Source organism: Rahnella sp. R3(2024), from assembly GCF_042920125.1.
In the GTDB taxonomy this organism is placed as follows: Bacteria; Pseudomonadota; Gammaproteobacteria; order Enterobacterales; family Enterobacteriaceae; genus Rahnella; species Rahnella rivi.
Genome location: NZ_JBHGBU010000002.1, coordinates 457,314 through 514,984, shown reverse-complemented (window position 1 = coordinate 514,984; position 57,671 = coordinate 457,314). Strand labels below are relative to the sequence as shown.

The following is a 57,671-nucleotide window of genomic DNA, read 5'->3' as shown; positions in this document are numbered from 1 at the left end:
GCTTTCAGACCTGAAAAGCCCCGCGCATGGCATTTCAGGGTTTACAGGGCATCGTCCATTTCCATCACTTTTATCCCTGCCTGACGGGCAAGCTTTATGCATTCTGCCGTATCCTCTCCGCCGGAAAACGCCAGGATAATATCTGGCCGGCTGTCTTCAATCATGAAAAGGTTACGGCGGATTTCTGCATATTTGCCGTGCAACGCCCAGTTAGCGGGGTAACGCACCACATGCACGTCTGCATCGCGCGCCCAGCGTTCAATCATTGCGCCGAGCGACTGATGCCCGCCGTGGATCAGCACGCGGATGTGCTGGCTGTGGGCATAAAGCTCCAGCACCCGTTCGACAGTATGAATATCAGCGTAAAAACGCCCGGCGCAGATAAGCACTCTCATCGGTGAACTCCTTTATTTTTATTGTTGTTATCAGGCGTGCGGGAGGGTGTCTGCCCTGCCGTTCTCATCACTCAGACGATCAATGACCGGATATGCCACGGCGGCGATATGGTGATGCACGCGGCGGTAATCGCGCAGAACACGCTGGAAAATATCGCCGGATTCCGCCCAGGCACTTTTATCATCACGCAGCTTTTTAAAATGCTCACGGCTGGCGGTGGCCTCAATCTGGCGGATCACGTCTTTACGCCTGACCAGCTGATGTGCCGCCGCCAGGTCTTCGCCCAGAAATGCGGTAACCGCCAGACGCAGGCTGGTGAGCATTTCCGTGTGCAGCAGACCGATGTTGTGCAATTCGAACTCGCTGAACAGCTCACCGCGCAGGGAGCGGCGCGTGGCTAACTGCGCCAGGCTGCTGGAAAGAATGTCGCCCGCGTGCTCCACATTGATCACAAACATCAGGATTTCCTGCGCGCGGTCAGCGTCGGCGTCACTCAGGCCGTCGTGCCCCAGATCGGCGAGATAAGCGCGGATCGCCGCGCTCAGGCCATCGAGCTGGTGATCCAGCTGGCGGATTTCCGCCGCTGAATGTCTGTGAGGTGCGTTAAACAGCGCACGAAGCCGGTCGAGCATGGTATTGAGCATGTCAGCGGCGTGCAGGGATTCCCGCACCGAATTGGACAGCCCGATATAGGCGATATCCAGCCCGGCTTCATCGAGATACATCGGCATGGCGGCGCTGCCGGTGCGCTCAGCCTCGGGCAGTAAACGTTCGAGCAGGCGTGCCATCGGGGCGGTCAGGCCGATAAAGGCCACCGCCAGCACCGCGCTGAAGGCCGTGTGGAACCACACCACCAGCTGCGGCGTGGTCAGTGCCAGACGCCCGGCGAGCTGGCTCAGCAGCGGCATCATCGCCAGCGCCACCACGCAGCCTGCGCCGCGGATCAGCAGATTGCCCACCGGCAGACGGCGTGCGACGGCTGACCCGGCATTGAGCACCGGCGGAAGTGCGCCGCCGATATTCGCGCCAAGCACCAGCACCATGGCGGTGACCGGGGTCATGACGCCGGTGGCGGCAAGCGACGCAATCAGCAAAATTACTGCCACGCTTGAATGGCAAATCAGGGTGAGAATGATCGCCACCAGCAGCGCAATCAGCGTATCGCCCTCCAGCCCCTGCATCACTGCATGGAAAACCGGGGTGGTTTCGATGTGGCCAAGCGTCGCGCCGAGCAGGCTGAGCGCCATCAGCATCAGGCCGAGGCCAATCAGTGCACAACCGGCGCTTTCAAAACCGGTGTGATCGCGCATTTTGAACACCATGAATCCGCTCAGCATCAGCAGTGGAATGGCAATCGCGGTGTTGAAACTCATCACCTGAACGACCAGCGTGGAGCCGACGTTGGCACCGAGCATCACCGCCAGCGCCGGGGCCAGGCTCAGCGTACCGGCGGCGGTAAAAGAGGTCGCCATCAGGCTGACCGCCGTGCTGCTTTGCAGCAAACCGGTGATGCCGATCCCTGCCAGCAGCGCCATCCAGCGGTGCGTCAGGTGACGGCCCATCCAGTTGCGCAGCGGTGTGCCAAACCCGCGTTGCAGCGCGGTTGAAATCATATGGGACCCCCAAAGCAGCAGCGCAATTGCGCCCGCCAGATTGATCAGCAGCGTGGTGCCGGATTGGGTGGTCATGGTGGTAACGGTATGGGTCATGGACATCGCAGTCCCCTTTTTCAGGGTTGTCATTGTTATTCACTGACAGCAAATAAAGTGTTAAAGCAGGTGCCGCGATGGGCTGCGGCACCTTGTTCAGCGGATCAGAACCACTGTTTGAAACGACGGATATAAAGGGTCTTCATGCCCTGCGCCACGCAGCAGTAGGCCAGCAGCGTACCGGCCAGCCACGGGAAGTATTCCCACGGCAGCGCCTGCAATCCGACAATCGGGCCAAGCGGTGAGAACGGCACGTAAATACCAAATGCCATCACCACGCAGGTCATCATCATGACCGGCCAGGCCGCAGTGCTCTGAATGAACGGGATTTTCTGGGTACGCAGCATGTGCACCACCAGCGTCTGTGACAGCAGACCTTCGACGAACCAGCCGGACTGGAACAGAGTCTGCATCGATTCGCTGTTGGCGCTGAACACGTACCACATGACCGCAAACGTCGTCATATCGAAAATCGAGGACGTCGGGCCAATCCACACCATGAAGCGGCCGATGTTTTTGGCATCCCACTTACGCGGTTTTTTCAGGAACTCTTTATCGATTTTGTCCCATGGCAGCGCGAGCTGAGAAATGTCGTACATCAGGTTTTGCAGCAGAAGCTGAATCGCCAGCATCGGCAGGAACGGGATAAACGCACTGGCGACCAGCACCGAGAACACGTTGCCGAAGTTGGAACTGGCGGTCATGTTCAGGTACTTCATGATGTTGCCGAACGTCTCGCGTCCTTTCAGTACACCCTCTTCCAGCACCATCAGGCTCTTTTCCAGCAGGATAATATCGGCCGATTCTTTGGCGATATCCGTGCCGCTGTCGACGGAAATCCCGACGTCCGCATCCCGCAGCGCAGGCGCATCGTTGATGCCGTCGCCAAGGAAGCCCACGGTGTGGCCGTTGGCCTGCAGGGCTTTCAGCACGCGCGATTTCTGTAACGGCGTCAGTTTGGCAAACACCGTCCGTTCTTCGGCCAGCTGTTGCAGCGTGGCGTCGTCGAGGCGTTCAATCTGCGGCCCGAGCAGCGGTTCGCCCGGCTCCAGCCCGACCTGACGGCAGATCCGCTGGGTGACCACCGCGTTATCGCCGGTCAGCACTTTTACGGCCACGCCGATTTCGCGCAGCGCTGCAATGGCCGGGCCTGCGGACTCTTTTGGCGGATCGAGGAAGGTCAGGAACCCGCTGATGATCAGGTCATGCTCATCGTCGGTGCCGTACTGTTTTTTCGTTTCTGCCGCAGGAAGGGTGCGGGTGGCGACCAGCAGCACGCGAAAACCGTCTTTGTTGTAGTCATTCGCCATGGCCAGCAGCGCCTGACGACGGGAATCACTCAGCGCCACAACCTTGCCGTTTTCCTGCATGTGGGTGGAAATGCTGAGCATCTCTTCCACGGCACCTTTACACACCAGCAGATGATTTTGTTGCGGATCCTTCACCACAATCGACAGACGGCGGCGGATAAAGTCGAACGGCATTTCATCGACTTTGCTGTAGCCCTGTGGTTTGACGAAGCCAGGCGTGGTGTCTGAGAAATAGATCACGGCCTGATCCATCAGGTTTTTGATGCCGCTCTGATGGAAACTGTTCAGCCACGCCAGTTGCAGCACGGCGTCATTCTTTTGCCCGTGGGTATCCATGTGGTGCTCAAGAATGATTTTGTCCTGCGTCAGCGTGCCGGTTTTGTCGGTACACAATACGTCCATCGCGCCGAGATTCTGGATAGCGTTCAGACGTTTGACCACCACCTTGCGCTTCGCCATCGCCACGGCACCTTTCGCCAGATTGGCGCTGACGATCATCGGCAGCATTTCCGGTGTCAGACCGACCGCGACCGCCACGGCAAACAGCATGGCATCCCACCATTCGCCTTTCATGATGCCGTTAATGAGGAATACCACCGGCACCATCACCAGCATGAATCGGATCAGCAGCCAGCTGACGCTGTTGACTCCCCGGTCAAACGCTGTCTGGACGCGGGTGCCGACAATGGCTTTTGCCAGCGAACCGAAATAGGTGCGCGGACCGGTTGCCACCACCACGGCCTGAGCCGTGCCGCTGACCACGTTGGTACCCATAAAGCAGATGTTCGGGATATCCAGCAGATTCTCGTTTTCCGCCGCAACGTCGCTGGCAGATTTCTGCGCCACGTTGCCGAGCGTGTCATATTTTTCCACCGGCAGGGCTTCACCGGTCAGTACCGCCTGGCTGATAAACAGATCCCGGGATTCGATCAGCCGCACGTCGGCCGGGATCATGTCCCCGGCGTAGAGTTGCACGATGTCTCCCACCACCAGTTCGCGCATCGGGATTTCACGCAGTTTGCCCTGCTGCCCGGCCGCATTGCGGCGCAACACGCTGGCGGTGGTGCGCACCATGGCTTTCAGCGCTTCGGCGGATTTTGCCGAGCGATGTTCCTGCCAGAAACGCACCAGCCCGCTGATGGCAACCATCGCACTGATGATATAGACCGACACCAGATCCGTTTCCTCACCGGCGCGCAGCGGGAACCAGAAATCAGTGAAAAAACTGATGATGGCAAGCACCGCTAACACATAAATAAACGGGTTGTTGAATGCCCGGATCAGCTGGATCAGCGCGTGAGGCGGTTTGTCGTGGGCCACTTCGTTGTAGCCCTGTTTCTCCAGACGCTGGGCGGCGGCGGATTCCGTCAGCCCTTCGCGGGTGGCATTGACGTTAATCAGCGTCACGTCCACGCCGTTTCTGGCTTCCATCGCAGCACGCATGGAAAGCGCCTGCTTTTTTTTGTCCTGATTTTTCAGGGGAGTTGCTGTTTTGTTTTGTACAGTCATGGTGGTGCTCCTGTCGCCGGTAACGCGTCCGTTTTATGGCTGTCTTATATTTCGGGCAGCCGAAGACATTCGCGTTATTTAAGCGATCGGTGTTTACGTCTTTATTGCACAAGATCTCCCGCCGTTTATTATTTCTCTTACGTTAAGAAAGAAAATAAACAGAGTGAAATCGATAATGAGTCTTTTATTTCGGCATGGCTTCGCCGTTCTCTTTATTCATTCCATAAAGGAAAATAATAAAAAGACGTCGCGGTCAGGCGTCAATAAGGACGAAATTCAGCGCAGCAGATGCCACGGGCTGAATCAGGCGGGGGAAAGCCGACTTTGGGGTTCTTCGTTGTCAGAAAAAACACAACGCTGCTCCAGCTGGCCGGTCACGGGACTGACGCGCCAGGTGGTCACAGAGTGATTCATTCTGTTGATTTTAGAAGAAAAAAGAGATGACGAGTTTTTATTGCGGGCAGCCAGCGTCCTGTCGCGAGACGGGCGGACACGCAAAGTGGATGTCAGCGTTTTGACATCAGCAAAAAAGGGGAATTTGAACTTCATAACACACCTCGGGACCGTGACCTTCAGGTTGAGGTGGGATTACACGAGAGCATCAGGCTCTGGCGAGGCACACCCAAACGATGAAATGATCACAATCGATTTCATGTTTAATATTCCGGCGGGCTATATCAGCGTCGTCCGGTGAGTTTCGCAATACTGTGTCCATTAGTCTCTTATGTATTAGTGGATAAAGGCCGCTACTTCTGGCTCGTGCAATTTACCCATGCCGTATATTATTGTCAACCCGCAAAAGCAGTTTAAAATGTTTCGTTTATATTTCAGTGAGGAAATAGCCGGTCAGCCATCACTGACCGGCAAGACGTCTGTCACACCCTGATCAAGTGATATCAGAAATTATATTGGATCCCCAAACGGAAACGGGTTTGTCTTTCGTCCGTGGTTTTTCTCACCGACACATCACCGATTTGTGCATAAGGCGTCCATTGCTTATTAATATTATAAGCCACTTTTAAATCCTGCTCATAATCCCACTTGTCATTGTCATACAGAATCTGATCGCTGTGTTTATAAATGTAGTTATATTCGAAACGCCAGTCGGCAAGACGATAACCCAGCCAGATTTCGCCACGGTTTGTTTTGCGGTCTTCGGTATTCTCTTTGGTATAACGGGTATATTCGTAACGATAGCGGGCATTGAAATAGATGCCGCTGTCGAAGGTATATCCGGCGGTTAAAAACGGCTTATAGATACTGTTGTCCGAACTGGATTCCAGGGTAAAACCGGGTTGCAGGAAAAATGCCGGTGTCACTTTATACTGATAGCTGATGGTGCTTTCAGTGCCGTTATCCACCAGATTATTAAAGGGTTTATTCGGATTATCGCCACCGGATTTCCACTTGGCTTCCAGTGAAAAACCAAAGCCGTTGGCAAACCTGTGAGACACCATGGCCCGGTCTTTATGTTGTTTACTGTCGTCCAGCCATTCGTGGCGAAGATCAATAGTGACAGCCTGACTACCGGCGCTGGCCAGCAGCAGACCGCAGAGCAGCAGTCTGTTATTTTTCATGTTGTTATTAATCCCAGAGATATTGAGTAGTATTTTTATGTTTGTATTTACGACATCGTACTTATTCTGACTTCTTTTATTTCTTTTCTAAAAAATGCTGATAATTAAAGGCGCCGTCCGCATGACGGGTTAAAGGCGCAGGCAGTTTCAGCGAGAGATAATTATCCGGTGTGATGATTTCCCCTGCCCTGTTTACGCTGTGATGACCGGTGTAGAAATAATTACTGTCGTCGACATTGCCGCTCACCGCATCGTCATACTTGCCGGGCGTGGTGCGCAGTGACAGGTTATCTCTGAAGCTTCCCTGCTTGTCCGCCGTGGTGTAGGGCGAAGGACGGAACAGGAAATTGAAGCGTTTGTTGTCCACCGCGCGGTTGCTTTCAATCACCAGCGCACCCGGATTGAAGTTGTCGGTAAAGCCGTCCATGCCGTTTTCGACTGCCACGTTATGACGGACAACGTGTGCCACCGGTAATCCTTCGCCACCCAGTTTGAAACCATTGCTGCCGTTGTGCACAGACAGGCTGTTTTCGATGGTCACGCTGCCGTTCGGGCCGTCCTCTATTTTGTTGAACAGGTCAAAGCCGTCGTCAATGTTGTCATGGGAATAACAATTCACCAGCCGGTTGCCCTCACCCACGCGCATTTTCACCGCAAATCCGTCCGCATTTTTACGCCCCGGATCCTGATTCCCCCAGGATTCAGAATTGCTGATCAGGTTATGGCTGGCCCAGAGTGCCCGCCCGATGCCGTCCGGCGAAGCCACCCAGATACCGGTGTCATCGGCATGGTGGGCCTTGATCCGGTCGAGATGGTTATAGCTGCCGGAGATGTGGAAGCTTTTACCGGTGACGGTAATCCCCTGCACATTCCAGTAGCTGGCTTCCAGTTTCAGCCCGCTGAACACGACGTTATCGCCCTGCGCACGCAGCGTTTTCATGGCTTTTTCCGTGCCGCTGGCGGTGGCCGGGATGACGCTGGCCGGATATTCGCCGTCTGTCAGCCACAGCGTACCGCCTGGTGCTAACAAATTGACCGCACTGGAGAAATCCAGCGGATGTGCACGTGAACCGTCACTGCCCGCCACGCCCTGCGGCGAGACATAAAGTTCATCAGGATTATTCACCAGCGCCATACTGACCGGGAATTCCTGCGTGAGCGGCTGGCCGTTATCCGGTGTAAAGGTCACGCTGAGGGCGGTTGAGGGCTTATCGGCATGAAAAGGTACGCTGATGATTTCTCCGCCCCGCACCGTTTTCTGGCGCAGCAAAGGTTTTTTCTCCTGCGTAATCTGCACCTGACCGTCGCCGTTGGTGCGCAGCTGGAATACACCGTCACGACGGGCCATCACCGGTGAAGACATCACCTCAATGCGCGCTTTAAGTGACGGTGTCACGTAAGGCGCGGAATGCAAGGTCTGCGCGCCGGAAAGCGTCAGCGTGGCGTGATTCACGGTGATGCTGGCATTGCGCGAGGCGAAGAAGCCGACGTAGTACCCGGTTTTATCAAGCTGGGTGATGCGGTCGGCACCTTCCACCGTGCGGGTGGTCCACTGGTCGCTGCCCTGCGGGGCATAAGCCACCTCAAAACCCGAGTCCGTACGGGTCAGGCGCAGCGAGAAATGCGCAGGCGTATTCAGCGGATGATAGCTTTCACGCACCATGCCAATCCCGGTATTGCCCCAGGGTTGCTGCACGCCCTGCCGGGCGAGAAGTGCCACCACCGGCGGTTTATCGCCCGTCGCCATGACGCTGTTCATCACCATATTGGAGGCGGCCGGTAACTCCTCGATGCCCGGTTTAGTAACCGGTTCACGGGGGTTGCCGAGAATGTCGCGTACCAGTAACCCCGCGCCTTCCTGGCCCGCCGGTTTCGCACCGTTTTCAGGGCCAAACTGATTGAGGGTAATGTCTGCTTCCAGCCGGAAATTCGCCTGTGCCGGTAAGCGGGTGTAGAAATAGGTCAGCCCGTCGTGGCTGTTGCCCACTTTGCCGCCACGGCTTTCCAGGGTAAATGGCGTGGTCAGCAAGATGCCGTCTGACGGGATGGTTTTTCCGTCGGCCAGACGGGTTTCATTCATGCCGATTTTTTCCGGCAATACGTTGGTGGCAAAGTTGATATCGGTAGACTGACCAAACGTGATGCTGTGCCAGACCAGTTTGCTGGCATCAGGCAATGCAGCGGCCATGCCTTGTGCGCTTGCTGCGAGAGTCAGCGCGACAATAAACAGATGTCGTTCCCACATAGTCGTTCTCATCCTAAAAACGTAAGGCGTCGCTGGCCGGATTTACCGGCCAGTCGGTGAGGTGATTGATGTCAATCTGCGTGGTAAAACAGAGGTATTACGGGTGTTGCGTGGTGCTCACCATCGGTTTCGGATCGGTTAACTCAACGGCGGGCGTATCGAAGATTTTGCGGCACACTTCACTGTTGCCCCAGCATTGTTCATACGGATAACCAATCAGGTTTTCCATCACCAGGCGAACGTCCGGCTGAATATCGCTGATTTCGCCGCCCGCTTTGATGCGCGCCACTTCGCCCAACACCACCAGATGCGTTTTGCGGTTAAGTTTCATCTGATTACTGAACACCATCGCCATCAGTGCCAGCGCAATGACCCCGATACAGAACACCAGCGCAATTGCCGTTACGGCACTTTCCGGCTGGGTGTGAGATTTGGACTGGAAGCCGTAGAAGCTGAGGATAGCGCCCATCACGAAGACGATCACCGAACGCATCAGCTTGCCGGAGAACGTCATCGCACCGGCATAAATACCTTCGCGACGTCTGCCGGTGAAAGCTTCGTCAATGTCGGCCAGGAAGGTGTACACCGTCCACGGGATGTAATACACACCGCCGGTCCCGATACCGAAAATCACGGTAATGGTCAACATGGCGACCGTGGCGTACTGCTGCGGCAGGTGCATAAAGTGCAGCAGGCTGTAACAGGCGACCGAGAACACCACAATGCCCAGCGCCAGAATGTAAGGCTTGCTGAAGCCGTGCTTCACACAGATGCCGATGAAAATGGCGGTGGAGAACAGTTGCAGAATAGAGTTCAGGCTGCTCAGTCCGGCCACCATAGTCGGGTCATATTGCAGTACGAAAATGATGAAATACGTGAAGACCGACGCGAACAGCCATTCCGCCCCAAAGCCGCACAGGTACATGCCCAGATGTTTACGGAACACGCGCAGGTGGAAGGTGGATTTCATGTCGCGAAGCAGCGTGAGCATGGTTTTGCCCAGCGTCATTTTCTTCTCATCCACCGGCGTGGTTTCTTCAACCGGACGTTCCCAGGAGGAGAGATACAACATGCCGATCGCCACACATAAGATCACACCGTAAGTCAGGGCCGTGAAAAAGAACGGCTCGGCGGAGTCTTTGCCGTAGATCAGAATGAACTGACCAGGAATGAAGGCGGCGAGGAAGTTAGCCACTTTACCGAAGATCGCTTTGTAGCCGGTCAGCTTGGAGCGTGCGGAGAAGTCAGTGGTCATTTCCGTGGCGAGGGTTTCGTAAGGCACCATCACCGAGGTGTAAATCAGCTCGAACACCACGTAAGTGGAAAGGTAATACCAGAAGCCGAAGCCTTCCACCCACAGCAGCGGGTAGAACATCATCAGCGGGATGCCCAGTAAAATGAAGAAGCGACGGCGGCCAAAACGTTTGCCGAGGCGCGTCTTGCCAAAGTTATCGGAAAGATAACCCATCAGCGGGTTGCTGATCGCATCGATGATGCTGGCGACCGAGAAGATGGCCGAAGCTTGTAACAGCGTCAGGCCACAGAAGGTCGTGTAGAAGTACAGCAGCCAGATACCGGCAATGGCCAGCGCGCCGCTGCCCAACAGGTTGCCGCCACCGTAGGCCAGCTGATGTCTGAATAAAATTGGTTTTTCTGCGTTCATCGTGTTTCCCGCCCAGAGAGATATTTTATATTTATGAACCGGTGTTTTGTTTTTTTAGAGATATCGTTTTATATAGGCGAGCATGATGAATAGATGTGAATTAGTTCACATTTGATATACCAGACGAAGGGAAGAACGTGGATTTTGCGATGCAGTTATCATTCTTCTCCATAAATAACACACATTTGGCGCGATTATTTACGTTGAATTAATTCACAGTTGAATGATTTCAGACAGGCAGCCTGCGGTGAAATACCGTGAGGGTTCATCACCTTACAGGCATGTCATACGGCAGGTTTTTTAAGAGGAAAGGCCAATCCCTGGCCCTGGTGCTTGCTACAGCGAGTGATTCAAAAGAGGCGTAAAGGTTCAGGCCTTCAGCAATGACGCTGTGCTTTCCTGTAATTCATCGAGCAATGTGTAACGTTTACGGTATTCAGAACGCTTTTTGCTGGGTAACTCTTCCATGGTTTTGCGCGGCAGCGTCAGCGGAACGTCATATAAGGAAGAAGAATATGGCGTGGCGCTGATGGAATCCCAGAATTCGTTATAGCTGGCGACGAATACGTTCTTTTTACGGTGACGGTAACGCAGGCTGCGGAAAACATGGCCGGTGTCGCTGACCGCCAGGATCCGCTGTACGCCGGTGTGCGCGGCAATGCGTTGCAGGCTTTCCAGCAGCAGACGTTTCGGGAACAGCCCGTAGCAGGATTTGGTCGCCTGTTTGATCACCTCATGCGGCGTCGAGCGGTGCGCTCCCTGGAATCCCCCCACGATTATCGTCAGGCCTTCAGGGCGTTGCACAACGCTGAACGTCAGCGCGGCCAGCAGCGTTTCTTCCATATACAGGAACATGTTCGCCTCGCCTTCCCGCTCGGATTTACCGATCGATCCCAGCACGACCCTAAACGTTTCACCGTCTTTGCCGGTGAACTGTGTGACGGTGTCACCGCTTGCGCTGAGGAAGGTGTTGCGCAGCGGCGCGCTTTCAATGTTACTGACGAAGGCGTAGTGATCAACCAGCGCAGAAGCGCGTCCGGCGGACGGCAACCCGAGGTGCAGATAGGGTTTGTGGATTTTGCTCGGCAATTTCGTCTGAACGGTGAACGCCTCCTGCCAGACGGGCTCGGCGGCCATCTTGTTAAGGACTTTCAGGGTATCCAGCGGATGCAGCAACGTGCGGACGGCGTATTTGACACGGAACATCCGGTCGCGCCACAGGTTATCCGGTACACAGGCACCGCTCAGCAAATCCATGAACAGACTGAATCCGCTGACTTTTTTGTTGAGAGTTGGGTCAGTGGACTGGGGTCCGCTGAGGGATTCGATGTCGTTAAGTGGTGAGTGTTCCATGACTTATTTCCGCTGCCTGAAATAATCACGGTATCACCCGATTTTTAAACAACTTTACAACGCTTCCTTAAAGAAAACGGCGCCCGACCGGTAGATGAATCCTGTTGAGGCGCCGTTTACATTATCTTTACGTAAGGGGGATAATTAAGGTTTTGCGGCCTGTTTAAGCATCACCCGTTCGCTCAGCGTTATTCTCCACACACTGTTCTTCGACAAATTCAAACGCCCGCCGCAGTTGTGCGGCGTCGGGGTGGCCCGGCAGCAGATGGATGGATTCACCGGGCTGGAGCGTGCGTTCAATCAGACGCGACATCTGCTTTTCATCCGTGATATCTACCTGTAATTGGGCCAGACTGACCGGCAGATCAAGCACCTTGTACAGTGCGGTCAGTTGCACCACCACGTCCGGCTGATTCAGCAACGCGCTTTGCACCAGAATACCGTAGGCCACTTTGGTGCCGTGCAGGAAGGCATCAGTCTGCGGCAGAGCGGTCAGGCCGTTGTGCACGGAATGCGCCGCCGCGATGCGCGTGTACCGGTCGCCCAGCCCGCCCACTAATCCGCCGCCTGCGATGATCGCATCCAGCACATTCAGGAACGGCTGAGTCAGCTGATGATCATCCTGCGCCTGTAAGGCGGCTTCGCTTTCATTGAGCAACACGTCGCGCAGCGTCAGCGCGGTATTGAGGCCGAGCTGAACCGTCAGGGGCAGCGTTTGTGGCTGCGGGCTGAGCACCACGGCTTCGTACCATTTCGCCAGCGTGTCGCCGATCCCTGCCAGCAGATACTCCTTTGGCGCGGCGAGAATAATGCGCGGTTCGACCAGCACCAGATGGTTGGCATCCCTGAAGATTTCGTAACGCAGCGCCTGGCCTTCGTCGTTATACCAGACCGAGAGCGGCGTCCAGGCGGCGCAGGTGGCGGCGATGGTTGGGATCGCCACCACCGGCAGCCCGAGACGGCGCGCCACGACTTTCGCCGTATCCAGCACCGCCCCGCCGCCAATGCCGATCACCACCTGACGATCCGGCCCGCCGATCTCTGCAATCCGCTGCACTTCTGTTTCGCTGCAATGTGCGTTAAACAGCACGTGCCTGGCCTGTGAAGCGGTGAAGGCTTCCGGCAGATAATCCTGCGCAGCCAGCAGCGCCCGCTCGCCGTAAATCCACAGCGCCTTATCCAGTTGCGCCGGGGTATAAAACTCAGCAAGACGCTCAATGGCGCCGGGGAAAGAAAAATAGTTGGCAGGGCCGGCGACCACGCGGATATCAGTATCACTCATCGGGAATTCCTTAATATAGAAGCTGTTAACATCCTACCCCCGGACATCCGGATGGCTAATACTCTTTGGCATTAACTTATACGTTTTAGTTCGTTGCCAACGGCTGCGCCGTCATCAAAACTCGGACAATCAATTCATTAACTCACTATAAAAGCCTGCACAAAAGCTCAGATGAATTGTCCTCCCGTTTTAATGATGATTAACCACACAGGGTAATAAAAATGAAACTGCTCTCCACCTCGTTGCTGGCGTTAAGTTTATTCACCGTCCTGCCGTCGTTTGCTGCACAAACCGCTGCGGTGCCGCAAGCGATTGCCGGGCATCAGGGGCCCATCCGCATCGCGGTGATCCGTAATCTGGGGTCGGACGATAACACCACCCAGTTTGTCGCCGGTGTGATTCAGGAAGGCCGCAAACTCGGTTTTCAGGTCAGCACTTTTCTGAGTAACGGCGACGACGCGAAATTCCAGGATTTCGTCAATCAGGCCATCAGCCAGAAATATGACGGCATTATTTTATCGCAGGGGCGTGACCCCTATTCCACCGGGCTGGTCAAACGTATCACCGCCAGCGGCATCGCGGTGTCGGTCTTTGATACTGCGGTAAATGGCGAGATCCCCGGCGTGACCGTCACGCAGCAGGACGACGCTTCGCTCACCGATCTCTCCTTCGGCCAGTTGGTGAAGGATTTCAACGGCAAAGCCAATATCGTCAAACTGTGGGTGGCCGGCTTCCCGCCGATGGAGCGCCGCCAGACGCAGTACAAAAAACTGTTGCAGGATCAGCCCGGCATTCATGAACTGGAATCGATTGGCGCGGTGTCTTCTGACGTTCAGGGCGATACGGCGAATAAAGTGGGCGCGATCCTGGCGAAATACCCGAAGGGTAAAATCGACGCGATCTGGGGAACCTGGGATGCGTTCAGTCAGGGCGCGTATAAGGCCCTGAAAGAGAATGGCCGCACTGAAATCAAACTCTACAGCATTGATATTTCCAATCAGGATCTGGCGCTGATGCGCGAACCGAACAGCCCGTGGAAAGTCAGCGTGGCGGTGGATCCTAAACTGATCGGCGCCATCAACCTGCGTCTGGTCGCCAACAAAATCGCCGGTGAAAAAACGCCTGCCACTTATGAGTTTAAAGCGGCGGCCATTCCGCAGGCGTTGCTGTCCGGCAATCCTGATGCGGTCAACGTGGCGTCGCTGGCAAAAGTGATCCCCGGCTGGGGAAAATCCGATGACTTCATCGCACCCTGGTTCGCTACCCTCGAAGCGCAGCATAAAAAATAAGGCCGGATTATGACGACGTATTCTCTCCCACAACCGGAGTACAGCCGCAACATGCGGCTGATCGGCCACAGCGATCAGGGCGGTAAACCTGATGGCGTGCAGGTGATGGTTCACCGTGGCTATGCCTATATCGGGCATATGGTGTCGCAGGGATTTTCGATTGTGGACGTGCGCGACCCGAAAAACCCGCGCCCTGCCGGTTTCATCCCTGCGCCGCCGGGCACCTGGAATGTGCATTTACAGGCGCACGACGATTTACTGCTGGTGATCAACGCCCGTGATTTGTTTGCTGACGTGCGTTTCGCCGACGAAAAAGTCTATTACACCCGTTCCGTCAGCGAGACGGTGCAAGGCACGCAGCAACGCGGATGGAGCGCGGGCGTGCGGATTTTTGATATTTCGGTGCCCGATCAGCCAAAAGAGATCGGCTTTCTCGGGCTGGAAGGGATCGGCGTGCACCGCATCTGGTACGTCGGCGGCCGCTGGGCATACGTTTCAGCGCTGATTGACGGTTACAGTGATTATATTTTTCTGACAATCGATCTGGCCGACCCGCGTAATCCGCAGGTTGCCGGACGCTGGTGGTTGCCGGGAATGCACACCGCAGGCGGCGAAACGCCGGACTGGCCGGAAGGCAAACGTTACGCGCTGCACCACGCGATCATCAGCGGGGATACGGCGTATGCCAGCTGGCGCGACGGCGGCCTGACCTTGCTGGATATCAAAGACCGCAGTGCGCCGCAGCTGATTTCGCACCGAAACTGGAGCCCGCCCTTTGGCGGCGGCACGCACACGGCACTGCCGTTGCCCGACCGCGATCTGCTGGTGGTGCTCGACGAAGCCGTTCTCGACAATCAGGAAGACGGCGAGAAACTGATCTGGCTGTTTGACGTGCGCGAACCCTCGAATCCGGTGAGTATTTCCACCTTTCCGCAGCCGGACGAACGGGATTACGTCAGCAAAGGCGCGCATTTCGGACCGCACAATCTGCATGAAAACCGCCCTGGCAGCTTTATCAGTTCCACGCTGATTTTCGCCACCTATCAGAACGCCGGTGTGCGCGCATACGACATCAGCAACCCCTATCAGCCAAAAGAAACCGGCGCGCTGGTGCCCGCTGCGCCTGAAAGGATGATCGATAAACGTCCCGGCAGACCGCAGGTGATCCAGTCCTGCGACGTATTTGTCGATGCCCAGGGGATCATTTACAGCACCGACTACAACGGCGGCCTGTCGATTATCGAGTATCTGGGGTAGTGCATTGCGCCTGAGATTGATGATGTCAGGCGCTTTTTAACACAGAGTCACTGATGACTTCCTGACGTCCCTCCCTTATAAGATTTATAGTAGGCGAGTACAGCCCCGGCTACTTTTACCTCTCAATGTAAGGAAACCCTGCAAGTGACTGCTTTCAAAAATCTGTCAATCCCCTGTATCAGACCCGCAACGCCAGCAGACGTTGGTGCGATTTTTGATATCCGTACCCGTGTGAAGGAGAACCCGCTTTCCCGCGAGCAACTCACAGAAATGGGTATCACGGATGAGGCGATCCTTGAAGCTATGCTGGCAGCGCCCTGTCTGTGGATCGCCGAAGTGGATGGCGCCCCGGTAGGATTTTCGATGGCCGACCTGGAAGAAGCCAGCGTTTTCGCGATGTTCATCCTTCCCGGTTTTGAAGACAGAGGTATTGGCCGGAGCCTGATGGCAAGCGCTGAAGAGGCGCTGTTTGACCTTCATTCTACCATCTGGCTTGAAACCAGTGCTGAGAGCCGTGCTTTCGGGTTTTATCAGAAACTCGGCTGGCAGGAGGTTGAGCGGTTTGAGGATGGGGATGTCAGACTGGAGAAAACGAAGCCAGTCGCCCGTTCACACCGGTAAAATCGCTCTTTTTGCCCCTCGCCTGATCTATAACCCAGCCAAAGGTGTGTGATAGGTTTAATACTTATCATCTATCTTTTGCTGTTTCAGGACAGACCATGAACCAAAGTAAACCGGATGTCGCAGAACATCCGTCGCAGGACAGTGCCGAACGTTCAGGGATCTCCGTGATTGCTTTACTGGTTGCCGCGGCTTTCTTCATGGAGTTTATCGATGGCACGGTGATCGCCACCGCACTCCCGCAAATGGCGATATCTTTCGGGGTGTCTGCGGTGGATCTCAATGCCGGGATGAGCGCGTATATGCTGACGCTGGCGGTGTTGATCCCGGCCAGCGGCTGGGCGGCGGAGCGGTTTGGGGCGCGGAATGTATTCACCTTTGCCCTTGCCGTTTTTACGCTTGCCTCGCTGTTCTGCGCGATGGCGACAGGCGTCGGGGAATTTATCCTTCTGCGCATTATTCAGGGCGTCGGGGGGGCGCTGATGGTGCCGGTCGGGCGGCTGACCGTGCTGAAAACTACGCCAAAACCTCAGCTGATTAAAGCCATCGCCACCCTCACCTGGCCCGCGCTGGTCGCGCCGATCCTCGGGCCGCCGCTGGGTGGGTTTATCACGCATTACGCCTCCTGGCACTGGATTTTCTACATCAACGTGCCGCTCGGGATTATCGCCATGATCCTCGCGTGGCGGCTGTTTCCACAACAACCCGCCGAGCAGCCCAAGCATTTCGACACGCCGGGCTTTGTGCTGACCGGGCTGGCGATGCTGGCGCTGGTGACCGGTCTGGAGCTTATCAGTCAGGATCATATCTTGTGGACCACCGCCGTGCTGCTGCTGGCGGCGGGCGCGGCGATGTCCGTGCTGGCGGTGCGTCATTTGTCCCGATCTGCTGCGCCGATGGTGCACCTCGGATCGCTGGTCATTCCGACCTTTCGTATCAGTATGGGCGGCGGTTCGCTGTTTCGTATCACCATCAGCGCCGTGCCGTTTTTACTGCCGCTGATGTTGCAGGTCGGGTTCGGTATGGATCCCTTCCACGCCGGGCTGCTGGTACTGGCGGTGTTCGCCGGAAATCTGGCGATGAAACCGGCTACCACGCCGCTTATCCGCCGCTTTGGCTTTCGGCCTGTGCTGGTGGTGAACGGCCTGCTGAGCGTTTTCTCGCTGCTGTTTTGCGCTTTCCTGACACCCGGCACGCCGGACTGGCTGATCATGCTGCTGCTGTTTCTCGGGGGCCTGAGCCGTTCGATGCAGTTCACCGGCATCAGTACGCTGGCATTTTCGGATGTGCCCGCCAGACACATGGCGGATGCCAATACGCTGTTCAGCACTGCGCTGCAACTCTCGGTCGGGCTGGGCATCACGGTTGGCGCGCTGGGCACCCGTTTCGGGGAGCAACTGGTGGAGCGGATGCAATGGCAGGCAGTGCCGGGAATGAGTTTTAAAATCGCGTTTGTGGTGATCGCTGTGATAACGCTTTTCGGCTGGCTGGATATGCTGCGCCTGAAACCTGATGCAGGGGCAACAGTTTCCGGCAAACAGTAAACTTTACTCTATGATTAATCGTGGTAATTCACCTGAACCGGAGAAACCGATGTTTGCAGGATTAAGTGCTTTTCCCCTCACGCCGCTCAATCATAATGGTGTCGATGAACGGGCGTTTGTGCGGCTGATTGAAAGAAGTGTCAGTGCAGGCGTGGATTCGATCGGTGCGCTGGGGTCAACCGGCAGCTATGCCTACCTCAGCCGCGATGAGCGCGCGAAAGTGGCCCGTCTGGCCGTAGAACATGCAGACCGGGTGCCGGTGATGGTGAGCATCGGTGCGACCAGCACAGCTGAGGTGTTGCATCTGGCGGAAGATGCCCAGCAGGCGGGCGTCAGTGCGGTGCTGCTGGCACCGGTGTCCTATCAGAAACTGACCGCTGACGAAGTGTTTACGCTGTATGAAACCGTATCGCGCCATCTTTCGGTGCCGATGTGCGTTTATGACAATCCTAACACCACGCACTTTGAATTCAGCGATGACCTGTATGTCCGCGTGGCGCAGTTGCCGCACGTTGCCAGCATCAAAATTCCGAATCTTTCTGCCGATCCGCAGACAACCCGCGCGCGGCTGGAGGCGATCCGCGCCCTGCTGCCTGCCCATATCACCCTGGGCGCCGCGGGCGATCTGGCGGCTGCCACGGTGCTGACTCAGGGCGGTGATGTGTGGTATTCGGTGATTGCCGGTTTATTCCCGCAGATCCCGGTGGCGATCACCCGTGCAGCACAAAACGGCAATGAGGCCGAAGCGCAGGCGCTGTCCGCCGGGCTTGAGCCTTTATGGGTCTTCTTCAGAAAACACGGCAGTGTGCGGGTAGTCGCGGCGGCCGCTGAGTTGCTCGGTCTGGCGAGTGCGCCTTGCCTGCCATTGCCGCTGCATGCGCTGGCTGGTGACGAACGGCAGCAACTGGCTGGCGTACTCGACAGGCTCGGTCTGCACGCCTGATCTTCACGGCGGGGGCCCTTCCCGCCGTATTTCCCTTTCGCCACGGCACAAACAGCCACCCTTTTAGTCGCTTATTCCACCGTTTGATTTCCCTTAAATCATCCATACTGTCAGCATCATGCACCTTTTTCGGGTGCACTTTTTGCAGAGCAAAACCTACAAGGGCTATTCAGGCGTGGCAAAATCATTTTTACGCAGTGGCAGTCTCAACGACATCCTTGCGCTGGGCGAAAACGGGCAACCGGTTTATGCCTCAGCCCTGCAATTACGGGAAACCTTACGTCTGCGTAAACAACCGTCGATTGCCGATTGTCTGGCTATTCCACAGCTTAATGAGTCGGGCGATCGTCTCGACTGGTACTCCCCGCGCGAGGGTAAAGTGATCTCCTGGGCTGCCGCGACCGATGCGGCGCGGGCGTCGGCATTGCGTCACCTCGAAAACTGCCTCGACTCCGTTGCGCACATCAGCGCTGCGGCGAAATCTTCAGAAAAATCAGCCTTGCAGTTTTTCGGCGCGTTGCTGGAAAAAGCTTTCCGTTTTCCGGATCAAAACCACGTTTATCTGGTTGGCGGCCAGCCGGTACTGACTTTCTGGGGGTTTGTGAGCCTGGATAACAGCAGCAATGCCGATGCGTTCGCCTGTCTGCGTGAGACAGTAAAAGCCGATGAACCTTTACCCGCCTTCGCCATGGCCGCCGACGATGCAGAGCCTGACATGCCACCTCCAGAGCCGGTTCGTGTGGTGAAAACCATTGAAGCGCGCGCCGCCGAGCAGGATGTGCCGGAGCCTGTGCCTGTCGTCACGCGCCGTAAAATTTCGCCTCTGATGTGGGCGCTGCCCGCCGTTGCGCTGGTGATTGCCGGTTCTGCTGCCGGCTGGCTTTATTCCCGTACGCCCGCTGCGCCAGTGGCCGTCGCTAAGGCGCAACCAAAACCTGCGCCGCAGACCATTGAGCCGCGCGCCATTGCGCCGACGCCGGTGGTGGCTGAACCCGTGGCTAAAGCAGAGGCCGTTAACGTGCCGCAAGTGAAAGCGCCACAAACTCCGGCTGCGCTGCCCGTCGCACCTGCTGCTGTGGTGGTGGCCTCGCCTGAACCGGTTTCGGACGTCGAGAAAAACCCTGTCGTGGCAGAACCTGCGCCCGTGCCCGTCAGTAAGAACGCGCTGGTGATGCCACCGGACGCGGTGAAAATCGGTTCGACCAAATTCCTCAACGGCAACTGGAATGTGATTGTCGATATTAAGGATCCGGTGACCGGCAAGCCGCCGGTGCTGCGTTATCAAATCAAACAAGGTCAGGGCACGGTGAAAATCAGCTACGGCGCAGGCATTACCTGCCGGGCTGCCATCAATGCCGGGCTGATGCAGTCGGGAAATCTGGTGATCAACAGCCGCTACCGCGCCAAATGCAGCGACGGTTCCCGCTATCAGATGCCGGAAATCAGCTGTACTCAGGCCGCGACCGGTGCCGCTGTGTGTCAGGGGCGCTACAACGGTGACACGGTTTATCCCATGACGATAAAGCGCGAAGGTAAATAACAGCATGCTGGCAACGATTACTGATTTTAAACAAAAAATTACCCTGATTCAGGACAGCGGGATCCAGTTCCTCGACTTCGCGCTAAAACCCGTCTGGGATGAGGCTCTGCCCGCGAAATTCGTGCGTAAAAGCGCGAACGGCCCGCTGCTGCGTCTGGAGTATAACGCGCAAAGTGGCCGTCATTTTCTGCCGGGGCTGGACGGCGGCGCGCCTGAAGTGGTGCGTCCGGAGTTCAGTTTTCCGCTGGAGCAGTCTCTGCAATTGCTGGATCAGATCTGGCTTCCGCTGCCGTTTCTGCGCTTCAATCCGCCGCGCACCTTTATGGCGGGCCCGGATAACTGGGCGCGGGTGCAGATCCGCGCACTTGAGACGCCGGAAGCCGACGGCAGCACGCACCGCGTGGTGATCGCATTTGACACCCGTGTGGCCGAAGGGGATGACGAACAGTCGCTGCTCGCGCCGACGCCGGACGATGTGAAGAATGGTATTCATTTTGCGCTGGCATGGCACAACGAAGAGTTGCTCGATTTTCTCGACCAGACCTGGGTGGACGGCTGGCTGCGTGAAGTGTTCACCGAACAGGTGGCGATCCGTGAACTGCGTGAAGTGCGCAATATCAAAGTGGCGCTGCGCGAGTTTGAATATCAGGCGCATTACCTGAATCTGCTGGGCATGCTCGGCAGCCAGCTGGGTATCCCTGAACTGAAGATCAACGGCGCAACGTTGCAGGAACCCTCGATCAACGTCGATCTTATTCTGGATGTCGGCAACTCGCACACCTGCGGCATTCTGGTGGAAGATCACGTCGGTGAAACCGATGGCCTGAAACAAACCAGCGAACTGCAACTGCGGGACCTGTCGCAGCCGCATTATCTCTATAACGAGCTGTTTGAAAGCCGGGTGGAATTCTCGCAGGCGCGTTTTGGGAAGCCTAATTTCTCAGTTGAAAGTGGCCGTGATGACGCTTTTATCTGGCCGTCCATTTTGCGCGCCGGTCGCGAAGCCAGCCGTCTGGCACAGCTGCGTGAAGGAACGGAAGGCTCCACCGGGCTTTCCAGCCCGCGCCGCTATTTGTGGGATGAAGACAGTTATACGCCAGGCTGGCGTTTCAGCCAGGGCGGCCACGGCGCGGTGCAGGAGCCGGTGGCTGCCGCCATGCCGCTGACGTTTCTGATCAACGACGAAGGCCAGCCGCTGTCCGATCTGGCACCGGAGGAACGTCTGCCGGTGTTTTCCGCGCACTACAGCCGCAGTTCCGTGATGACGCTGATGCTCTCTGAGCTGCTGGCGCAGGCGCTGATGCAAATCAACAGCCCTGCCCAGCGCGCCAAAATGCTGCGTTCTTCCGCGCCGCGCCAGCTTCGAAACATCATTCTGACCCTGCCTTCGGCAATGCCGAAACCGGAGCGCGAAATCTTCCGCCGCCGCATGCAGGAGGCCATCGGTCTGGTGTGGAAATCCATGGGCTGGCATCCTTCGGACGACGGATTTAAAACCCAGAGCGATAAGGCCAAAAGCCGCATGCCGGTGCCGGATGTGCAGATGGAGTGGGATGAAGCCACCTGCGGGCAAATGGTCTATCTGTATAACGAAACGCAGGTGAATTTCGGCGGCCATACCGGCGAGTTTTTTGCCAGCATGGCACGCCCCGATCGTGAACTGGCCGATGACGAACCGGTGGGCAAAACCCTGCGTATCGCCTCGATCGATATCGGCGGTGGCACCACTGATTTAGCCATTACGCAATACTGGCTCGACGACGGCATGGGCAATAACGTCAAAATCACCCCGCGCCTGCTGTTCCGTGAAGGGTTTAAAGTGGCGGGCGATGACATCCTGCTGGACGTGATCCAGCTGTATATTTTGCCTGCCCTGCACGCCACGCTGAAAAAAGCCGGTCTGGCGAACCCTGACAGCCTGATGACGCGGCTGTTCGGCAGCGAAGGCCGCATGGACGGCCACGCCACGCTGCGTCAGCAAAGCACGTTGCAGATTTTTATTCCGCTGGCCCGCGCCGTGCTGGAAGTGTACGAAGGCTTTGATCCGCTGGACACGCATGCCGAAATCGACGCGCCGTTCGCGGAACTTCTTGAACAGCGCCCGACGCAAAAAGTGCTCGATTATCTGCACGGCGAGATCCAGCGCGCGCTGCCTGCCGGTTCGGAGATGTTCGACATCATGCAGGCGCCGCTGGTGCTGAAACTGAGCAAGCTGCACAGCGAGTTTTTATCCAACCGCATGAGCATTACGCAGAATCTGCGTTCGCTGTGCGAAGTGGTGTCGCTGCACGACTGCGACGTGTTGCTGCTGACCGGACGTCCGTCGCGCTTCCCCGGTATTCAGGCGCTGTTCCGCCACCTGCAACCGCTGCCGATTAACCGCATGCTGTCGCTGGATGGCTATCACACCAGCGGCTGGTATCCGTTCAATAAACTGGGCCGCATTGATAACCCGAAATCCACCGCCGCCGTCGGCGCGATGCTGTGCCTGCTGGCGCTGGATCTCCGTCTGCCGGGCTTTTATTTCAAGGCCGGGGATTTTCAGCCTTATTCCACCGTGCGCTATCTCGGGATGCTCGACGGCAATCAGGCGCTCACCGACGATAACGTCTGCTACAGCGACATCGATCTCGATGCCCACGATTATAAACTCGACGGCGCGGCCAACTTCCGCATCCGCGGGGCGATCTGTCTGGGCTTCCGTCAGCTTGAAAATGAGCGCTGGCCCGCATCACCGCTGTATACCCTGTCTATCGCCGAACCGGAGCTGGCGCGTAAAGTCGCCGGTGACAGTGTGCTGCGCGTGAAACTGGCGGTGAAAAAAGGGGAAGACCACCCGACGCCGGAATATTTCGACATCGCCAGCGCAGTGCTGGATAACGGCACCAAAGTGCCGTCCCACCATCTGCGACTTCGGCTGAACACACTGGGCGAGAACTATTACTGGATCGACAGTGGGAGCGTATTTGTTTCATGACCACAACAACGTTAAGCACCGACCTGCTGCAACAGCAATTCGCGCACCTCGATGACACCATCGGCGACGCGCTGGAATGGGTGGAACAGACCCGCGAACAGGCACCGCGTCTGGATCTGGAAGCGGATCGCCTGAATCTGCAACTTAAACGCTGCCGCGACAAAGCCCGTCGTCTGACGCAGGCGACACAACTGCCGCAGACGCTGGGCTTTTACGGCCATTCTCAGGCCGGAAAATCTTATCTGATTTGCGCACTGGCCGCCGGCAACTACGGGCGTCTCGAAACGCGCCTGGGCGGCGTCACGCTCGATTACCTGACGCAGATTAACCCGGGTAACCGCGCTGCGCGTCTGGCGACCCGCTTTACCCGTCAGACTGAGGTGAAAGACCGCGCGTTTCCGGTGCGGGTGCTGCTGCTCAATGAGGCCGATCTGGCCCGCATTATGGTGCGCGCCTTCCAGCCGGATGCGCACTACCACGTCCCGGATACGCAGCAGATCACCGAACATCTGAACAAGCTGATGATGCACCGTCAGCCGCTGCCGGTGCCAGGATTCCGGAGTGAGGAGATGATGGGATTATGGGATTCCATGATTCGCCTCGACGCGCGCCGCTTCCGTCACCTGAATGCCCATTACTGGCCGGTTGCGGTGCAGCTCGCGCCGTACCTGAATATCGACGATCGCGCACGTCTGTTCTCCCTGCTGTGGGGCAACGTCCCCGCGCTGACGACGGCGTATCGCCATTACGCGCACACGCTGCAACATCTGGGCGGCGCGCAGAGTCTGCTCGCACCGCTGAGCGTGTTAGTGGATGACGCAATGCAACCGGCCGACGGCATTTTCAGTCAGTCCCCGGCTTATGATATTGAGATTTCTGTTTGCCCGGAATTCGCCGGTGAAAGCCATGCGCCGGTGACGTTGTCACTGGAAGAGCTGACGATGCTGGCCGCCGAAGTGCAGATCCCCCTGCTTTCTCCTCCGCGTGAAGCGCTGTTTGAAGAGATCGATCTGCTGGATCTGCCGGGCTACGGCGCGGCGGAAGAAGAGGTTGACGGCGAGGACGACATCACTCCGCTGTTTCGCGCCAAGATCGCCTGTCTGCCGGAGCGTTATACCGATCGCCATGAAATGAACATGCTGATGGTGTGCACCGCCGCTGACCGCCGTGACGATGTGGTCGCCGTTGGCCGCACGCTGGAACACTGGGTTAAAGAGATGCACGGCGAGAATCCGCAGGTGCGCAGCCGCCGCAAACCGGGTCTGGTCTGGGTGCTGACGCCGTTCGACCGCCGTATGACCGAATCGGTACATTACGATGAAGCGGTACAGCGCCATGTGGGGAATCCGGGCGATGCCTGGGGGGCATTGCTTGCCATGGACGACCGCGGGTTACAGCGTATGGCTGATTATCTGGTGGCGGAAATTCGCCCTGAAATCCGGCTCAACCGTCTGGCCGAACAGCGCGATGAGTTACGCCGCGAACTGGCTGATAACCTGCTGGGCAGCTGGTATCAGGAAGGTGAAATGGCGGATCCGGCACAGAAACAGCGTACCGTACAGACCGTGATCAAGGCGTTGCAAACCCGAACCGGCGTTCACGGCGAACTGCTGGAAAAACTGTTGCCGGGACGGGATGAGTTGCACCGTATTTACCGGGAACTGTCCGAACAGCCCGACGACGCCCGCGTGCAGGATGAGGCAGGCGTGGAAAGTTTTGGTATCGGCATCAATATCGATTTGTTTGCTGAACAGCAGGATACGCAGGTCTGGCAGGAAAAAGCCGATGACGGCACTGCGTTTGCGCGGCAGGTACAGCGTTACTGGGTCAACCATTTACGCAGTTTGCCGGAAAACGAACCGCTGATTGCGCTGATTGGCGTGGCCAAACCCACCGTCGAATTACTGATGGAAGAGCTGATTACCGCCAGTTTCCGTCTGGAAATGGGCGATGCGCTGATCCGCACTCTGGGCGGGGCTCTGCCCGCCGGTACGCGTGAACACGAGCACCACGCTGACCGTCAGGTTTCCCGCGCGCTGACCGTGTTAGGCGATTTTGTCGCCTGGCTGGGTTTTGAAAAACTGAGCGAGGCGCAACGCCCGGAAAGCCGCATCAATAAAGGCAGCAAGATTTTCGCCAAACCGCAGAAAAGCGTAGCCAGCTGGAAATCGACCCAGCGCCTGACCAAACTCTCCGCTGCGCCAGCCAATGCCACCGCGTTTTATATTTACGACTGGCTGGTCGGTTTACAGGAAAGCATCATGCGCAATGCGGGCTATGCCGCCGGCGGGGAAATTCCGTTGTCGCAGCGTGAAGGTCTGGAGCGTTTGCTGAAGGCGTTAAAAACCGCAGAGTGATAAATACATAAACCGGAACATCAGCGTGATGTTCCGGTTTTATTTAATGGCGCGTGCGGCCATGTTTGTTGCAGCGGATTATTTGTTCAGTTGATCAACCAGCAGTACCGCGGCTTCCGCAGAAGAACCCGGGTTTTGTCCGGTGATCAGCAGGCCTTCACGTACCACGTAAGAACCCCAGTCAGCGCCTTTGGAATAGACACCCCCCAGTTTTTTCAGCTCATCTTCCACCAGGAAAGGCACCACGTCGGTCAGGCCAACCGCTTCTTCTTCGGTATTGGTAAAACCGGTGACTTTTTTGCCCTGAACCAGCGGATTGCCCTGCTCATCTTTCACGTGACGCAGCACGCCCGGCGCGTGGCACACCAGCGCCACAGGTTTACTGGCAGCGATGAACGATTCGATCAGTTCAATGGAGTGTTTATCTTCCGCCAGATCCCACAATGGACCGTGGCCGCCAGGGTAGAATACGGCGTCGAAATCAGCCTGCGAAACGCTGTCCAGACGCACTGTGTCTGCCAGCTGAGCGTTGGCCTGCGCATCGGCTTCAAAGCGGTGGGTTTGTTCTGTCTGGAAATCCGGCTCATTGCTTTTCGGATCCAGCGGTGGCTGGCCGCCAGCCGGTGAGGCCAGCACAATCTCTGCGCCTGCATCTTTGAAGGCGTAGTAAGGCGCTGCCAGCTCTTCGAGCCAGAAACCGGTTTTGCGGCCAGTGTTACCCAGTGTGTCGTGTGACGTCAGAACCATCAGAATTTTCATGTTGTGTATCCCGTTTGTGATGTTGCAGGTTGTCTTTAATAGTAGACCAGTAATAGTAGACCAGTCGTCTTGTAATTACTTTCAAAAAAACACCTCAGCGCGAGGTGCATTTTCCGACCATCCGTTTAGCGAGGTGGATGGATAATCTGTTGTGTCATTGCCATGGCAGCGTCAAAAGGTTGCGTATTGCGCACAATTTTCACCATCACGCTCGAGCCCAGCCACAGCTGATACAGCCCTTGTGCGGCCATCAGCGGTTTATCAGTGACGGTCATCGACCCTTCTTCAACGCCGGTTTCAATCACTTTCGCGATGCGGCTGATAATGCCGGAGGTGCCTGCATCAAGCGCCTGACGCATCGATTCAGAGAGATCCGCCACTTCTGCGCCCAGTTTGACGGCGAGGCATTTTCCCTGACAGTCGTAAAAAGACTGACTCTCCTGCCACTGCTGCCAGTAATTCATCAGCCGCTGCGCCATGGTCAGGCCGGGCTGTGAAAACGTGGCATCCATTTCAGCGTGGTAATCCTGAAAATAGCTTTTCAGCAGTTCTTCGCCAAACGCATCTTTCGAACTGAAGTAATGGTAAAAAGAACCCTTCGGAACGGATGCCGTGGTCAGAATTTCATTGAGGCCGACGGCCGAGAAGCCTTTCTTCGCCATGAGTGACTGCCCCACATCGAGAATGTGCTTACGGTGATCGGTCTTGCCTGTGTCAGATGCTTTTGTCGTGTTCATGGGCTCAATCTATATTGAATTAGACCAGTCGTCTAGTGGTTATTTGAAAATAATCGCTGCTGAGGTTCTGTATTGAGGCTAAACGTCAGTTTTTCGTCAAGATTTCATTGCGCAATCTACAAAATTATCTCAACTTTCTGTAAATTTGGCCGATGAAACTTCTTTCAGTTGTATTCAGCTTACGCCTCTGGGGTCATACGGATGTTGATTGGGATTGATTTAGGCACGTCAAACTGCGCGGTGGCTCTCTGGCAGGACGGTGGTTCCGTTCTGATCCCTAACGTTTATGGAAAAAATCTGACGCCTTCGGTGGTCGGGCTAGACGATGACGGCCACATATTGGTCGGCGCGCCTGCGCATGCACGATTGTTCACACATCCTCATCTCACCCTTTCAAGTTTTAAGCGCTTCATGGGGACCGATCATCAGTTCCGTCTCGGTAAGCAATATTTTCGTGCGGAAGAGCTCTCCGCCCTGCTGCTGCGCAGCCTGAAAGCCGATGTGGAGCAGCATTGCGGGTGTGAGATCACCCGGGCGATTATCACCGTCCCTGCTTATTTCAACGATATTCAGCGTAAAGCGGTGAAAGCGGCCGGTGAACTGGCGGGGTTACATGTCGAACGCCTGCTGAACGAACCGACGGCGGCGTCGCTGGCATACGGGCTGGTGAATCAGCAGGAACAAAAATTCCTGGTGTTCGATCTGGGCGGCGGCACTTTTGATGTTTCGATCATTGATATGTTCGAAGGTGTCATTGAAGTGCGCGCCAGCAGCGGTGACGTATTCCTCGGTGGCGATGATTTTACCCGCAGCCTGGTCGGCTGGATGCTGGCGCAATATCCGCAGCTTGATAAAGAGGACACCGCGCTCTTCGGCCAACTGATTACGCTGGCAGAAAAGGCTAAGTGCCAGCTGACCACCGAAGACAGCGCGACGCTGAGATATCAGTGGAAAGATCTCTCGCTGAACTGGACGCTGACCCCCGATATTTTGGCGCAATGCTGTGAAAGTACGCTGGAGCGCATGAAAAAACCGGTGATTCAGGCGCTGCGCGATGCCAAATTCTCCGCCGATGAAGTGGACCACGTGGTGCTGGTGGGCGGCGCAACCCGTATGCCGCTGGTACGTCAGGCGGTGGCGCGTCTGTTCGGGCGCTTCCCGCGCAGTGAACTGCAACCGGACGAAGCCGTGGCGCTGGGTGCCGGTATTCAGGCCGGGCTGGCGATGCAGGATCAGGCGCTCGATGACATCGTGCTGACCGATGTCATGCCCTTTACGCTCGGCATCGGCATTTCGCGCCCTAAAGGCGACGGCTACGAAGGCGGCCATTTCCTGCCGCTGATCGAACGAAATAGCTTTGTGCCGGTCAGCCGGGTGGAAACCATCACGACGATTTCCGATCAGCAAAAACAGCTGGATGTGTCGATTTATCAGGGCGAAGCGCGCCGGGTAACGGACAATATTTTACTCGGTTCGCTGCAGGTGGATGTGCCTGCGCGTCCGGCGGGTGAAATGACCGCTGACGTGCGTTTCACTTATACGCTCGACGGCATTCTTGAAGTGGAATGCCTGATCTCCGGCACCGGTAAACTGGAAAAGCTGGTGATTGAAAAGGCACCGGGCAGCCTGACGCCGGCACAAATTACCGAAAGTTTGTTGAAGCTGGAAAGCATCAAACAGCATCCGCGTGAGCAACTGGTCAATCGCCAGCTGGTGGCCGAAGCCAACGCGTATTATGAGCAGAGTCTCGGCGAGCAGCGCCAGTTCATCGCCAGTCAGCTTTATCATTTTGAGCATGTTCTTGATTCGCAGGATGCGCGGCGTATTGCCGAAGCCCGCAAGGAGTTTGAAGCGCTGCTGGTGCATTTACGCCGGAACTGGGAATAACCCGGTGGAGATCTGGTCCGTTCTTGGCATAGAACCCACCCAGGACATCACGGTGATCAAACGGGCGTATGCCCTTCAGCTGAAAAAAACGCGGCCAGATCAGGATCCCGACGCTTATCAGCAGTTGCGTGAGGCGTTTGAATCGGCCAGACGTGGCGAATACTTTTGGGCAGACAGTGACGTTGTCACCTGCCCGTTGCCTCTGATGGCACTTACCGATGAATCCCTGATCCGCCAGATGCAGGTGCACGCCCTGGTGTGCGACGCCGTTACCCTGCTGCTGTCAAATGAACAAGCCGGTCTGGTGCAGCTCTTTGCCTGCCTGTCGGACGATTTGCTGCAAAACCTTCAGATGCGCGAAATGTTCAGTCAGCAACTGGCATGGGATTTGGCGGAGCGTGAAGGACTGACGCCGTCTGTGCTTGAGCAGGTGGCGGCGATGATGGAATGGGAAATTGACCATTATCAGCCCGTCGGGATTTCAATTTATCAGCTTCAGGCGCTGTACCAGCAGATTGAGAAGACCACCGGGCGCCGTTATCAGGCGGATTCGGGCATGCTGTGGAGTGACGACTGATGCTTTTTTTCTATTCAGGATTAGCGACGTGGGTGATTCGATGAGCAGCCAGGGAATATGGTCGGTATTAGGCATTGAGCCGACTCAGGATCTCAGTGAGATTAAACGGGCTTATGCCCGCCAGCTGAAAATTACGCGACCGGATCAGGATCCGCAGGGCTATCAGCGCCTGCGTGAAGCCTTCGATGCCGCGAAGAATCAGGGAAATGAAGACGTTTTAAGTGACGTTGTCACGAAAAGCGCGCGTCCTGACGATAACCTTAACGCTCCCCTGACGGACAGATTCATCCCGTACGAAATGGTCGATGAATTGCCGCCAGAACCCGACAATGTCTACCTGTTGCGCAGCCAGGTGCTTGAGCAAATCCCTCAGATCATTGATGCGATGATGAATGACGAAATCGCGGGTTTGAACCGGCTGGAAAGTTATTTGCAGAGCGATTTACTGCAAAATCTCGAACTGCGGGAAATGTTCAGTCAGGAAATTGCCGGGCAACTCAGTGAGCGCGAAGGATTGTATTCGACGTTACTGAGCCAGATTTCCGCCATCATGGGCTGGGAGATCGACAATTATCAGCCTGCGGGTATTTCCGCCCGACGGCTGCAGGCGCTTCAGGAACAGATTGAAATGACCGCTGCGAATCATTACTGGTCGGTGATGATGCGTGAATATCAGGGTTCTGCGTTGAACCGGCTGCGTCTGAGGTTACTGACCGTGGAAGGTGCCACCGTCCCCTGGTGGGCAAAACTGGTGCCTGATTTTATGTCGTCTTTGAGTCAAAAACTCAGGGAAATCAGGATGCATTATCCGACGTTGTTACCGCGCCTGAATTCGGTTTTGCTTAATACCCTGGCTGAAACCCGGCTGATGCTGCGCTGGGGAGCGGTGTTCCTGAGCGGTTTCTGGCTTTTGCTGATCATGCTGGCGACGCGTGAGCATCCTCAGCCGTGGCGCTCTCGCCTGTTGCTTATCGCGATCGTTGGCTTATATCTTCACGGTTACCCTTATCTGGAGCGAAAATTACGCTACCGGGCGCGCGGGCTGTGTGTGGCTCAATGTCTGCTGTCGCTGCTCTCAATCGCGATCATCGTAAAAATAATGCTCGGTTTCTTCAGGGTATTTGCCCCGGATGCTGGAAACCTGGTCATGGCGGTCACCCATTACGGCGTCCTCAGCGCCAGCAGTTTTTGTGTTCTCTGGATGATGGCACCTAAAACCTGGAAGTGGTACAGCGTGCCGTTAAATGCGATGACATTACTGATGATATTGCCGTGGGAAGTGGTGAGGAAAAGCCGCGGGACCGTCAGTGCCGTGGCCTTTATCATGCTGCTGTTTGTCTATTCGCTGCTGATTGCAGTGGGGTTTCGTTAAGAATGCGGGCAGCGCGCGCTGCCCGCCCGGTTGTCACTCTGCCAGTATCCACACGCTCACACTGCCCGCTTCGCAGTAGAATTGCGCCGTGCCGTGCTCGTCGGTTTCAATAATGTCGTCGCGATGTTCCAGTAAATCACGCCATTTTCGGTGCGCGAGATTTTCTCCCATGTCGATGGTTTTCTCCCCCGCTTCACTGTTGGACATCACCACCACGCAGCCCGGATGTTCTTCGGTGCCACTGCGTGAAAACGCAATGCAGTTCGGATGATCGAAATAGTCCGTCTGCACACCCCATGCATGGGTTTGCCGGGCTTTGATTAATGTCTCGAGCCCTGGGATCGCAGGCATGTCGATGGTGTAATTGTTGCCGTCATCCCCCTCATCTTCGTAGGTCGCGCCTAACAAATCCGGATAGAACACAATCGGCACGCCCTGTTCACGCAGCAGGATGAGGGCGTAGGCCAGCGGTTTGAACCAGGGTTCGATCGGCGCTTCCAGCGACTGTAACGGCTGGGTGTCGTGGTTAGCCACCAGCGTTACGGCGTGTGCCGGATCTGCGGCCACCAGCGTGTTATCGAAAATCTGCGTGAAGTTGAAATCCGCACCCTGTTTTGACGCATGGTGGAAATTCAGCTGCAACGGCGCATCGAACAGCATGGTTTTGCCGTCGACCTGATCGATGTAATTTTGCAGCGTCGGCACATCATGCGACCAGTATTCCGCCACGATATACATGGGTTGATCGGCTTCAGCCTGAATATGATCAATCCAGTCTTTGTAAAACCACGCCGGAATGTGTTTTACGGCATCCAGACGAAAGCCGGTGCATTGGGTTTGATCCATCAGCCAGCGCGCCCAGAACTTCAGCTCTTCGTTGACCGCATTGTTACGAAAATCAACGTTGGCACCCATCAGATAATCGTAATTTCCGAATTCATCATCGACCTGATCATTCCAGCCACCGGCGGTATAATCATTGACGATTTTGAAGATACCGTTTTCATCCGGGTTTTCGATGTGGTCGACACCGCTGAAACAGTGGAAATCCCAGATGAATTTCGAGTACTGGCCCTGCCGTGCGGGGAACGTGAAACGCGTCCAGGCATCCGCTTCGATGATGTCATCGCTGATATCTTCGCGGTTATCAATATTCACACGGTTAACCTGTACACGCTCTTTCTCGTCAGCCCCCATTTTGTGGTTGAGCACCACATCGAGGATGACGCCCAGCTGATGCGCTTTCAGCGCTGCAATGGCCGCCATCAGCGCTTCTTTATCGCCGTATTTTGTGCCACGCGTGCCCTTCTGGTCGAACTCACCGAGATCGAACAGATCATAGGTGTCGTACCCGACCGAATATCCACCGGAATCCCCTTTATAGGCAGGCGGTAACCAGGCTGCGGTAATGCCGATTTCGGCCAGCCATGCGGCCTTTTCTGCCACTTCCGGCCACAGTTTGCCACCGTCCGGGTAATACCAGTGAAAGAACTGAAACAACGTAGGATTCTGCATTCATGATTTCCATTCAGATGACCGGGAAATGAAGTATGGAGCAGGATTGGGAAAAATGCGGCGGAAGGAAAAAAAAAGCCGGTCAGCAATGCTGACCGGCCCGGAACGGCATCAGATCGGGATCAGTTGATTTCAGGATGCTGATCGATCAGGTTCTTTCTTTTCGCCTGAAGTTCAGCAATCTGCGCATCAATATCTTCGATCTTGTGTTCGATATTGTCATGGTGCTCTTGCAGAATTTCTTTCGCTTCTGCACGGTCAGAGGCCGCTGGCGTAGCGCCTTTCAGCGGACGGTTTGCGGTTTCTTTCATGAAGATACCGGTGATCAGACCAATCACTGCCACCACCATCAGATAATATGCGGGCATGTACAGGTTATTGGTGGATTCTACCAGCCAGGCGACGATGGTCGGCGTCAGACCGGCTATCAGCACCGACACGTTAAAGGCAATCGCCAGCGCACTGTAACGGATGTGCGTCGGGAACATGGCCGGTAATGTCGATGCCATCACACCGATGAAGCAGTTGAGCAACACCGCAAGGATCAGCAGACCTAAGAAGATCAGGCCAATCACGCCGCTGTTAATCAGGATGAAGCACGGGATGGACAGAATAAACAGCCCCACGCTGCCGATCAGAATAAACGGCTTACGGCCAAAACGGTCACTCAGCATGCCCATGAACGGCTGGACAAACAGCATACCGACCATAATGGCAATAATGATCAGCACACCGTGGTCTTCTGAATAGTGCAGGCTGTGCGACAGGTAGCTCGGCATGTACGTCAGCAACATGTAGTAAGTGACGTTAGTGGCGATAACCATACCGACGCAGACGATTAACGGTTTCCACTGTTTGGTCAGGATCTCGCGGAAAGAAACTCTCGGCGGCTCTGCAATGTCTTTACGTGAATCGCTGTCGATTTTATCCACGTGCTGCTGGAAGGTCGGGGTTTCTTCCAGCGCATGGCGCAGGTAGATACCGATCAGGCCCAGCGGTGCGGCGATGAAGAACGGAATACGCCAGCCCCACTCGAGGAAGTTTGCTTCACCCACAATGCTGGAGATCAATACGACGACGCCCGCACCCAGGATGAAACCGGCGATCGAGCCGAAGTCCAGCCAGCTGCCGAGGAAGCCACGTTTTCTGTCCGGCGAGTATTCGGCGACAAAAATCGCGGCACCGGTATATTCACCGCCCACGGAGAAGCCCTGCGCCAGTTTTGCCAGCAACAGAAGGATCGGAGCCCAGATACCGATGGTGGCGTAACCGGGGATCAACCCGATACAGAAGGTACTGACCGACATGATAATGATCGTGACGGACAAGACTTTTTGACGACCGAACTTATCACCCAGCGCACCAAAGAACAGACCGCCCAGAGGCCTGACCAGGAACGGAACCGAGAACGTTGCCAGCGCGGCAATCATCTGAATACCGGGATCTGCGCCAGGGAAGAACACCTGGCCCAGCGCAAATGCCACAAAACCGTACACCCCGAAGTCAAACCACTCCATGGCATTTCCCAACGCAGCCGCCGTGATCGCCTTCTTGAGTTTGGTGTCGTCAATGATGGTGATATCGTTGATTTGCATCGGTTTAACGCGTTTCTTTCTCAATCTAATCATGTACATCCCTTTTTCAAATATCTCCACTGTTTCTAGCGAGAGGTATTCTGTTCAGTACCCTTAATGTATTTCGGGTATCAATTGTTATTTGCCAAACCATGACATTATAGAATGTTTTTTACAGAAGGGAAAAATGTGATCAACCTTACATTTTCAACAGCGTCTGCCGTCATGTGACCGTGCTAAGTGGTAATGTGTTTTCAATTTAATGAAATATCATTTCAATTAATAAAATAAAGCCAACAGCACGGCTGATTTTGTTGCCACTTACGAGGTGAATCATGGCGAAAGGTTCTCAGATTCAATTCAGTTTTCACACGGTTCAGGATCCACAGACCGGTGCCCGCGTCACGCGACTGACGCCGCCAGATGTCCTGTGTCATCGCAACTATTTTTATCAGAAATGTTTTACCCGCGATGGCTCTAAGGTTTTGTTTGCAGGGGAATTTGACGGGCACCGTAACTATTATCTTCTGGATCTCAGCAGCCAGAAAGCGGTGCAACTGACCGAAGGTCAAGGGGATAACACCTTTGGCGGATTCCTTTCTCCGGACGATCAATACCTGTATTACGTCAAAAATGAACGTCGTTTACAACGGGTGAAACTGGATGATTTCAGTGAAACCACGGTGTATCTGGTGCCTGAAGAATGGGTGGGTTACGGGACGTGGGTGGCTAACAGTGAATGCACCAGCCTGGTGGGCATTGAAATCAGTCGCGAAGACTGGACGCCGTTGTCAGACTGGAAAATCTTCCAGGAGTTCTACCACAGCAATCCGCACTGCCGGTTGTTGCGTGTCGATTTATTGAACGGTAAATCCCGTGTGATTCATGAGAAAAATGAATGGCTCGGTCACCCAATTTATCGCCCTTATGATGATAGTACCGTCGCGTTTTGCCACGAAGGGCCGCACGATCTGGTGGATGCGCGGATGTGGCTGGTGAATGAAGACGGCACCCAGGTACGCAAAGTGAAAGAACATGCGCCGGGGGAAAGCTGCACGCATGAGTTTTGGGTGCCGGACGGATCGGCGCTGATGTATGTGTCTTATCTGAAAGGCCAGCACGATCGTCATATCCGTCGCTTTGATCCGCAGACCGGGGAAGACATCTCTCTGATGACCATGCCTGCCTGTTCGCATCTGATGAGCAATGAAAACGGCACGCTGCTGGTGGGCGACGGTTCCGGCACGCCGGTGGATGTAAAAGACACCGCCAGCCATACGATTGAAAACGATCCGTGGTTGTATATTTTTGATGGCAAAACCCGTCAGCATGCTCCGCTTGCGGCGCACAACAGTTCATGGCGCGTGCTGGATGGCGACCGTCAGGTCACGCATCCGCACCCCTCTTTTTCACCAGACGATCGCCATGTGTTATTCACTACCGATTCTGAAGGATTGCCTGCCCTGTATCTGGCGGAAATTCCTGACGCCCTGCTCAGTTCATTACGTAAGGACTAAACGATGTTCATTTTTAGAAAAGATATTCCTCTGCAGGACCTGGGCGACGGTGTGAGCCGTCGCGTTCTGGCGCACGACGGCACCATGATGGCGGTTGAAGTGTATTTCGAAGAAGGTGCCGTCGGCCCGATGCACAATCACGTGCATGAGCAACTGACTTACGTGCTGTCAGGGCGTTTTAAATTCACGATCGGCGAAGAGACGCTGGAAGTGTCGGCAGGCGATACGCTGTATAAAAAACCTTACATTATGCACGGCTGCGTATGCCTGGAGAAAGGTGTGTTGTTAGATACCTTTACACCGCAGAGACAAGACTTCCTCTGACCGGCTGGCCGTCAGGACAAAAAAAAACCGGTGCTGATTTCAGCACCGGTTTTTTTGATCTCAAAAGAAAGGGATAACTTATGCGAGGATCTCACGCACGAAGTTTTCGATCTCTTTATTCTGACCATTTTCGAAGAAGCATTTCTGGAAGCGTTCGCCGCTGACAGCGGTTTTCACCAGTTCTTTATCGATAGCGCGCAGGGTATCAAGGTAGTTTTCTTTTACCACCGCCGCTTTGACCTGATTCAGAATGCCCGCGTTACGCACCTGAGGTTCTTTACGGTCAGCCGGATAGCCCTGACCTTTCACGCCGGTGAAGGCTTTTTCGAAGATGAAACGCACATTCAGCTCTGCGCCCCAGCCAAAACCTTTGGCGAAAGGCAGCGACAGCGCGTTACCGTTGTTGATTTGGGCAAACAGGAACGCATCTGCCGGATCAATACAGTAACCGCAGTTAACGCCCGGATGGATGTTCAGTGACATCAGTGCGCCCTGCCCGGTGCCGCAGCCCGCGACCACGAAATCGACCGCTTTTGAGTTCAGCAGAATGCTGGCCATGATGCCCAGATGGATGTAAGTCAGGTGATGATCCTGCTCGTCAGACATGCCGACGTTGTACACCGGATATTCTTTTTCGGACGCAACCGCGTTCAGTTCTTTAAGAATGATCGCGTTTTTCGCGGCCTGACTGTTTTCCATCATCAATGCAATTTTCATGAGATTTCCTCTTTAGGCAGCGGTTTTATCCGCTGCTGTCTGTGAATGCTTCTATGGATGAATGAGGTTTGGCGGGATTAACGCGCCAGCCAGCCGCCATCGACGGCAATCGTGTAGCCATTAATGTAGTCGGATGCCGTGGAAGACAGGAAGACAACCGGCCCCATAACGTCAGACGGTAAACCCCAGCGCCCGGCCGGAATGCGGCTGAGAATTTCTTCGCTGCGGGCTTCATCGGCGCGCAGTTGCTGGGTATTGTTGGTCGCCATGTAACCCGGTGCGATCGCGTTGACGTTGATGTTGTGTTTCGCCCACTCGTTCGCCAGCAGACGGGTAACACCCATCACGGCACTTTTCGATGCGGTATAAGAAGGTACACGGATACCGCCCTGGTAGGAAAGCATCGACGCAATATTGATGATTTTACCGCCGGTGCCCTGCGCAATGAATTGCTTCGCTACCGCCTGAGACATGAAGAACACGGATTTGATGTTCAGGTTCATGACGTCGTCCCAGTTCTTTTCACTGAAGTCGATGGCGTCTTCACGGCGGATAATCCCGGCGTTGTTCACCAGAATATCAAGATGACCCATCTCGGCAACGGCACGCTCCAGCAACGCCGGGATCACTTTGGTGTCGCTGAGATCTGCGGTCAGGCTGAGAAAACGACGGCCAGTCGCCGCAATTCTTTCAATGGTTTCGGCAGGCTCAACGATGTTGATCCCCACGATGTCACAGCCGGCTTCCGCCAGACCGATGGCCATACCCTGGCCCAGACCGGTGTCGCATCCGGTCACCACGGCGACTTTTCCCTTCAGTGAAAAATTATCCAGAATCATGATGTTTCCTTTTTCCATAAAACGGAGGCGAATGCGCTTTTCCGTCACACAAGAGTGAGTCGGGCAATGCCCGGCTACGAACTGATGGGGAGAAGTTTAGCGATAAAATTCGCGCAACTCAAGAAAATGAAACATCATTTCAATTTAGATGAACTTTGATGTCGTTTTTTGTTGGGTTGATCACGTCCTGATAGAATGCACAGTGCAAACGCATGACAGTAAAACCGCGCAGGCTGGAAATTAAGCAGAAGAGTGTGCAAAGGCGTGTTAACGAAGGTGGAGCGAGGGGATAACGCAAAATCACTGCCCGGCGGGAGCCGGGCTAGCGGTACTGAAATCGGTAACGGGCGGCGCGCTTAGTGCATCGACCCCTGGCACTCGGTGGCCATGGTCAGACCGCGACGCCAGTCACCCGGAGTCTGTCCAAACTGACGTTTGAAACTGCGGGTAAAGGATTGCTGAGAATCAAAGCCCAGCGAGATCGCCACGCTGACGATAGGCTCACGACTGCTTGCCAGCATATCGGCAGATTTCTTCAGCTTTTTCTCACGGATGAATTCACCCATCGGCAGGCCGGTATGTTCTTTAAACATGCGTTGCAGATACCAGCGCGAATACCCTGCCCGTTTAGCGACGGTCTTAATATCCAGTCGCTCTTCCAGATTGTGATCGATCCAGTCGATCAGGTCGTGAATGAAATCCTCGGTTCTCATGGGCTTTCTCCTGTCTCTTATTCAGTTTGTTGCCGCCCCCCGAGGGCGTCTTTTTCTAAACTGACGCACTTTGCGATTAAATGCAAGTTTTACTATTGCATTTAATGTGTCGGTACTGGATAGTCACGCTCCCTGAAGTAAACGTTCTGTAAAACAGCACAGAAAGTGTAACAGTATTTCTTGCACTTTAGTAGCTGCGTCCCTACAATCCCCTCGAATCAATTGTATCAGACATTGATACATAATTGTGCTGATGAACGGCACAAGTCCCAAAAAAGTCAGATCAGGCAAAGGACGTTACCCGGAGGACAGACCGGTTGTATTGCCTGACAGCACTTACTCACTGGAAATAAAAATAATGAAAAACCTGCAAAAACCGTTGGTTGTTGCACGCGACCGCCTGCGCGGTACGCCTTTGACTTTGCGCCTTTCAGGGGTTGCGTTCATGGTCGCCCTGCTCGCCGGGTGTGACAACAGCGTGGCACAAAACGCCGCGCCGCCAGCCCCGCAGGTCAGTGCGGCCGATGTGCTGATTAAACAAATCAGTCAGTGGGATGCATTTAACGGACGTGTGGAAGCGGTGCAAAGTGTTCAGCTTCGCCCGCGTGTGTCGGGATATATCGATAAAGTGAATTATCAGGAAGGCCAGGAAGTGAAGAAAGGTCAGGTGCTGTTTACCATTGATGACCGCACCTACCGCGCGGCTCAGGAGCAGGCACAGGCTGAACTGGTGCGTGCCCGCAATCAGGCCAGCCTGACCCGCAGCGAGTCCTCCCGCACAGAAAAACTGATTGGCACGCAGGCCATTTCCACTGAAATCGCCGAGCAGCGCCGTTCGGCAGCATCTCAGGCACAGTCTGATGTGCTCGCCGCTCAGGCACAGCTGGACATGGCACAGCTGAATCTGGATTTCACCCGTGTGACCTCTCCGATTGATGGCCGCGCCAGCCGCGCGATGATCACCACCGGCAATCTGGTGACCGCGGGCGACACCGCCAGCGTACTGACCACGCTGGTGTCGCTGGACACGGTGTATGTCTACTTTGATGTCGATGAAGGTACTTTCCTGCGCTATCAGGCGATGGCGCGTGATGGCCAGCGCAATGACACCCCGCAGTCCCGTTTGCCGGTGCACGTCGGTCTGGTGGGTGAAGACGGCTATCCGCATCAGGGCGTGGTCGACTTTACGGATAATCAGCTCAACTCAGGTACCGGCACCATCCGTATGCGCGCCCTACTGGATAACCGTGATCGCGCCTTTACGCCGGGCCTGTTCGCCCGCGTGCAGTTACCGGGCAGCGCGGAATTCAGCGCCGTGCTGGTGGACGATAAAGCCGTTCTGACCGATCAGGACCGTAAATTTGTTTACGTGGTTGATAAAGACGGTAAAGCACAGCGTCGCGATGTGGAAGTTGGCCGGATTTCCGGTGGTTTACGTATTGTGCAGAAAGGTCTGGAAGCGGGTGACCGCGTGATTATTGACGGCGTTCAGAAAGTCTTTATGCCGGGTATGCCCGTTAACGCCAAAACCGTCAGCATGGCGGCCAACAGCGTCACTCCTGCCGCCGCTAAATAAAAGAGAATTCTGACTCATGGACTTTTCCCGCTTTTTCATCGACCGGCCTATTTTCGCCGCCGTTTTGTCGATTCTGATTTTAGTCACCGGGGCGATTGCCATTCCCCTGCTGCCGGTCAGCGAATACCCGAACGTGGTCCCGCCGAGCGTACAGGTACGCGCGGAATATCCGGGTGCCAACCCGAAAGTGATTGCAGAAACTGTGGCGACGCCGCTGGAAGAAGCCATCAACGGCGTTGAAAACATGGTGTACATGAAATCGGTCGCCGGTTCCGACGGCGTGCTGGTGACCACTGTGACGTTCCGTCCGGGTACCGATCCGGATCAGGCACAGGTTCAGGTGCAGAACCGCGTGGCGCAGGCCGAAGCGCGCCTGCCGGAAGATGTGCGCCGTCAGGGGGTGACGACGCAGAAGCAATCACCGACCTTAACGCTGGTGGTGCATCTGGTGTCGCCTTCCGGTAAGTACGACTCATTATACCTGAGCAACTACGCCACGCTGAAGGTGAAGGACGAACTGGCGCGTTTGCCGGGTGTCGGGCAGATCCAGATTTTTGGCGCGGGTGAATACGCGATGCGTGTCTGGCTCGATCCGAACAAAGTGGCGGCGCGTGGCCTGACAGCCAGTGACGTTGTCACGGCAATGCGTGAGCAAAACGTGCAGGTGTCTGCCGGTCAGCTCGGTGCAGAACCGCTGCCAAAAGACAGCGACTATCTGTTGTCGATCAACGCCCAGGGGCGGCTCAAGAACGAAGAAGAGTTCGGCAATATCATCCTGAAAAGCGGTGATAACGGCGAAATCGTTCGTTTGCGCGACGTTGCACGTATTGAAATGGGCTCCGGAAGTTACGCCCTGCGCTCGCAGCTGAACAATAAAGATGCGGTCGGTATCGGTATCTTCCAGTCACCGGGCGCTAACGCGATTGATCTTTCTGATGCCGTTCGCGCCAAAATGGCCGAGCTGGCTACCCGCTTCCCGGAAGGCATGACCTGGCGGGCGCCGTATGACCCGACGGTGTTTGTGCGTGATTCGATCAGTGCTGTGGTGCATACGCTGCTGGAAGCCGTCGTGCTGGTTGTGCTGGTGGTGATCCTGTTCCTGCAAACCTGGCGTGCGTCGATCATCCCGTTACTGGCGGTACCGATTTCGGTTATCGGCACATTCAGCATTCTGTATTTGCTCGGTTTCTCGCTCAACACGCTCAGTCTTTTCGGGCTGGTGCTGGCGATAGGCATCGTGGTCGATGACGCCATTGTGGTGGTGGAAAACGTCGAGCGAAATATCGAGGAAGGTCTGGCACCAAGGGAGGCGGCGCATCAGGCAATGCGGGAAGTGTCCGGGCCAATCATTGCCATCGCGCTGGTGCTGTGTGCGGTCTTTGTGCCGATGGCGTTCCTTTCCGGCGTCACCGGTCAGTTCTACAAACAGTTTGCGGTCACCATTGCCATCTCCACCGTGATTTCGGCGATTAACTCCCTGACGCTCTCCCCTGCTCTGGCAGCCCTGTTGCTGAAGCCGCACGGCGCGCCAAAGGATATGCCATCAAGACTGATCGACCGTCTGTTCGGCTGGATTTTCCGTCCGTTTAACCGCTTCTTTAACGCCAGTTCACACGGTTATCAGAATGCGGTGTCAAAAACGCTCGGACGACGTGGTGCCGTCTTTGCGGTTTACGTTCTGCTGCTGTGCGGCGCTGCGCTGATGTTCAAAATGGTGCCGGGCGGCTTTATACCGACGCAGGATAAGTTGTACCTGATTGCCGGGGTGAAAATGCCGGAAGGGGCATCGCTGTCACGCACCGATGCCGTGATCCGCAAGATCAGTGCGCTGGGGCTGAGCACCGACGGCGTCAGTGATGCTGTGGCATTTCCGGGGCTGAATGCCTTGCAGTTCACTAATACGCCAAATACCGGCACGGTGTTCTTTGCGCTGAAACCGCTGGGCGAACGTACCCGTACGGCGGCGGAAATTAACGCCGAAATCAACGCCAAGATCTCGCAGATTCAGGAAGGTTTCGCCTTCTCGATTATGCCACCGCCAATTCTCGGATTAGGCCAGGGTTCCGGCTACTCGTTGTATATCCAGGATCGTGCAGGTCTGGGCTACGGCGCGTTGCAGACGGCGATCAACACGATGTCCGGTTCGATTATGCAAACGCCGGGAATGGGCTTCCCTATCTCCTCTTATCAGGCCAACGTGCCGCAGCTGGATGCGCATATTGACCGTGATAAAGCCAAAGCGCAGGGCGTTTCTCTCGATGATTTGTTCAGTACCTTGCAGGTGTATCTCGGTTCGTCATACATCAATGACTTCAACCGGTTCGGACGCACCTGGAAAGTGATGGCGCAGGCTGACGGCCAGTTCCGCGACAGCGTGGAAGACATCGCCAATCTGCGTACCCGAAATGACAAAGGCGAAATGGTGCCGATCGGCAGTATGCTGAACATCACCACCACTTACGGGCCTGATCCGGTTATCCGCTATAACGGTTATCCGGCGGCAGATTTGATTGGTGATGCTGATCCGCGCATTTTGTCTTCGACACAAGCCATGACCGAGTTGACAGAAATGTCCAAAAACCTCCTGCCAAATGGCATGAATATCGAATGGACAGATCTGAGCTATCAGCAATCTACACAGGGCAACGCCGCGCTGATTGTGTTCCCGATGTCGGTTCTGCTGGCGTTTCTGGTGCTGGCTGCACTTTATGAGAGCTGGACGTTGCCGCTGGCGGTGATCCTGATTGTGCCGATGACCATGCTTTCAGCGCTGTTTGGCGTGTGGCTGACTGGGGGTGATAACAACGTCTTTGTTCAGGTCGGGCTGGTGGTGCTGATGGGGCTGGCATGTAAAAACGCCATCCTGATTGTCGAATTCGCCCGCGAGCTTGAGATGCAGGGCAAAGGGATTGTGGAATCGGCGCTCGAAGCCTGTCGCCTGCGTCTGCGCCCTATCGTCATGACGTCTATTGCCTTTATTGCCGGGACAATTCCGCTGATCCTCGGTCACGGCGCTGGTGCAGAAGTGCGCGGCGTCACGGGCATCACCGTTTTCTCCGGAATGCTGGGGGTGACGCTGTTCGGGTTGTTCCTGACGCCGGTATTTTATGTGGCACTGCGCAAGCTGGTGACGCGTAAGCATGCGGCGCAGGAGACGCAGACAGTCTGATTGGTAATGACAGAAAGCAAAAAGCCGGGAAATTATCCCGGCTTTTTTACGTCTGAATGTCGCGAAGTGAGTATCAGATGGCTGATGTTTATTTCGTGCAGAGCGACTTATCTGCGTATTCTGCAGCCAGGTCTTTGGTGCATTTGTACTTGCCGCCACGCTCAAACTCGGCCAGCGCATCGGCTACCGTATGACGACCCAGCACCTGCAACGACGCCTCTTCAGCCTCATTCACGATATTTTTAAAATAGGTACAGGCATTGGCGCTGACAACACAGCGGGCAGGCACATCGGGACGTGCGGCCCACAGGCGTTTATCTTCAATCACGGCGCAGTAAATATCACGCAGCGTAATGTCTTCCGCCGGGCGGCCAAGATGAATCGAGCCGGTGCGGCCAAGCGTTGAGACGATAATGCCATGCTGAGTCAGTGGCACCATCAGTTTGCGGATGAAGCTGGAGTTGGCTTCCAGACCTGTAGCTAAGATCGCACTGGTGCAGCGCTGTTCAGCCTTTTGGGACTGAGCGATACAAAACACCATCTGCATGGCTGTCGGAAAGCGATAATCTAACATTTCATTGTCCTGAGAAACCAAGTCTTAGGTTAAGCACCGTATCACAGAGGAATAACCCTGTACGTGAGCTGGTCAATAATATAACAAAGACTGTTGCATTATTGAAGGCGGGGACGGCGTTAACGCACAGAAAGTCACGTTTTGGGCACAAAAAAACCCATCCGGAGATGGGTTTTCTTTAGGCTATTTCTAAGACTTTTGGTCAGGAAATTAGAACTGGTAGATCATGCCAACGCCAACAACATCATCGGTAGAGATACCGTTGTTTTCGTAGAAATCATCATCGTTGTCCAGCAGGTTGATTTTATAATCAACGTAGGTGGACATATTTTTGTTGAAGTAATAGTTCGCGCCAACAGAAACGTATTTAACCAAATCTTTGTCGTTGTCTTTTCCGCCATTGCCGTTGTTCAGGTCTTTACCTTTAGACTGCAGGTAAGAAACTTCCGGACGCAGACCGAAGTCGAATTGATATTGTGCAGTGACTTCAAAGTTCTGCGTTTTATTTGCAATGCCGTCATTGCCGTACATGGTCATATTACGGGTTTCAGCATACATGGTTGCCAGGTAGACATTATTTGCGTCGTATTTCGCGCCAATTGTCCAGACGTCAGCTTTGTCACCACGGTTATCAGCAGTTTGATCATTAGTACGGTCAGAAGAGGCATAAGCTGCACCTGCACTGATACCCATACCGAAATCCTAGGTAATTAAATATGCACTAACCTATTGTTTTATATTATTAATACAACCTAATTATCAAGTTTTTTGGTTTGCAAATATCTCTTCCTATCCCTATATGTTTCAACGAATTAAAATTAGTTTTGCAGAAGGGTTTTATTTTACAAAAACAAACATTGCTGTATGTATAACCAGTTAACTTGTTTGGGCGATTTTATGTTTGTTGAGCTGATTTACGACAAAAGAAACATGGCCGGTGTACCGAACGCCAACGCGCTGATCTTGGCTGAATTGACCAAACGCGTGCATGGCACCTTTCCTGATGCTGACGTGAAGGTTAAACCGATGGTGACGGTCAGCAGCATCAACACGGACGCCAGCAAAGCATGGAAGGCAGTTCTGGCGGGAATAGTTGAAGAGATGTTTCTTTGCACTCAGATTGTCGATGGGAAACCCAAATACTCACTTCGCGAGTTGCCCGAATGGGTTTAACGCAACCTTTTGAAATATAACCCGGCCAATGCGCCGGGTTTTTTGTGCCTGTAATCTGGCAAAATCACCGCCCTGCACTATTCTCATAGCAGCTGACAAAAGATCAGCAAGCCTGCCAAGGCCATGAGTACCTACCTACTGATAGCCCGCCGTTAACGCGGGCTCTTTTTTTACCTGTTTTATGGTGAATATCTAAGCATTAGCTAATCTTTAGAGTGGGTGGGATAACCGCCATCCAGAAGCGTAATATTGATACCTTTGATTTTTGCCCGCCTTTAACGCGGGCTCTTTTTTAATAATCAAAACGGGGGGGATTTCTTTAATTACTAAACCATGTTTCATAAGCCAAATTCTCAAGAGCTACTATTATGCTTTTGGGAGCATCGCTCTCGTTCCAAAACTAAATTTAGTGGCGATTCACTGGCCTTCGTTCGCGGAGGCTTTTTTACGCCCTAACACCGCCAATTCAGCAAACAACCTCATTTATGGGCACTGATCTGACGGATTGAGATTTGATTGCCATGCTATCTTTATTTCGTTCTATCTCAAGTAAAGTTCAACTGTAAAAACTGATGTTTATTGCCCGCCTGTCGCGGTCTTTTTTATGAGTTCTTTATCAGTAAGTTTACAGCATGCCTATATCTGTCTTGGCATTGCATATGTATAACTTATTGATTTTAAATATTAATGTATGTAATTATGCTCTCTACACTCACCACTCTACCCTGCTCAAGCACAGCCAATACTGCGTCCCCAATTTCTCTTCTGACTAATAAATTTTCTTCTTCAGTATGCATATCAACCTCAAGTAGTTTTTCACTGAGATTAGCACACAGATTTGCTTAAACCTTCAAATGCATGGCATGTCGTCAAACACATTATTCCTGGCGTCGTAGAGGGATGTGTTCACTTGAGCCCCTAACTACTGCATTAAAGGGCTTCCCTCAGGCAACGCAAAAATCTCAATGTAGGGATAGATTTACCTTTGAAATTTCCGGAACAAGAATTTCCCAACCTAGCCAGCGAGCATTCTTTTTTCTTATCAGATAATAATGGTTAAGATATTGATTAGTATTCATTGTACAAATTTATTACAAAAATAATTTAAATTTTAAGATAACTTATATGTACCGTAAGAGTAGAATTATTGTCACAAGAGTTTGAATGAAAAAAGGCTCAAAATATTGTGAAAACCACATTGATTGTGATTGTCGTTTTGGTTTTGGTCATCGGGCTGGTTTTTTGGGTGGTCAAGTCCAGAATGAATGATATAGATAATGATTATTGATAAATAAAATACATTTATAAACTTTAGTTATAAAAACCAATGAAATCAATGTTCACCACCGTGAGAAATCCCTCTTATTAGTTAATAAAATAATTTAACTTTGATAAAAGACTATTTATTTTAGTTAAGTTGCCAAGATAATATAAATTACTACTAAGTGAAATTATTTTTCGTTCGCAAAATGAGCGTTAATGAATTCTTAGCTTTTAAGGTGCCATTTCTAAATCTACACTTCCACCTTACCCCACCTAAAAAACTAAACCCTTATGATTAGCTACTCTTCCGCTTGAGTTAACATGTTCGCGTTATAGTCAATGCGTTCTACCCCTGTAATTTCCAGATGTAAAAACTGATGTTCATTACCCGCCTATGGTGGTTTTTTATGCATCAGAAAGCTTGTTGATAATAGACTGGTAACACTCTGCCTCACGCTCACTGACGCAATGCATGCGCTTATTAGCGAAAACCTTTATTAAGTTTTCACGGCTGATTTCGTAACCATTTTGACGCAAACCAAAGACAACATCCCCAAGAATCACACACATCTCGGCGTACTTTTCTGATTCGTCCATATGTTCACCTATCGATATGACTTTGCTCACCCTTGTTAATAGGTTAGGAAAGCCCGTGCTTATAGGCAAGGTAAGAATTTATGTGGTGGGTTCTTCATAATCTTCGGAGCTGGGGACATCAAAGATAGGTGGCGCTTCCATCCGCGGGTCTTCATTTTCAATCGCGGTATTTTTAATAACTTCGGATTGCTCTTTGATGCTTGCGATCAGTGCTCTTGCATCATCCGGCTTATCCAGTGCCAACTCCACAAGTTCGAATAGAGTCTTGATAGCCTCCGTGTGATACGCCGCTGCCGCGCCTGTTGTGTTCAGGTATTTGAAGTTGGGGATAACGGTACCGTCGCTAAACTTCCTGTCACCGTTGTAGGTGATCGCCTCTTTACATGCCCGTTCAACATCCTGCGCAATCAGCCCGACTTCTCTTCCCCCGTCTTTTTTACCGTAGATAGAACCGTTAAAAGTTAGAACGGATGCTAATGCGTTTTTTACTTTTTCAATGTCGAACTTGTGACGGATATCTGATCCAGATGTCCAGGTGCCGGACGCTGTCGCATTGCCGCCTCGGAGAAACTCCCATCCGCCGCCGCCAGACAACGCAACGAAATACGATTGGATCGTAGTGTCCCCCGCGCGCCGAATACCTGTCTGCGCCAGTTCGGTGTACCACCGGTATACCGTCCACCCCATCGGTGTACCAGGGCCTGACCCCCCGGCAGAGTTGTTATTCACCTCCACTCTGTTCTGTTCACTCGCAGTAACGCCTAAACCCCCGCCCGCGCCCCCGGTGACCGCTCCGGTAGCAGTAACGGCACCGTTAATAGTACCGCCGGTAGTTGGGTAAGCACCCAATGCCGTTCTGGCAGCGGCGGCGGTTACAGCACCTGTTCCACCGTTTACAATCGGCAAGGTGCCATTAACGCCAGAACCAAGAGGCACTTGTATTTTGCCGTACTGAGGAACCCATTCAGACCAGTTAGGGGATGCAGGGGTGAATGCACCCGTCAAACCACGGGTATATGTCTCTCCTTGAAAGGAGATGTACATTTGCTGGCAGCCATAGGCTGATTTAGTCACATAGAGCGTCCCGGCTTTTGCAATCGGGTATCCGTTGGCAACGATCGCATTGGCGTTTGCTGTCTGGTAGTAAATATTGAAATCAGTCACATTCCCCAGACTGTTTGGCGTCACTGTGGCATTCAGAAGGCCACCGTCGGCATAAGCTTTCGCCATGTCAGAGGTCAGTTTCGCAAAGCTGCTGATGTTCACAACGGTGCCGTCAGGAGCTGTCACGCTGACAGTGCCAGTTCCCGTCATGATAGTTTGCCAGCCGTCCATCTGTGACTGGTAGTAACCGAGCTGCGCGGCCAGGCGTTTGGAAAAGTCAGGTATCGAATCCGTATAAAAGCTCATCACCGCGTAAGCGGCTCCAGCAGCCACGGTACCGGCTGATGTGGTGATAGTCAGATGAGTAGCATCCTCCACGCTGGCGATTTCATAGATTTTAACTGTTCCAGATGCCGGAAGCAGAAAGGCCTGCCCCGGTCCGACGCCGAACTTAGCATCTAAAAAGTTAGTGCCGGTGCCGGTGACCTTTGTTGCCGCTACGGAGACTGTGCCTGTTTTATACCAAGCCATATTTACGTTACTCCAGATAATAAAAAACCCGCCGAAGCGGGTCTGTTTAGGTTGGGTAATTTATTTTTCACACGTCGTCGATGTGAAGTTTGATCTGCTAACCCAGCGCCAGCCAAAAGGGTCTCCGGCTTTATACTGGGTTTGGCCTGCAACCTTACGTACGCCATAAATCTGTACAGACGTTTCCTGTCCACCGATGAGCGCGGTACCGCTACAGACGGGTTGCTGCTTCTCAATAACGCCTGAACATCCCGTAAGTACTCCCGCCAATGCAATCACCAATAAAATTTTTTTCATTTTTATGTCCCTTCGATACTGGATATCGGGACGATAACAACGATATTTGGAGAGGGATAATTGGTTAAATAGATCAATTACTTGAAATTGATCGTTCAAAACGATCGTTCAATTCAATGAATTGATTAATAAGCAGATACATCAATTGCGTATACCACGTCGTTTGAGTTTGCATAGCCAACATTCTCGAGCTGATCACCTCCCGGACTGTCTGTCTGGGTAGAGGATATTCGAGTAGTTGACCCGTTGAAGTATGCATAGGTCTGAATGGGTGACTGGAAAGGGCGCGTTGCGCCCCCAGAATGAATAACGCCGACCATTAAGCCAGTCATCTGTGGCATTACCGCGTAATTTCCGCTGATTGAGGTATCGATGTTGTACCCCAGGTTGACCGGATTACCCGGCGTTCCAACAGCAATGGGTGGATTCATCACCTTGGTTTCATTGGTCAGTATGCACTGTCCCTGAGCGTCGTTTATCGCTATCCCCCACGCCGGTTTCGGCTGGGGAATGACGATGCCAAAAATATAAACAGTGACATTACCTACGCTGCCGCCGACAAGTCTGCCTACCGTAAGCGTATATACACCACTATTATTACTGAGCCTGCCGTAAACACCGGTTACATCAGATTTGAAGGCGACAACAAAGGGGCTCGAGACAGAGACGGCTAAGTTAATCACCCCGCCGCTTCCGCCAAAGTTGTACACATTCTTTGAGACCAGACTCATCGGCGTCGTGTCTGGCGTTGAGAATGGAATACCATACTCATCGACCAATATTGCCCCGTAATTTGCCATGTCATTGCTTCACTAAGTAAACGATCAGCCAACCTTCAGCTGCCGTGAATGTACCGGTTGAATAATCAGAACCGGCATTTGAGAGGGATACGCCGGTCGTGGAGGTGGTGATTTTTCGCCGGGCCGATGAAAGCTCAGCCCCCATGACCGGCGACTGCATCACAGACACCTTATAACCAGAAGGTACGACATAGGACCATGCCCCCGACACCTGGTCTTTTGATAGATAGATTGAGCCCAGTATCAGGATCCTCACCAGCCCCGTGTTATTGGGGGTCCTCGAAGCACTCCATGTTTGAATACCAAAATTCGCCAATCAGAATACCCCCGTCAGTTCCCCGATCTGCACACGCAGGACTCCGTTACCATCTGCAACGCTGATCGTTGTGTTGGTGGTTTTCATCTTGCCACCGCTGCCGGTACCGAAGTTCACAAAGGTACCGCCTTTATCCAATCGCCAGCCGGAGACGTTGGCTACGTAATTGGTGGACTGAATGAAGTTGCCGATCTTGGCGTTGGTAATTGTGCCGTCCTGAATGAAACCTTCATCAATGAACGTCTGCCCGCTGCGAATGGCAAAGAACGCTTTTGGTGTACCGTTCACATCAGACATGACTGTGAAATTGCTCGCCAAAAATGCCACGTTCGTCTGCATGCCTTCCGGAGTATTTTCAATGCCAATACCCATGCCCGCTGCATAATAGGTACCATTGCTGGTCACGCCCAACTTTATGCTGTACTGCGCAGACACATTCCCAGCTAAATCAGCCATTGCGCTGGCGGTTGTCTGCACGACGGCATTTGTTTCACTGAATTGAGCTTCTACGGTCTGCTGATACTCAGCAAAGGCTCTGCCCGCATCAGCCTGCGCTGTTTCGGTGGCTGTCACGCGAGCCCGAATAATCCCTGTAGCTGCACGCTGCCCGGTGGCATCTTTGTCATTGGAAAGCGAATTCTCAATAGCCGCTAATGCGGAACTATCGAAAGAGGCTTCAGTAACGCTGGCAAGGCTTGCGATAGCCTGTTCCGTTGTCGTCTGCGCCGTTTGCAATGAGCCTATCGAGGCCGTATTCCCGTCGGTCGTTGCCTTGACGCTGTCAATCCTTGTCCCCAGGGCTGTATCTGCAGTAGAGCGCGCCGTCGCCTCAGACGTTATTGCTGTGGTGTTATTTCCGACCGTCGTTGTCAGGCTATCAATACGATCACCCAGAGCGGTGTCTGCTGTAGCGCGAGCCGTCGCTTCGCTTGTGATAGACGTCGTATTATTTCCAACGGTTGTCGTTAGATTATCAATACGTGTACCCAGCGCCGTATCTGCCGTAGCGCGGGCAGTTGTCTCCGTGGTGATTGCAGTTTTATTGTCCCCCACCTGAGCATTAGTCAGATCAATACGCTTGCCCAGCGCCGTATCAGCGGTGGCGCGTGCGGTAGTTTCTGTGGCAATCGCCGTCTTATTACCGTTCGCAGTAGCGGTTACCGCTGAAATCTGCTGAGCCTGGTTAACATCATTCTGCTGGAGGATGTTGACCTGTGAGACAACCTGAGCGATTGAAGATGTGCTGCCGCCGGTTATGGCGTCTACCTTGCCTTGCAGCTCAGTGTTCACCTCATCAATGTGAGTATTGGTTGCATCAATTTTATCGTTGGCTGACGTGACAGCGTCATCCAGCTCTTTGACGCTATCCTCTACAGAATCGACCCGAGAAACCAACTGTTTGCCCAGTTCCGAGTTCAGCACTTCTTCGGCGATGTCGCCCAGTATCTCGGACACATCAACCGATGACGTCCCCATGACGAACTCAGTCCACTCCCCTGCGTTACCAATCCTGTCGACCAACCGGGCGCGGTACCAGCGGCGAACGCCTGCCGCCATCGGTCCGTGCTGATACGACGAACCCGGATAGGGAACCGTCACCAGTAATGTCGGGTTTTGATGGTCATCCGTGGTGGACTGCTGCAACTCGGTATAGGCGGTATCACCGCTGCCTGCAGGAAATGCCCAGGTCACGTTGATATTCCAGACGACGTTGTCGCTGGCGAGCAGATTTGTCGGCGTGCCGGGTTTACCCACTTTGCCGTTCAGCGTAGTCGAATCTGCGTATCCCCACGGAGAGGACACATCGACGGCGTTGATCGCCCGGACGCGCACGTCGTACACGCCCGCATAAATTCCCTGAACGGTAAAACCCTGCGCGCTGGTCTTACCTACGTTAACCCAGTCGCCGTTGTCTTTGCGCCACTGCGCGGTGTAATTGATCGCCCCTTCCACTTTGTCCCATGACGCCTGCAGCGACGCGACGGTAAGCCCCTGTGCGATGTGGTCAACTTCTGTGACCACGATATTTGCCGGTACCTTCATCACGTTGGTCGGCGTGACAGTGATCGGTGCTGAATCGACTTTCACCCCGTCATCGATGTAACGGTATTTATTCGGGTCGTGCTGCACGCCCGCAATCGTGAACGTGCCGTCGTCATTTGAAGAGATTGACGTGATACGAAAGTATTGAATCGCTAAGTTATCGCTGTCGATGGACCACACGGCGCCGCTCACCGGCGTCATGCGGTATGCGGTGATAACCGTGAACGTTTTCTTATCGGCGCTGACGCCGCTGATCGTCCGGGTTTGCGCCGTTCCATCGGGCAAATTCACTACCAGACGGTCGCCGATGCCGTAATCCGCTACCCGGTCAACGGTGATGTTTTTGCCGTTAACCGCACTGATGCGTCCGCCGTTGGCTTTCCCGGCTCTGAACGGGTCAGCGATGCCAATAATTTCTGCCGGCATGGGAATGTAACCGTCCAGCCCAACGCCAAAGGACACGGTGCCGTCTTTCGCATTGGACAGGATCACCCAGCGCCCGCGGCGGTGCGCCTCGCTCTGAGATGTGCAGCCAATGGCCGTCAGCTGGGTTTCATTCCAGTTATATCGTGCGACAAGATCAGGCTCATAAACGCTCTCGATCGTGTCAGAATAATGATTAATCGGATCTGACCAGCTGACCTGACAGGAAGAAAAGCGGTTTTTATAGGAGCCTCCGGCGTAAGTAAACATGCCGTCAACCACGTTTGAGCTGTGGTAGGTAAAATCCACGTCGTCCTGCGGAACGTCGGCGCGCACGAAAATCTGGTCGTTCCCCCAGAAGGTAATGCCCCGGAAGATGGCGGCCAGATCCCGCAACACGGTGTAGGCATCCTGCTGGCTCTGGATGAACACGTTGCAGGTAAAGCGTGGTTCTGTGCCACCGGCGCCGTCTGACACTGCCGCGTCGCAGTATTGCGCGATGCTGTACAGCTCCCATTTGTCGATGATGGTCGCGTCTACGCGGTTGCCCATGCCGTAAATTTCATCGAGCACCAGGTCGTAAAAAATCCACGCGGGGTTATTGCTGTAGGCGATTTTGAAATCACCCGACCATGTCCCGCTGTAGGTTCTGGTCACTGGGTCATAGGTGGTCGGTACCCGGATCAGTTTGCCCTTTGGCTTGCAGGTGGTTTTCGGCACGCTGCCGTTAAATTGGCTGGAGTCGAGCTCGACATAAAGCAGCGCTGTATTCGGATAGCGCAACTTACTGTCGATTACCTCAGCAAAGGAAAACACCTTGAAGGCGTTTATCAGCTTGGTTGAGGTTGAATCTGGGGTGATGCGGCGCACGCGGATTGTCCAGCCTGACGCCGAGTCAGGTAGATCGATGCGATGGTCACGCTGATATTCTGACGTTGTTTTTCCTTCAAACTTACCGTTGACGACCGTTTTATACGCCGCACCGTCGGTAGATAGGTCGATGGCATATTCCGTGACGGTGCCGACCATGTCGCCGTTGTCTTTGTACTGGTACTGAATCGGCAGGCTCAGCTTGATCCGGATAGCATCGAGTGTCAGGTTTGAGAATTGCCGGGTCCACGGCGTGGAGGCTTTTACCTCGATGCCCACCGAGGATTCGTTATCAATTTCAGGCATGCCCTGCAGGTAGGCCTGATCCTGCGTGCCTTTACGGTAATCCCACTTCACGCCGGTAAAATTATAGGTGCCGTCATCGTTCGCCAACGGGGTATCATTGAGGAAGATTTTCTGCGCGACCAGGTCACCCTGAATCTCACCTTCAGAGAGCGCGAGAACCATCTTAAGCTTCGCTTGCGACAAAAGATCATCGGCCTGCTCAACCGGCGTATGAGCACTCCCGCCACCGCCTTTAGCGCCTAGGAGAATAGTTTCGCCTTGAAGTAGTTGCATATGTCGCCCATAAAAAAACCGCCCCACGGCGGCTGTTAATAGATCACTGTTCGAATATCAGGATGTTAAAAATTTCATGATGGATATATGTTATAGATTGAAATCGAAATATTTATCCCGCGTAACATTCTCCAACTAAATAGCCTAAAATGAGGATAACCATGCCACTTGTTAATAGAAAAATTGAGCTTAACTGTAAGTTTGATAACCTAAAAGATGCTGAACTTGAGGTTGTGCAGCTCAAAATGGTAATTGGTTTACTTATTGCAAAAATGCCATTAGATCAAAGAGAAAATATTATTCTCGAACTTAATGGGTTCGGCTTGAATGAATTTTCCAAGCAATTTACTCAATTTGTTCTTGAGTAAATTTGCAAAAGATAGCTTCTTTGGGCTACACAATTATCCTCCTGAACCTGACTCCTAAACTAAACAGGCATTTTTATTGCTGATCGCTGGAGAAAATACCTGCGCTGATGATCGCACCGCCGATTTCACGCTGCCCGTAAAGTAGCGGCACGGGGTATCCCATTGCCACCGTATTAACCGGGGCGCCGAATGCGTAGTTTGCTTTGTTGTCAGAGTCAGACGAAGCCCCAACGTTAAAGCTGGGCTGTGGCGTGAGCATCTGCACCACGCCGCCGATGGTCATACTAAGACCAATACCCACCAGCGCTGTGGTTGTTGCCGCCGCCGTAGCCGCACTGATCCCGGCAAACGCCGCGAATGAGGCGCCAGCGGTAAAGAAGGCTGCCACCAAAGCAACAGCGCCAATCACAATCTGCAGCATGCCTGCCTGTTTCGCCCCTTCAATCACCGGCACCATTGTGTACTCGGTCGCCGCCGCGGACATGTCGAACTCCTCAAGCGAGATGTTGTTCTTGCCGCTGTAGAAAGCGAACTTCACCCCGTTGAGATGGGCGTTTGAAACGTACTTTTTGAAGCCCTTCACCTGGGAGCACATCGCGCGCAAAAACTCGTTGATGTCCGCCACGTGGAAACGGTGAACCCTGCCGAATTTCTTTCCGATTGCGCCTTTGAGCGTCATGGTCTTAAGCATTAACTAACTCCTTGCGACGGACGACGCGAACCGTCCGATCCCGGAAATATTTACCGTATGGAACGCGGGCAGAAAGGTTGCCAAACATGTGGTGAACCATGATGTTATCTCCAAGATAAATCGCCGCGTGATTGGTGACCGGTGCTTGAACCCGCATCATGATCATATCGCCAGGCTGCATGCTGCTGGCATCAATCTCGACGAACCCTTCAGCCTGCCAGTTATCGTCATAGAGATTTTCTTTCCCGTCGACCCACCACTCACGGTCAACTGAGTAATTTTTTACGGTAATGCCGTACTCCATCCGGTAGTAGTCCATGATGATCGACCAGCAGTCAGCATGGCCCAGAACCCAGCGGCGGCCAGCAAGCTCGCGATCGCCGCGCGGTGACAGCGTACAAAAATCACCGTCCGGCCACGACATGATCCCCCACTCCACGCCGGAGTGGTCGCACTGGATGCGGTCCATTTCTGACGGGACCAGATGCACCACATCGGGGTGTGAGTGGATCACCATGATGACTTCCCCGACCTTGGCCGCCGCCAGATAATCATCCGGCGACAGCATGAAGGTTTCAGCCGCGTTCTCGGCAATATTGCTACAGGGAATGAAACGCTGGCCGGTACCGGTTTCGACGATCAGCCCGCAGGCCTCGTTCGGATATTCAGCGGCCACGTGCGCCCGGATTTGGCTGATGAGTTTTTCACGCATAGTTATTTCCCCTGTAGATTGGCCGCCGGGAAGCCGCCAAAGGGTAGTGGGTTTTCGGTACCAAACCGCAACTTGCAATCCGACATCCGGCCGCCGCACACATCCAGCGCGGGATTGCTCGTGGGCGTGCCGTCTTTCAGAAAGTAATTGGTGCCGTTGTAATCGCAGCCGGTTCCCGTTCGATACCATCCACGCATGCACCAGGTGCACACCGGGGTTATCTGGCGGGTTGGCAGCTGCAGGCTTTGAACGTCGAACGGCGAACACAGTTCGAAGTCGACCTGAATCCGCGTCTCGGCTTTTTTGGCGTTGATGTAGTAAAGCTGAACGCGTTCATCAATCGGGCTGGCAGTCGGGTTGCCCGCTGTCCAGTTCGCGGCATCAAGATATTTGGCCAGCGTGGTGTGCACTTTGACTTTCGCCTTCACCATGTCGTCGTACTGCAGGCACAGCGCCGTGACGTAGTTGCCCACGTTACCCACCGAAAGCGTTGGCGTTGGCTGCGACCCCGTGCTGGATAGCTCCAGACCGGTTAACTCGTAGGGGTGCGGATCGTATTCATTACCCTGCCAAATGATTGAAGGCAGGTTGTCGGCGGCGAAAGACTTCCAGCCCGCGGAGTCTATGTTGTGCGCATGAAAGCGCAGCACGGTGTCGAAGCCAAACGCCGTCCCGTCGATTTCTATCAGCTGGATCAGCTGCCCCGGTTCAAGCGCCTGCACGTCCTGGGTAAAGCTCATGATATCTCCAAATAAAAAAGGCCACCCAAAGGCAGCCTCAGATAGTTGTGGTGGTTTTAAGGCGCAAACGCCTGCTCGAAAGTAAAACTCAGCGTCGCCTTGTCTCCCGCGGGAAAACTGACCGACACTGAATCAGACTTTACCCGCCAGAGGAGCCGTTCTCCCCAAGGAGTCGTCCACCAGAAGGATGAAATCACGTGGCTCAGGAGAAATTGACGGATCGCCGACGCCTCCGTTTTTTTACCCGTCCAGCTCAGATTCCACGTTTCAGCTTTGGCATTGATGCCGCTGGCGGCAACCTGCTTGTAACCGTCGCCGAACTGCGCTTGTAGCGTTCTGACAGTGTCGGTACCCTGGGCACTTTTCTGCGTTCGCCAGGTAAAGGTTTCTGTAGGCATCACTTCTCCCAAAATTACAGAATGCGTCATGCGGAATTATTTTTTATACAGCAGGCCGCCGGGAGCCATTTCCTTCCTGAGCCTGTCCGATATTGTCTGCTGAACAATGCCCTGCAGTTGTTTGGCCGTGTTTGCCGTATCGCTGCTGCTGACGTCATTCGATGAAGACTGCTCGCCGATGGTTACCGGGGCGTAAACGCTGATGTCGGTCGCGCCGAACCTGCCCGCCGCCCCGCGGGATCCCACATACCCACCCGTGGCGTAGCCCTTCATCAGGCGATAAAGATTAGCCACGCCCAGACGGCTGGTCGCCTCCTTTGTGAAAACGAACTCCCCGCCGTGAACGATGCCTTTGGGCTCATACTTACCGCCGTGCCCGGTGTAGCCGCCCACGTCAAACTCGCGGATATAGCCGCCGTTATAAGCCAGCTGCAAATTACTGTAGGCCCCTGATGAGAACGATGTGTTTGACGAAGAGGAGGAGGCGCTGCCGCTTATCCAACCCAACGCAGACTGGACGGTATAGGCGACGATTAGCCGGTTAATTATCTGAGCGATCATTTTTAAAATCGACGTTGAGAAATCCCGAAAGCTGGCTTTACCGGTGGTCGTCAGGCTTGTCAGGCTGTCAGCAAGGCCGTTGAATCCCGCCTGCGTCACCTGTTGCACCGAAGTGAATACATCGGTTGCAGATTCGGCGTATTCGGCCCAGCCCTGCTTCGCGCCCGCCACCCAGTTCGACCGCAGCGCGTCCTCTGCCGCATACGTTGCCTGCTGCTCCTGCAATACCCGTTTCTGAGCGTCCGGATTGAATGCATAGGTTTCCTGCAGACGCTGCAGCGTCGCGGCTCTTTCCGCCTGTTTTGATGAAACGCCATCCGCCTGAGAATCCAGCGCCGCGCGTTTTGCCGACTGCTGCAGAGCAAACTTATCGGCCTGATCGGAGAGCGCATTCAGGCGCTGCTGGGCCGCGACTTTATCCCCTATCGCCGCCAGCTGCCGTTTGTACTCCAGCGTTTCTTCTTTATGCGCCAGCAGTGACTTTTCCTGCGCGGACAGCTGGCGGGTGCTGGCCGCCTGCTCCAGCACCGTATACTGATTCTCCGTCTGCCACAGATCTTTGCGCTGCTGGCTGATAACGTCGTTCACGCTGGTGTGCTGCTGCAGGACTTTGAGCTGGGCCTGCAGGGTCATCAGCTCACCCTGCGCATTATCCGTCGCCTTGTCCCCCGCCGAGGTGGTGATCGCTTTCGCTTTGGGCGTTTTCGGATCTTTATATTTCTCTTCAATACCCTTTTTAATCTGGGCAATTTCATCGTCGCTCAGCGCCTGATTAAGCCGGCG

General features: G+C 54.2%; 45 protein-coding genes and 2 pseudogenes (1 of these 47 only partly in view). 17 read left to right on the top strand and 30 right to left on the bottom strand.

The features are described 5' to 3' along the window. Window positions 1-41 precede the first annotated feature (41 nt). From ABSH60_RS22795 to ABSH60_RS22755, 9 genes are all read right to left on the bottom strand, one after another. Window positions 42-395, bottom strand: coding sequence for a DUF2493 domain-containing protein (locus ABSH60_RS22795; protein WP_056773910.1), 354 nt, complete (start codon window positions 393-395; stop codon window positions 42-44). 30 nt (window positions 396-425) lie between these two features. Then, window positions 426-2,111, bottom strand: coding sequence for a Na/Pi symporter (locus tag ABSH60_RS22790; protein WP_390976337.1), 1,686 nt, complete (start codon window positions 2,109-2,111; stop codon window positions 426-428). Between the two features lie 98 nt (window positions 2,112-2,209). Next, the gene (gene mgtA / locus ABSH60_RS22785) at window positions 2,210-4,924 is read right to left on the bottom strand and encodes a magnesium-translocating P-type ATPase (protein ID WP_390976335.1); all 2,715 of its coding nucleotides are present in this window, start codon (window positions 4,922-4,924) and stop codon (window positions 2,210-2,212) included. A gap of 303 nt (window positions 4,925-5,227) precedes the next feature. Continuing rightward, window positions 5,228-5,473: a hypothetical protein gene (locus tag ABSH60_RS22780; RefSeq protein ID WP_390976333.1), complete on the bottom strand. Its 246-nt coding sequence runs from the start codon at window positions 5,471-5,473 to the stop codon at window positions 5,228-5,230. Window positions 5,474-5,820: 347 nt separating this feature from the next. Continuing rightward, on the bottom strand, window positions 5,821-6,501 hold the full coding sequence (locus tag ABSH60_RS22775; RefSeq protein ID WP_056773898.1) for an oligogalacturonate-specific porin KdgM family protein: 681 nt from the start codon (window positions 6,499-6,501) through the stop codon (window positions 5,821-5,823). A 76-nt stretch (window positions 6,502-6,577) separates the two neighbouring features. Then, window positions 6,578-8,746 (bottom strand): right-handed parallel beta-helix repeat-containing protein, encoded by a 2,169-nt coding sequence (locus tag ABSH60_RS22770; protein WP_390976330.1) that lies wholly within the window; start codon window positions 8,744-8,746, stop codon window positions 6,578-6,580. A gap of 97 nt (window positions 8,747-8,843) precedes the next feature. Then, entirely contained in the window at window positions 8,844-10,409 is a 1,566-nt protein-coding gene (locus ABSH60_RS22765; protein ID WP_122096681.1) for an MFS transporter, read from the bottom strand. Between the two features lie 369 nt (window positions 10,410-10,778). Further along, window positions 10,779-11,762 carry a DUF535 family protein gene (locus ABSH60_RS22760; protein WP_390976328.1) on the bottom strand — a complete coding sequence of 328 codons (984 nt, stop codon included), beginning with the start codon at window positions 11,760-11,762 and terminating at the stop codon, window positions 10,779-10,781. A gap of 163 nt (window positions 11,763-11,925) precedes the next feature. Next, on the bottom strand, window positions 11,926-13,044 hold the full coding sequence (locus tag ABSH60_RS22755) for an oxidoreductase (RefSeq protein WP_390976326.1): 1,119 nt from the start codon (window positions 13,042-13,044) through the stop codon (window positions 11,926-11,928). A gap of 221 nt (window positions 13,045-13,265) precedes the next feature. Here ABSH60_RS22755 and ABSH60_RS22750 point away from each other — a divergent pair, with 221 nt between their 5' ends. The 8 genes from ABSH60_RS22750 to ABSH60_RS22715 all read left to right on the top strand — a co-directional run bounded on the left by ABSH60_RS22750 (window position 13,266) and on the right by ABSH60_RS22715 (window position 25,572). After that, window positions 13,266-14,333 carry a substrate-binding domain-containing protein gene (locus ABSH60_RS22750; RefSeq protein ID WP_390976324.1) on the top strand — a complete coding sequence of 356 codons (1,068 nt, stop codon included), beginning with the start codon at window positions 13,266-13,268 and terminating at the stop codon, window positions 14,331-14,333. 9 nt (window positions 14,334-14,342) lie between these two features. Continuing rightward, window positions 14,343-15,590: an LVIVD repeat-containing protein gene (locus tag ABSH60_RS22745; protein ID WP_136374681.1), complete on the top strand. Its 1,248-nt coding sequence runs from the start codon at window positions 14,343-14,345 to the stop codon at window positions 15,588-15,590. 144 nt (window positions 15,591-15,734) lie between these two features. Continuing rightward, window positions 15,735-16,211 (top strand): GNAT family N-acetyltransferase, encoded by a 477-nt coding sequence (locus ABSH60_RS22740; protein ID WP_390976322.1) that lies wholly within the window; start codon window positions 15,735-15,737, stop codon window positions 16,209-16,211. A 98-nt stretch (window positions 16,212-16,309) separates the two neighbouring features. After that, the gene (locus tag ABSH60_RS22735; RefSeq protein ID WP_390976320.1) at window positions 16,310-17,755 is read left to right on the top strand and encodes an MFS transporter; all 1,446 of its coding nucleotides are present in this window, start codon (window positions 16,310-16,312) and stop codon (window positions 17,753-17,755) included. A 49-nt stretch (window positions 17,756-17,804) separates the two neighbouring features. After that, window positions 17,805-18,698, top strand: a complete 894-nt coding sequence (locus ABSH60_RS22730; RefSeq protein WP_390976318.1) for a dihydrodipicolinate synthase family protein — start codon at window positions 17,805-17,807, stop codon at window positions 18,696-18,698. A gap of 175 nt (window positions 18,699-18,873) precedes the next feature. Beyond that, a complete protein-coding gene (locus tag ABSH60_RS22725) occupies window positions 18,874-20,238 on the top strand; it encodes an SrfA family protein (RefSeq protein WP_390976316.1) in 1,365 nt (454 codons plus the stop codon). 4 nt (window positions 20,239-20,242) lie between these two features. Continuing rightward, complete coding sequence (locus ABSH60_RS22720; RefSeq protein WP_122096687.1) at window positions 20,243-23,215, top strand: virulence factor SrfB; 2,973 nt, start codon at window positions 20,243-20,245, stop codon at window positions 23,213-23,215. Continuing rightward, a complete protein-coding gene (locus tag ABSH60_RS22715) occupies window positions 23,212-25,572 on the top strand; it encodes a virulence factor SrfC family protein (protein WP_217203758.1) in 2,361 nt (786 codons plus the stop codon). The genes ABSH60_RS22720 and ABSH60_RS22715 overlap by 4 nt, the downstream gene beginning before the upstream one ends. Before the next feature lie 78 nt (window positions 25,573-25,650). Here the strand turns inward: ABSH60_RS22715 and ABSH60_RS22710 are convergent, their stop codons facing one another. Beyond that, the gene (locus ABSH60_RS22710; protein ID WP_056773864.1) at window positions 25,651-26,331 is read right to left on the bottom strand and encodes a type 1 glutamine amidotransferase domain-containing protein; all 681 of its coding nucleotides are present in this window, start codon (window positions 26,329-26,331) and stop codon (window positions 25,651-25,653) included. 125 nt (window positions 26,332-26,456) lie between these two features. Beyond that, complete coding sequence (locus ABSH60_RS22705; RefSeq protein WP_136375789.1) at window positions 26,457-27,068, bottom strand: TetR/AcrR family transcriptional regulator; 612 nt, start codon at window positions 27,066-27,068, stop codon at window positions 26,457-26,459. 201 nt (window positions 27,069-27,269) lie between these two features. Here ABSH60_RS22705 and ABSH60_RS22700 point away from each other — a divergent pair, with 201 nt between their 5' ends. The 3 genes from ABSH60_RS22700 to ABSH60_RS22690 are packed head-to-tail and all read left to right on the top strand — an operon-like array spanning window position 27,270 to window position 30,904. Beyond that, entirely contained in the window at window positions 27,270-28,955 is a 1,686-nt protein-coding gene (locus tag ABSH60_RS22700) for an Hsp70 family protein (protein WP_390976313.1), read from the top strand. 4 nt (window positions 28,956-28,959) lie between these two features. Continuing rightward, window positions 28,960-29,532, top strand: coding sequence for a molecular chaperone DnaJ (locus ABSH60_RS22695; RefSeq protein WP_390976311.1), 573 nt, complete (start codon window positions 28,960-28,962; stop codon window positions 29,530-29,532). A 28-nt stretch (window positions 29,533-29,560) separates the two neighbouring features. Beyond that, window positions 29,561-30,904, top strand: a complete 1,344-nt coding sequence (locus tag ABSH60_RS22690) for a hypothetical protein (protein WP_390976309.1) — start codon at window positions 29,561-29,563, stop codon at window positions 30,902-30,904. A 33-nt stretch (window positions 30,905-30,937) separates the two neighbouring features. On the opposite strand, the gene amyA is transcribed toward ABSH60_RS22690, so the two are convergent. Further along, the gene (gene amyA / locus ABSH60_RS22685; RefSeq protein WP_183849054.1) at window positions 30,938-32,419 is read right to left on the bottom strand and encodes an alpha-amylase; all 1,482 of its coding nucleotides are present in this window, start codon (window positions 32,417-32,419) and stop codon (window positions 30,938-30,940) included. Window positions 32,420-32,541: 122 nt separating this feature from the next. Beyond that, the gene (gene proP, locus ABSH60_RS22680) at window positions 32,542-34,044 is read right to left on the bottom strand and encodes a glycine betaine/L-proline transporter ProP (protein ID WP_056774022.1); all 1,503 of its coding nucleotides are present in this window, start codon (window positions 34,042-34,044) and stop codon (window positions 32,542-32,544) included. A gap of 284 nt (window positions 34,045-34,328) precedes the next feature. Between proP and ABSH60_RS22675 the strand changes: the two genes are divergently transcribed. Then, window positions 34,329-35,510 carry an oligogalacturonate lyase family protein gene (locus tag ABSH60_RS22675; protein WP_390976307.1) on the top strand — a complete coding sequence of 394 codons (1,182 nt, stop codon included), beginning with the start codon at window positions 34,329-34,331 and terminating at the stop codon, window positions 35,508-35,510. A gap of 3 nt (window positions 35,511-35,513) precedes the next feature. Then, complete coding sequence (locus ABSH60_RS22670; RefSeq protein WP_056773847.1) at window positions 35,514-35,834, top strand: cupin domain-containing protein; 321 nt, start codon at window positions 35,514-35,516, stop codon at window positions 35,832-35,834. 78 nt (window positions 35,835-35,912) lie between these two features. On the opposite strand, the gene ABSH60_RS22665 is transcribed toward ABSH60_RS22670, so the two are convergent. From ABSH60_RS22665 to ABSH60_RS22655, 3 genes are all read right to left on the bottom strand, one after another. Then, window positions 35,913-36,551, bottom strand: a complete 639-nt coding sequence (locus ABSH60_RS22665; protein WP_056773844.1) for an RpiB/LacA/LacB family sugar-phosphate isomerase — start codon at window positions 36,549-36,551, stop codon at window positions 35,913-35,915. A gap of 77 nt (window positions 36,552-36,628) precedes the next feature. Further along, entirely contained in the window at window positions 36,629-37,390 is a 762-nt protein-coding gene (gene kduD / locus ABSH60_RS22660; RefSeq protein ID WP_056774019.1) for a 2-dehydro-3-deoxy-D-gluconate 5-dehydrogenase KduD, read from the bottom strand. 356 nt (window positions 37,391-37,746) lie between these two features. After that, entirely contained in the window at window positions 37,747-38,103 is a 357-nt protein-coding gene (locus ABSH60_RS22655) for a helix-turn-helix domain-containing protein (RefSeq protein WP_056773842.1), read from the bottom strand. 445 nt (window positions 38,104-38,548) lie between these two features. Here ABSH60_RS22655 and ABSH60_RS22650 point away from each other — a divergent pair, with 445 nt between their 5' ends. Together ABSH60_RS22650 and oqxB are read left to right on the top strand one after the other, a co-directional pair. Continuing rightward, a complete protein-coding gene (locus ABSH60_RS22650) occupies window positions 38,549-39,679 on the top strand; it encodes an efflux RND transporter periplasmic adaptor subunit (protein ID WP_240993979.1) in 1,131 nt (376 codons plus the stop codon). Between the two features lie 16 nt (window positions 39,680-39,695). After that, window positions 39,696-42,848: a multidrug efflux RND transporter permease subunit OqxB gene (gene oqxB, locus ABSH60_RS22645; RefSeq protein WP_122096699.1), complete on the top strand. Its 3,153-nt coding sequence runs from the start codon at window positions 39,696-39,698 to the stop codon at window positions 42,846-42,848. 88 nt (window positions 42,849-42,936) lie between these two features. On the opposite strand, the gene ABSH60_RS22640 is transcribed toward oqxB, so the two are convergent. Continuing rightward, window positions 42,937-43,422 carry an Rrf2 family transcriptional regulator gene (locus ABSH60_RS22640; protein ID WP_056773831.1) on the bottom strand — a complete coding sequence of 162 codons (486 nt, stop codon included), beginning with the start codon at window positions 43,420-43,422 and terminating at the stop codon, window positions 42,937-42,939. Window positions 43,423-43,632: 210 nt separating this feature from the next. After that, window positions 43,633-44,124, bottom strand: a pseudogene (locus tag ABSH60_RS22635) (porin); the annotation flags it as partial. Between the two features lie 195 nt (window positions 44,125-44,319). On the opposite strand from ABSH60_RS22635, the gene ABSH60_RS22630 reads away from it, so the two are divergent. Further along, window positions 44,320-44,595, top strand: coding sequence for a DinI-like family protein (locus ABSH60_RS22630; RefSeq protein ID WP_390976303.1), 276 nt, complete (start codon window positions 44,320-44,322; stop codon window positions 44,593-44,595). Between the two features lie 1,668 nt (window positions 44,596-46,263). Here the strand turns inward: ABSH60_RS22630 and ABSH60_RS22625 are convergent. The 7 genes and pseudogenes from ABSH60_RS22625 to ABSH60_RS22595 all read right to left on the bottom strand — a co-directional run. After that, window positions 46,264-46,455 (bottom strand): DUF2767 family protein, encoded by a 192-nt coding sequence (locus ABSH60_RS22625; RefSeq protein WP_390976301.1) that lies wholly within the window; start codon window positions 46,453-46,455, stop codon window positions 46,264-46,266. A gap of 78 nt (window positions 46,456-46,533) precedes the next feature. Further along, complete coding sequence (locus tag ABSH60_RS22620; protein WP_390976299.1) at window positions 46,534-48,090, bottom strand: tail fiber domain-containing protein; 1,557 nt, start codon at window positions 48,088-48,090, stop codon at window positions 46,534-46,536. A gap of 60 nt (window positions 48,091-48,150) precedes the next feature. Next, window positions 48,151-48,387 (bottom strand): cor protein, encoded by a 237-nt coding sequence (locus ABSH60_RS22615; RefSeq protein ID WP_390976297.1) that lies wholly within the window; start codon window positions 48,385-48,387, stop codon window positions 48,151-48,153. A 125-nt stretch (window positions 48,388-48,512) separates the two neighbouring features. Continuing rightward, window positions 48,513-49,187 carry a hypothetical protein gene (locus ABSH60_RS22610; RefSeq protein WP_390976295.1) on the bottom strand — a complete coding sequence of 225 codons (675 nt, stop codon included), beginning with the start codon at window positions 49,185-49,187 and terminating at the stop codon, window positions 48,513-48,515. A 1-nt stretch (window position 49,188) separates the two neighbouring features. Beyond that, a complete protein-coding gene (locus tag ABSH60_RS22605) occupies window positions 49,189-49,347 on the bottom strand; it encodes a hypothetical protein (protein WP_390976293.1) in 159 nt (52 codons plus the stop codon). A gap of 156 nt (window positions 49,348-49,503) precedes the next feature. Further along, on the bottom strand, window positions 49,504-49,980 hold the full coding sequence (locus ABSH60_RS22600; RefSeq protein WP_390976474.1) for a DUF1983 domain-containing protein: 477 nt from the start codon (window positions 49,978-49,980) through the stop codon (window positions 49,504-49,506). A gap of 915 nt (window positions 49,981-50,895) precedes the next feature. Further along, a pseudogene (locus ABSH60_RS22595) lies at window positions 50,896-53,418 on the bottom strand (host specificity protein J); the annotation flags it as partial. 161 nt (window positions 53,419-53,579) lie between these two features. Here ABSH60_RS22595 and ABSH60_RS22590 point away from each other — a divergent pair. Further along, the gene (locus tag ABSH60_RS22590) at window positions 53,580-53,786 is read left to right on the top strand and encodes a hypothetical protein (protein ID WP_183850934.1); all 207 of its coding nucleotides are present in this window, start codon (window positions 53,580-53,582) and stop codon (window positions 53,784-53,786) included. Window positions 53,787-53,859: 73 nt separating this feature from the next. Here the strand turns inward: ABSH60_RS22590 and ABSH60_RS22585 are convergent, their stop codons facing one another. The 5 genes in view from ABSH60_RS22585 to ABSH60_RS22565 are tightly spaced (at most 56 nt apart) and all read right to left on the bottom strand, a layout consistent with a single transcriptional unit that may run on beyond the window. Continuing rightward, entirely contained in the window at window positions 53,860-54,477 is a 618-nt protein-coding gene (locus ABSH60_RS22585) for a tail assembly protein (protein ID WP_056769676.1), read from the bottom strand. Continuing rightward, complete coding sequence (locus tag ABSH60_RS22580) at window positions 54,470-55,189, bottom strand: NlpC/P60 family protein (RefSeq protein WP_390976290.1); 720 nt, start codon at window positions 55,187-55,189, stop codon at window positions 54,470-54,472. The genes ABSH60_RS22585 and ABSH60_RS22580 overlap by 8 nt, the downstream gene beginning before the upstream one ends. A gap of 2 nt (window positions 55,190-55,191) precedes the next feature. Beyond that, window positions 55,192-55,929: a phage minor tail protein L gene (locus tag ABSH60_RS22575; protein WP_390976288.1), complete on the bottom strand. Its 738-nt coding sequence runs from the start codon at window positions 55,927-55,929 to the stop codon at window positions 55,192-55,194. A 56-nt stretch (window positions 55,930-55,985) separates the two neighbouring features. Next, window positions 55,986-56,327 carry a phage tail protein gene (locus tag ABSH60_RS22570; protein ID WP_217203772.1) on the bottom strand — a complete coding sequence of 114 codons (342 nt, stop codon included), beginning with the start codon at window positions 56,325-56,327 and terminating at the stop codon, window positions 55,986-55,988. A gap of 36 nt (window positions 56,328-56,363) precedes the next feature. Next, window positions 56,364-57,671, bottom strand: the end of a protein-coding gene (locus ABSH60_RS22565) for a phage tail tape measure protein (protein WP_390976286.1). Its footprint extends 1,380 nt past the window's final position; only the last 1,308 of its 2,688 coding nucleotides appear in the window; the start codon falls outside the window, past its right edge — the gene reads right to left on this strand; its stop codon occupies window positions 56,364-56,366.

Bases quoted from the DNA above. Each gene is read 5' to 3' on its own strand.
- ABSH60_RS22710 (WP_056773864.1), bottom strand. From the start codon at position 26,331: ATGAAAATTCTGATGGTTCTGACGTCACACGACACACTGGGTAACACT.
- ABSH60_RS22705 (WP_136375789.1), bottom strand. From the start codon at position 27,068: ATGAACACGACAAAAGCATCTGACACAGGCAAGACCGATCACCGTAAG.
- ABSH60_RS22730 (WP_390976318.1), top strand. From the start codon at position 17,805: ATGTTTGCAGGATTAAGTGCTTTTCCCCTCACGCCGCTCAATCATAAT.
- ABSH60_RS22715 (WP_217203758.1), top strand. From the start codon at position 23,212: ATGACCACAACAACGTTAAGCACCGACCTGCTGCAACAGCAATTCGCG.
- ABSH60_RS22795 (WP_056773910.1), bottom strand. From the start codon at position 395: ATGAGAGTGCTTATCTGCGCCGGGCGTTTTTACGCTGATATTCATACT.
- ABSH60_RS22650 (WP_240993979.1), top strand. From the start codon at position 38,549: ATGGTCGCCCTGCTCGCCGGGTGTGACAACAGCGTGGCACAAAACGCC.
- ABSH60_RS22580 (WP_390976290.1), bottom strand. From the start codon at position 55,189: ATGCGTGAAAAACTCATCAGCCAAATCCGGGCGCACGTGGCCGCTGAA.
- ABSH60_RS22605 (WP_390976293.1), bottom strand. From the start codon at position 49,347: ATGCAGTCGCCGGTCATGGGGGCTGAGCTTTCATCGGCCCGGCGAAAA.
- ABSH60_RS22755 (WP_390976326.1), bottom strand. From the start codon at position 13,044: ATGAGTGATACTGATATCCGCGTGGTCGCCGGCCCTGCCAACTATTTT.
- oqxB (WP_122096699.1), top strand. From the start codon at position 39,696: ATGGACTTTTCCCGCTTTTTCATCGACCGGCCTATTTTCGCCGCCGTT.
- ABSH60_RS22760 (WP_390976328.1), bottom strand. From the start codon at position 11,762: ATGGAACACTCACCACTTAACGACATCGAATCCCTCAGCGGACCCCAG.
- ABSH60_RS22775 (WP_056773898.1), bottom strand. From the start codon at position 6,501: ATGAAAAATAACAGACTGCTGCTCTGCGGTCTGCTGCTGGCCAGCGCC.
- ABSH60_RS22575 (WP_390976288.1), bottom strand. From the start codon at position 55,929: ATGAGCTTTACCCAGGACGTGCAGGCGCTTGAACCGGGGCAGCTGATC.
- ABSH60_RS22590 (WP_183850934.1), top strand. From the start codon at position 53,580: ATGCCACTTGTTAATAGAAAAATTGAGCTTAACTGTAAGTTTGATAAC.
- ABSH60_RS22735 (WP_390976320.1), top strand. From the start codon at position 16,310: ATGAACCAAAGTAAACCGGATGTCGCAGAACATCCGTCGCAGGACAGT.
- amyA (WP_183849054.1), bottom strand. From the start codon at position 32,419: ATGCAGAATCCTACGTTGTTTCAGTTCTTTCACTGGTATTACCCGGAC.
- ABSH60_RS22630 (WP_390976303.1), top strand. From the start codon at position 44,320: ATGTTTGTTGAGCTGATTTACGACAAAAGAAACATGGCCGGTGTACCG.
- ABSH60_RS22570 (WP_217203772.1), bottom strand. From the start codon at position 56,327: ATGCCTACAGAAACCTTTACCTGGCGAACGCAGAAAAGTGCCCAGGGT.
- ABSH60_RS22665 (WP_056773844.1), bottom strand. From the start codon at position 36,551: ATGAAAATTGCATTGATGATGGAAAACAGTCAGGCCGCGAAAAACGCG.
- ABSH60_RS22620 (WP_390976299.1), bottom strand. From the start codon at position 48,090: ATGGCTTGGTATAAAACAGGCACAGTCTCCGTAGCGGCAACAAAGGTC.
- ABSH60_RS22615 (WP_390976297.1), bottom strand. From the start codon at position 48,387: ATGAAAAAAATTTTATTGGTGATTGCATTGGCGGGAGTACTTACGGGA.
- kduD (WP_056774019.1), bottom strand. From the start codon at position 37,390: ATGATTCTGGATAATTTTTCACTGAAGGGAAAAGTCGCCGTGGTGACC.
- ABSH60_RS22700 (WP_390976313.1), top strand. From the start codon at position 27,270: ATGTTGATTGGGATTGATTTAGGCACGTCAAACTGCGCGGTGGCTCTC.
- ABSH60_RS22765 (WP_122096681.1), bottom strand. From the start codon at position 10,409: ATGAACGCAGAAAAACCAATTTTATTCAGACATCAGCTGGCCTACGGT.
- ABSH60_RS22675 (WP_390976307.1), top strand. From the start codon at position 34,329: ATGGCGAAAGGTTCTCAGATTCAATTCAGTTTTCACACGGTTCAGGAT.
- ABSH60_RS22625 (WP_390976301.1), bottom strand. From the start codon at position 46,455: ATGGACGAATCAGAAAAGTACGCCGAGATGTGTGTGATTCTTGGGGAT.
- ABSH60_RS22770 (WP_390976330.1), bottom strand. From the start codon at position 8,746: ATGTGGGAACGACATCTGTTTATTGTCGCGCTGACTCTCGCAGCAAGC.
- ABSH60_RS22655 (WP_056773842.1), bottom strand. From the start codon at position 38,103: ATGAGAACCGAGGATTTCATTCACGACCTGATCGACTGGATCGATCAC.
- mgtA (WP_390976335.1), bottom strand. From the start codon at position 4,924: ATGACTGTACAAAACAAAACAGCAACTCCCCTGAAAAATCAGGACAAA.
- ABSH60_RS22780 (WP_390976333.1), bottom strand. From the start codon at position 5,473: ATGAAGTTCAAATTCCCCTTTTTTGCTGATGTCAAAACGCTGACATCC.
- ABSH60_RS22790 (WP_390976337.1), bottom strand. From the start codon at position 2,111: ATGTCCATGACCCATACCGTTACCACCATGACCACCCAATCCGGCACC.
- ABSH60_RS22670 (WP_056773847.1), top strand. From the start codon at position 35,514: ATGTTCATTTTTAGAAAAGATATTCCTCTGCAGGACCTGGGCGACGGT.
- ABSH60_RS22720 (WP_122096687.1), top strand. From the start codon at position 20,243: ATGCTGGCAACGATTACTGATTTTAAACAAAAAATTACCCTGATTCAG.
- ABSH60_RS22610 (WP_390976295.1), bottom strand. From the start codon at position 49,187: ATGGCAAATTACGGGGCAATATTGGTCGATGAGTATGGTATTCCATTC.
- ABSH60_RS22745 (WP_136374681.1), top strand. From the start codon at position 14,343: ATGACGACGTATTCTCTCCCACAACCGGAGTACAGCCGCAACATGCGG.
- ABSH60_RS22640 (WP_056773831.1), bottom strand. From the start codon at position 43,422: ATGTTAGATTATCGCTTTCCGACAGCCATGCAGATGGTGTTTTGTATC.
- ABSH60_RS22750 (WP_390976324.1), top strand. From the start codon at position 13,266: ATGAAACTGCTCTCCACCTCGTTGCTGGCGTTAAGTTTATTCACCGTC.
- ABSH60_RS22585 (WP_056769676.1), bottom strand. From the start codon at position 54,477: ATGCTTAAGACCATGACGCTCAAAGGCGCAATCGGAAAGAAATTCGGC.